Origin of the sequence: Lysobacter arseniciresistens ZS79, from assembly GCF_000768335.1 — a bacterium.
In the GTDB taxonomy this organism is placed as follows: domain Bacteria; phylum Pseudomonadota; class Gammaproteobacteria; order Xanthomonadales; family Xanthomonadaceae; genus Novilysobacter; species Novilysobacter arseniciresistens.
Genome location: NZ_AVPT01000020.1, coordinates 1 through 47,835 on the forward strand (window position 1 = coordinate 1; position 47,835 = coordinate 47,835).

The window sequence follows — 47,835 nt, forward strand, 5'->3', positions numbered from 1 at the left end:
GATCTGAAGAAGACAGTTGCTCCTACAGGCGGCCCGGGTCGACCAGCCGGTCGGCCAACGGACCACGGACCACGGGCCAACGGGCCGATGATCCCGCCGGGCGATCTCAGCCCGGTGCCGGAGCGAACGGCTCCGCGAAATGTGCGTAGCCGGCGCGCCCTGGCGTCCACGGCGCACCACTGCGATCCCGCGCGACGACACCGGCACCGTCGACGACCCGGCCGACGCGGGCCAACGCCACGCCGGTGGCGGCGCCGAGGGCCTCGATCCGTTCCCGCCGGTCGGCCGGCGCGGTGAAGCACAGCTCGTAGTCGTCGCCACCGCCGGCCTGCAACGACCGGCGCTCGCCCTCGTCGAACGCATCGCGCAGGGCGGCCGAACACGGCAGCGCATCGATGTCGATCCCGGCGCCGACCCCGCTGGCGCGGCAGACGTGGGCGAGGTCGGCGAGCAGGCCGTCGGAAACGTCGACCGCGGCATGCGCGAGCCCGGCCAGGCCACGCCCGAGCTGAACCCGCGGCGTCGGCCGGTCCAGCCGAGGCCGCAGCCGCGGCAACGCCTCGTCCGTCGCATCCGCCGGCCCCGCCGCCAGCACCGGACCGGCCTCGCAGGCGGCCGCGACCACGGGTTCCGGCCGCTGCAGCAGCGCCAGCGCGCCGGCGGCGTCGCCGAGCGTGCCGCTGACCCAGATGTCGTCGCCGGCCCGCGCGCCGTCGCGGCGCAGCGCCCCGCCCGGCTCCACCAGCCCGTGCACGGTCACGCCGATCGACAGCGGACCGCGGGTGGTGTCGCCGCCGACCAGCGCCACGCGATGCGCGCCCGCCAGTTCGAGGAAGCCGTCAAGGAAGCCGTCGAGCCACTCCGCGTCGGCCTCCGGCAGTGACAGCGACAGCGTGCACCAGGCCGGTTCGGCCCCCATCGCGGCAAGGTCCGAGAGGTTGACCGCGAGCGCCTTCCAGCCGATGTCGGCCGCGGCGGTGCCGTGCGGGAAGTGCACGCCGGCGTTGAGGGTGTCGGCGGCGACCACCAGCTGCCGGCCGGGCGCGACCTCGAGGATCGCGGCGTCGTCGCCGATGCCGAGCACGACGTCGTCGCGCGACGCCACCCGGGCACGGATCCGGTCGATCAGGTCGAACTCCATCGCTCCTCCCCGCGTGCACGTCATGCCACGCAACCGGTCGCCCGATGCGGCAACCGGCGCTCGCGTCAGCGCTTGCGCGCGGCGTTCGCCTCGACCGCGCGCCACTCCGCCGCGGCGTGGTCGAGCACGCCGTTGACGTAGGTATGGCCATGCTCGGCGCCAAACCGCTTGGCGGTCTCGATCGCCTCGTTGATCACCACCCGGTACGGCACGTCGGGACGGTGGCGCAGCTCGTAGGCGGCAATCCGCAGCACCGCGCGCTCGATCGCGTCGACCTGTTCGATCTCGCGGTCGAGGAACGGCGCCAGCGCGGCGTCGAGCTCGTCGCGGTGGTCGGCCACGCCGTGCACCAGGTCCTCGAAGTAGGCCAGGTCGGCCACCTCGCGCGCCTGCTCGTGGGCGAACTGGGCGACCACCTCGCGTGCCTTCGCACCCGACAGCTGCCAGGCGTACACCGCCTGCAGCGCGCGGCGACGGGCGCGCGAACGCGCGACGGGATCGATGCCATCGGGGCGGCGACGGTTCATGCCAGTTGCTCCAGGAGGTGGGCCATCTCGATCACCGCCAGCGCGGCTTCCTCGCCCTTGTTGCCGTGGGTGCCGCCGGCACGCGCCTCGGCGTCCTCGAACCGCTCGACCGCGAGCACGCCGTTGCTGACCGGCACGCGGTGATCGACCTGCACCCGCATCAGGCCTTCGCTGCAACGGTCGGCGACGTGCTCGTAGTGGCGGGTGTCGCCGCGGATCACGCAGCCCAGCGCGACGATGCCGGCGTGGCGGCCGGCCGCGCCGAGGCCGGCGGCGACCAGCGGCAGCTCCCACGCACCCGGCACGCGCACCACGTCGACCGCCTCCTCGGCCACGCCGTGGTCGGCGAAGGCCTTGCGGGCGCCGGCGACGAGGGTGTCGGTGATGCGCGGGTTCCAGCGGCTGGCGATGATCGCGAAACGCGCGCCGGCAGGGCTGCGCAGGTCGCCTTCGATATGGGGCATGGGCGGGTCGGTGGCGATTGGAGGGGTAGTTTAGCGGGGTTGGCGGCCGCGGCCGGGCGGGTCAGACGTACTCGACCACTTCCAGTCCGAACCCGGCCAGGCCGATCTGCTTGCGCGGGGTACCCAGCACGCGCAGCTTGCCGAGGCCGAGGTCGGCGAGGATCTGGCCGCCGGCACCGTTGCGGCGCCACTCGCTCAGCGCCTGGCCGCGTCCGGGTCTGTCGCCCTCGGGCTGCTCGCGGATGCGGGCCAGCAGCGCGTCGGGGCCGGCGGACTCGCCCAGCAGCACCAGCGCGCCATGGCCTTCGGCGGCGATGGTGGCCAGCACCTCGCCGACCGCCGGGCCGAAGTCGGCGCGGCGCCAGCGCAGGGCGTCGCTCAGCGGATTGAGCATGTGCACGCGTACCAGGGTCGGGCGCGCCGGGTCGGGCTCGCCGCGCTGCAGGGCGAAATGCAGGCCGTGGCTGAGCCGGTCGCGGTAGGTCACCAGCTGGAACGGGCCGTGGTCGGTCTCGATGTCGCGCGCATCGACGCGCTCGACCGTGTGCTCGGTCTCCAGCCGGTAGCGGATCAGCTCCTCGATCGAGCCGATCTTCAGGCCGTGCTCGGCCGCGAACTTCTCCAGTTCCGGCCGCCGCGCCATGGTGCCGTCGGCGTTGAGGATCTCGACCAGCACGCCGGCCGGCTCCAGTCCCGCCATCAGCGCCAGGTCGGCCGCCGCCTCGGTGTGGCCGGCGCGGTTGAGCACGCCGCCCGGCTGGGCCTGCAGCGGGAAGATGTGGCCGGGTTGGCTGAGGTCGGCCGGCGCCGCGTCCGGGCGTACCGCGGTGCGGATGGTGTGGGCGCGGTCGTAGGCGCTGATACCGGTGGTCACGCCCTCGGCCGCCTCGATGCTGACGGTGAAGTTGGTGTGGTGCTGCGAGGTGTTGTCGCGGACCATCGGCGGCAGCCCGAGCTGGGCGCAGCGCTCGCGGGTCAGCGACAGGCACACCAGCCCGCGCGCGTGGGTGACCATGAAGTTGATGTCGGTCGGCTTGACCAGCTCGGCGGCCATGATCAGGTCGCCCTCGTTCTCGCGGTCCTCGTCGTCGACGATCACCACCATGCGGCCGGCGCGGATCTCCTCGAGCAGTTCGGGGACGGGGGCGAAGCTCATGGCTGGACTCCGGGTTCGGATGCGGGCGGCGACAGCAGGCGCTCGACGTAGCGGGCGACCAGGTCGACCTCGAGGTTGACGGCGTCGCCCGGACGGGTGCCGGCGAAGGCGGTGTGGGCGACCGTGTGCGGGACCAGCGCGACGTCGAAGCCGGCATCGTCGACCGCGTTGACGGTCAGGCTGACGCCGTCGACGCAGATCGAGCCCTTCTTTGCGACGTAGCGCAGCACCGCGGCCGGCGCGGTGAAGCGCCAGCGCTGGGCGCGGGCGTCCTCGGTGATCGCAGCGACCGCGCCGACGCCGTCGACATGGCCGCTGACGAGGTGGCCGCCGAGGCGGTCGTCGGGCCGCATCGCGCGCTCGAGGTTGACCGCGGCGCCCAGCGGCAGGCGGCCGAGCGTGGTCAGCGACAGGGTCTCGGTGGAGGCGTCGGCCTCGAAGGAGCCTGCATCGAACGCAACCACGGTCAGGCAGGTGCCGTTGACCGCGATGCTCTCGCCCATGCGGACGTCGTCGAATGGCAGGCTGCCGACCTCGATCCGCAGCCGGGCGTCGCCGCCACGGGCCTCGCGCACGGCCAGCCGGCCGACGCCCTCGATGATGCCGGTGAACATCAGCGCGCCCCCCGCGCCGGACGAAGCGGCGGACAGGTGGCGGCGGCGGTGTCGGTTCGGAGCATGGCGATGTTTCCCGCGTCGATCAGCGAAAAACGCCACAAGGCATGGCGCACGCGCGGCACGTGGCCGGGCGGACGCCGTCTTCTTTCATCCGGACTGTGACCGTCGGCTCCGGCATCGGACCGGATCTGCTAACCCTGCGGCGGTACGTTGCCGGAGGCGCTCGCGGGCTCGTCGGCGCGGCTGCTGGAGCCGGGCGACCTACCGCCGGTGGGGAGTTCCGCCCCGCCCTGAAGACGTTACTGGTGTTGGTGCGCCGCGGTGGCGGCCGGCGAATTCTAGCACCGCGGCCGGTGGTGGCCGGCCCGCGGGCGGAACGCTGCGTTCGTGGATGGTCAGCCCCGGGGCTGCAGCAGCACCCGGATATCGCCGCCGATCACCCGCGAGTCGACGATCTCCATCTGCATCCGGTCGGCCATGTGTTCGATGTTGAGGCCGTCGAACAGCGGCCGCGCCTTCGAGCCCAGCAACACCGGCGCCACGTACAGCAGCAGTTCGTCGACCAGCCCGGCGTCCATGAACGCCGCCGCCAGGGTCGCGCCGGCCTCGACGTGGACCTCGTTGATGCCGCGCCCGGCCAGCAGCTTGAGCACCGCGTTGAGGTCGAACCGGCCGTGGTCGACCTCGACCACCGCCAGCTGCGCCGAGATGCCGCGGGTGAGCTTGGTCTGCGGCGCGTGGACGTACAGGGTCGGCGCGTCGCCCTCGCGCACCCGGCCGCGGTGGATCGTCGCCAGGCCCGGATCGAGCACCACCCGCAGCGGTGGCTCGAACGGGGTGTCGTCGCCCAGCCGCACGGTCAGCGACGGGTCGTCGGCCAGCACCGTGCCGGCGCCGGTGACGATCGCGCCGGCACGCGCGCGCCACTGCTGCACGTCCTGGCGCGAGGCCTCGCACGAGATCCATTTGGATTCGCCACTGGCCAGCGCGCTGCGGCCGTCAATGCTGGTGGCCAGCTTGACCCGCACCCACGGCCGGCCGCGCACGATCCGCGACAGGTAGCCGCGGTTGAGGTGTCGCGCCTGTGCCTCCATCAGGCCGTGGGCGACCTCGATGCCGGCCGCGGACAGGCGGTCGAAGCCGGCGCCGTCGACCTCGGGGAACGGGTCGCGCATCGCCGCGACCACCCGCACCACCCCGGCCGCGGCCAGCGCGTCGGCGCAAGGGCCGGTGCGGCCGGTGTGCGCGCACGGCTCCAGCGTCACGTAGACGGTCGCGCCCTTGGCCCGCTCACCGGCGGCCTCCAGCGCGACCACCTCGGCATGGGCCTCGCCGGCGCGCCGGTGGAAGCCCTCGCCGACCACCTCGTCGCCGTGGGCGATGACACAGCCGACCATCGGGTTGGGCCGGGCGGTGAACGCCCCGCGCTCGGCCAGGCGCAGCGCGCGGGCCATCATCAGGTGGTCGGTGGCGGTGAAATCGGACATCGGGCACTCCCCTGTCCGGCGCCTGTGCGGGGTTCGCTCAGCGCCGGCGTGGCTTGTTGGATGGCGCGGCCGCCTCGCCGCCGAGCAGCGGCAGCTGGCCTTCGCCGGAACTGTCGTTCTCGAGGCGGTCGAGCTCCTCGCGGAAGTCGGCCACGTCCTCGAACGCGCGGTACACCGAGGCGAACCGCACGTAGCCGACATGGTCGAGCTTGCGCAGTTCGGCCATCACGAACTCGCCGACCCGCATCGACGGCAGTTCGCGCTCGGCGGTCATGCGCAACTGGTGCACCACCGCGCGCACCGCCGCCTCGATCTGCTCCTCCGACACCGGCCGCTTCTGCAGCGCGCGGTCGAAGCCCGAGCGCAGCTTGCGCGCGTCGAAGGCCTCGCGGCGGCCGTCGGACTTGATGATCACCGGCAGCTTCAGCTCGATCGTCTCGAGCGTGCTGAAGCGCTCGCCACAGGCCTCGCAGACGCGGCGGCGGCGGATGGTGGCGCCGTCATCCGACACCCGCGAGTCGATCACGCGGGTGTCGGCGTGCTGGCAGAAGGGACAGTGCAAAGGTCGGCCGGCTCAGCCGTAGACCGGGAACCTGCGGCACTGCGCGGACACCGCCTCGCGCACGCGCCCGATCACCGCCTCGTCCTTCGGCGCGTCCAGCACGTCGCACAGCCAGTTGGCCAGCTCGACGCAATCGGCTTCCTGGTAGCCGCGGGTGGTCACCGCCGGGGTGCCGATGCGCAGGCCGGAGGTCACGAACGGCTTCTGCGGGTCGTTCGGCACCGCGTTCTTGTTGACGGTGATGTGGGCGCGGCCGAGCGCGGCCTCCGCGTCCTTGCCGGTGATGCCCTTGCCGATCATGTCGACCAGCATCAGGTGGTTCTCGGTGCCGCCGGAGACGATCTTGTAGCCACGCTCGACGATCACCTTCGCCATCGCCTGCGCGTTCTTCACCACCTGCTGCTGGTAGGCCTTGAACTCCGGCTCCAGCGCCTCCTTGAAGGCCACCGCCTTGGCCGCGATGACGTGCATCAGCGGGCCGCCCTGGATGCCGGGGAACACGATCGACTGCAGCTTCTTGACCAGCTCCTCGGACGGGTCCTTCGCCACGATGATGCCGCCGCGCGGGCCGCGCAGGGTCTTGTGGGTGGTCGAGGTGACCACGTGCGCGTGCGGCAGCGGGTTCGGGTACACGCCGGCGGCGACGAGGCCGGCGACGTGGGCCATGTCGACGAAGAAGATCGCGTCAACCGAGTCGGCGATCGCGCGCAGCCGCGCCCAGTCGATCTTCTGCGAGTAGGCGCTGAAGCCGCCGACCAGCATCTTCGGCCTGTGCTCGGTGGCCAGGCGCTGGACTTCGTCGTAGTCGATCAGGCCGTCGTCGTTGACGCCGTACTGGACCGCGTTGAACAGCTTGCCGGAAATGTTGACCTTGGCGCCGTGGGTCAGGTGGCCGCCGTGGGCCAGGCTCATGCCGAGGATGGTGTCGCCGGGGCTCAGCAGCGACAGGTAGACGGCCTGGTTGGCCTGGCTGCCCGAGTGCGGCTGGACGTTGGCGTAGTCGGCCCCGAACAGCTGCTTGAGCCGGTCGATCGCCAGCTGCTCGGCGACGTCGACGTGCTCGCAGCCGCCGTAGTAGCGCTTGCCCGGATAGCCTTCAGCGTACTTGTTGGTCAGCACGCTGCCCTGCGCCTCCATCACGCGCGGGCTGGCGTAGTTCTCGCTGGCGATCAGCTCGACGTGGTCTTCCTGGCGCCGGCGCTCGTCGGAGATGGCCTGGGCGAGTTCGGGGTCAAAGCCTTCGATGCGTGCGTCGCGCGGGAACATTGCCGCTCCGGGTCGGTGGGGAGAGCGACGAGTTTAGCCGGCGGCGAGGGACGGGGCCATTTTGACGGGGCCGGGACATCGCGGATCGGGGCCGGCTTCGGGTAGGAGCGACGTGAGTCGCGACCTGTACACCCTCTCGACGGTTCGGCGGGTCGCGACTCACGTCGCTCCTACCAGGGAGAGCCCACGTGCCGCGCGAGCCGGCCGATGAACGAACCTCCGCCGCCCCCGCTGCAGCCGGCGCCGCGATCCGCGATAATGGTGGGCTTCTGAATCCCCCCTCCCCCGGCCCTGCCCCGCAGGCCGCCGGGCGCACGCCTGCGGAGCACCCATGTCGCAATACATCTACACCATGAACGGCGTCAGCAAGACCGTTCCGCCCAAGCGCCAGATCATCAAGGACATCTCGCTGTCGTTCTTCCCGGGCGCCAAGATCGGCCTGCTGGGCCTGAACGGCGCCGGCAAGTCGACCGTGCTGAAGATCATGGCAGGCGTCGACCAGGACTTCTCCGGCGAGGCCCGCCCGCAGCCGGGCATCAAGGTCGGTTACCTGGCGCAGGAGCCGGAGATCGACCCCGAGAAGACCGTCCGCGAAGCGGTCGAGGAAGGCGTCGGCGAAGTGCTCAATGCGCAGGCCGAGCTGGAGAAGGTCTACGCCGCCTACGCCGAGGACGGCGCCGACTTCGACGCGCTGGCCAAGGAGCAGGAGCGGCTGGAGGCGATCCTCGCCGCCGGCGACGCGCACACCCTCGAGAACCAGCTGGAGGTCGCCGCCGACGCGCTGCGCCTGCCGCCGTGGGATGCCATCGTCGGCAAGCTTTCCGGTGGCGAGAAGCGCCGCGTCGCGCTGTGCCGCCTGCTGCTGCAGAAGCCCGACATGCTGCTGCTGGACGAGCCCACCAACCACCTCGACGCCGAGTCGGTCGAGTGGCTGGAGCAGTTCCTCGCCCGCTACACCGGCACCGTGGTGGCCGTCACCCACGACCGCTACTTCCTCGACAACGCCGCCGAGTGGATCCTCGAGCTCGACCGCGGCCGCGGCATCCCGTGGAAGGGCAACTACACCGACTGGCTGGTCCAGAAGGAAGAGCGCCTGAAGCAGGAAGAGAACCAGGAAAAGGCCCGCCAGAAGGCGATCCAGAAGGAGCTGGAGTGGTCGCGGCAGAACGCAAAGGGCGGCCGCTCCAAGGGCAAGGCGCGACTGGCGCGGCTGGAGGAGCTGCAGGCGGTCGACTACCAGAAGCGCAACGAGACCAACGAGATCTTCATTCCGCCGGGCGAGCGCCTGGGCAACTCGGTGATGGAGTTCCGCAACGTCAGCAAGAAGTTCGGCGACCGGCTGCTGATCGACGACCTCAGCTTCATCGTCCCGCCGGGCGCGATCGTCGGCATCATCGGTCCGAACGGCGCCGGCAAGTCGACCCTGTTCAAGATGATCACCGGGCAGGAGAAGCCGGACTCGGGTGAAATCATCACCGGCCCGACCGTGCAGCTGGCCTACGTCGACCAGAGCCGCGAGGCGCTGGAGGGCGACAAAAACGTGTGGGAGGAGGTGTCCGGCGGGCGCGACATCCTCAACATCAACGGCATCGAGATCCAGTCGCGCGCCTACATCGGCCGCTTCAACTTCAAGGGCCAGGACCAGCAGAAGCGCGTCGGCTCGCTGTCGGGTGGTGAGCGCGGCCGCCTGCACATGGCCAAGACCCTGCTGCAGGGCGGCAACGTGCTGCTGCTCGACGAACCGTCCAACGACCTCGACATCGAGACGCTGCGTGCGCTGGAAGACGCGCTGCTGGAGTTCCCCGGCAACGTGTTCGTGATCAGCCACGACCGCTGGTTCCTCGACCGCATCGCGACCCACATCCTGGCGTTCGAGGGCGACAGCCACGTCGAGTTCTTCCCGGGCAACTACCGCGAGTACGAGGAAGACAAGAAGCGCCGCCTCGGTGACGACGCCGGCCCGCACCGGTTGCGGTTCAAGGCGTTGAAGTGATGCAGTGGCGCCCGCGGCGACGCGGGCGCTCCGTCGTGGGATCGGCGGTTCTGTAGGAGCGACGTGAGTCGCGACCCGCCGAGCGCCCGGGACAATGTACAGGTCGCGACTTGCGTCGCTCCTACAATGGCGGCGAACCGGCCTCCAGTAGTCGGCAATAGCGAGGAACGACGATGGCATTCATGCAGGCACTCAGGGACCGCTGGTCCGCCGCCGACTCGCTGGTCTGCGTCGGGCTCGACCCGGAACCGTCGAAGTTCCCGGCCCGCTTCCGCGGCGACGACGACGCGGTGTTCAACTTCTGCCGCGACATCGTCGACGCCACCGCGCGGCACGCCTGCGCGTTCAAGCCGCAGATCGCGCACTTCGCCGCGCTCGGCGCCGAAAGCGCGCTGGAGCGGCTGGTCGCCCATATCCACGACGCGCATCCGGGCGTGCCGGTGATCCTCGACGCCAAGCGCGGCGACATCGGCAGCACCGCGCAGCATTACGCGGCCGAGGCCTTCGACCGCTACGCCGCCGATGCGGTCACCGCCAACCCGTACCTCGGCCGCGACTCGGTGCAGCCCTTCCTCGACCGCGCCGACCGCGGCGTGGTGATCCTGTGCCGCACCTCCAACCCCGGTGCGAGCGACCTGCAGGATCTGGTCGTCGCCGACGGCAACGGCGCCGGCCGGCCGCTGTACCAGCACGTCGCGGCGACCATCGCGCGCGACTGGAACGGCCACGGCAACTGCGCGCTGGTGGTCGGCGCGACCTGGCCCGATCAGCTGCGCGAAGTCCGCGCGATCGTGGGCGACATGCCGTTCCTGGTGCCGGGCGTCGGCGCCCAGGGTGGCGATGTCGAGGCGGTGGTGCGCAACGCCAGGACCGCCGACGGCACCGGCCTGATGGTCAGCTCGTCGCGGGCGATCCTGTACGCCTCCCCCGGCGACGATTTTGCCGACGCGGCCGCCGACGCGGCGCGGACGTTGAAGGAGCAGGTCAACCGGTACCGGTGAGCCGCGGACGCGGCGCCGGCCTGGCGACGCGGCCGTGCGTCCCGTGCCCGTAGGAGCGACGTGAGTCGCGAACCGCTGGAAGTCGTGTCGCGACGATCAGCGCGTAGTCCGGCCGGGCGACCCCGCGTTGAATCCCGCGCCGGTGAACGGTCGGCGGGTCGCGACTCACGTCGCTCCTACGAAAACCGGCGGGTCGTTCAGCGGCTGCGCCACCAGGCGCGCGCGGCGGCGAGCGGGAAGCGCAGCCAGATCGCCGCCCACACCGCGGCGCGCAGCGGCCAGCCCCGGTGCGGCGCCTCGAACCGGCCGAAGTAGCGCCACAGCCCGCGGTGCTTGTGCCACTCGACGAACAGCGGGCGCGAGCGACTCGACACCCCGCGCACGTGCAGCACGCGCACGCGGTTGGCGACCGCGACGTTGGCGCCCGCCAGCCGCGCCCGGCGGCACAGGTCGAGGTCCTCGGCGTGCAGCCGGTAGCCCTCGTCGAAACCGTCGAGCCGCTCGAACAGCCCGCGCGGCATGAACATCAACGCCCCCGAGACCGCGTCGACCGGCTGCAGTTCGAGACCGTCGTCGACGGCGACCGCCATCGCTCCGCGTCCAGCTCCCGCCCCATCCGCGCGCCGGCCGGCCAGCCTCGCCAGCATCGCGCCGAAATCCGGGTCGCGCCGGCGCGCGGCGGGGTCGCGGACGCCGTCCTCGCCGACCAGGTCGACGCCGAGCAGCACCTCGCCGCGCGGCGCCGCCAGGGTGCGCAGGCGCGCGAGCGTGTCGGCCGCGACCATCGCGTCGGGATTGACGAACGCCAGCCACGCCACGCCAGGCGCGCCGGCCACCGCATCCGCCGCGCCCTGGTTGCAGCCCACGCCAAAGCCCGGATTGTCGGGATTGGCGATGAAGCGCACACGCGGGTCGGCGCTGGCATGGCGCTGGGCGATCGCCAGGGTGTCGTCGCTGGACTGGTTGTCGACCACGCGGATCGAGCCGACGCCGGCCGCGGCGCGCAGGCGGCGCAGGCAGTCGTCGAGGGTCGATTCGCTCTGGTGGGTCACCACCACCGCGGCGATGTCGGCCGCGGCGGGGAGGTCGACGGCGTCGCTCATGGGGCGGTCGGCGTGGTGTCGGTACGGTCCGCGTCGACGGCGGCCGCGTCTCCGGCGTCACCGGCCCCTGCGTCCGCGACTCCGCACGCGGACTCGGCCGTCGCCGGGAACAGGTCCGGCTGCGCCTCCGGCGGGCCGATGGTGGCGAACAGGTCGGCCAGCTCGGCGCGGGCGGCGCGCAGCGGGTCGCGCATCAGGAAGCCGGCCACGCGCGCGTGCCAGTCCGGCCAGCGCGCCGCGAGACGGTCGGTGTCGCCCTCGAACGGACCGCCCTCGGCTGCCCGGGCGACGAACGCCGACCCGCACAGCACGTTGCGCCAGCCCAGCCCGGCGAGCCGCAGCGACAGGTCGATCAGGCCGGCGTACCAGGAACCGTAGCTCTCGGTGTCGAGCCCGCCGACGCGCCGGCGGGCGCTGCCGCGCAGCAGCACGCAGTGGTCGATCGCCGCCGGCAGCTCCGGCGTCACCGCCGGCATCCGCGCGGCGGCACGGGCCAGGCGCTCGTGGTCGCGCGGCATCGGGGATATCTCGCCGATCCGCGGCCAGCCAGCGGCCTCGCCGGCATTGCTCCAGGGCGTCGCGGTGGCGATCGAGCCGTCGCCGGCCAGGCAGGCCGCGAGCCGCCCGAGCCAGCCCGGCAGCGGCACCGCGTCCGGCGCCAGCACCGCCACGTCGGCGTCGCCACAGGCGCCCAGCACCTCGTCGAGGTGGGCGACCTCGCCGATCGGCCGCTGCCGGCGGGTGTAGTCGGCGCGCAGCCGGGTGGTCGCCATCCAGTGTTCGATCACCGCGCAGCCACGCGGGCCGGCGCGGGCGTCGTCGGCCAGCCACAGCCGCGTGCCCGGCGGCGTGCCGGCCTCCAGCGCGGCCAGGCAGGCATCCAGCGCGACGTCGTCGCTGCCGACCGGCAACACCACGATCGGCAACTCAGCCATGCCGCGCTCTTTCCCCGCTCACCATGCCGCGAGCTTACGGCTCGCGATACAGCGGTTCCAGCGCGCGGAAGCGGCGGCCGTACTCGTCGGTGAGTTCGCGCGTCTCCATCGGGTTGCGGACGATCGTCGGGGTCAGCAGCACGATGGTCTCCTCGCGCCGGGTCGCCGAGGACTGGGTGCCGAACAGGCCGCCGATCACCGGGATCCGGCTCAGCCCCGGGAAACCCGACGAGCCGCGGGTGACGCTGTCGCGGATCAGGCCGGCCAGCATCACCGTGTCGCCGCTCTGGATCGCCGCCTCGGTCTTGAGCTTGCGGGTGTCGATGCGGACGTTGCCGTTGCGGTCGGGTTCGCCGCCGGGCGCGCTGACCTCCTGCACGATGTCGAGGAACACCATGCCGTCGCGCGACACCCGCGGCCGCACCTTGAGGATCACGCCGGTGTCGAGGTACTGCACCTGGCTGTAGCTGGTGTCGTTGCCGACGCCGGGGTTGACCGTCACCGACGACACCGGGATCCGGCTGCCGACGTTGAAGGTCGCCTCGGCGTTGTTGCGCACCAGCACTGACGGGCTCTGCAGCATGTTGACGTCGGTCACCGCGTCGAGCGCGCTGATCACCGCCGCGGCGTTTCGGCCGAGGAACTCCCAGACCACGCCGCCGGGGTTGTTGACGCCACGGCCGACGCTGCCGGCCAGCGCGCTCCAGGTGTCGCGGCCAACCGCGTCGGGGAAGCCGTTGTCGGTCACCGCGCGCTCGAAGAACCAGTTGACGCCGTATTCCAGCGCGCCGCTGAGCTGCACCTCGACCACCTGCGCCTCGATGTGGACCTGCATCGGCATCACGTCGAGCTGGCCGATCACGTCGACGATCGACTGCCACGCCTGCGGGCTGGCACGCACCAGCAGCGAGTTGGTCTCCTCCACCGCCGACACGCCCACCTCGCTGCCCTCGACCTCGAGGCTGACGCTGGCGTTGCCGTCCTGCGACGCGCCCAGCGACATGCCGCCGCCACCGGCCGTATCGCCACCGCCCTTGCCGCCGATCGTCACGCTGCTGGTGCCGTCGCGGCCGGAATCGATCTCGACCGACTCCAGCCCCGGCATCAGGCTCGGCGGGCGGCTGTCGCCACCGCCGCCACCGCCCGACGACGAGGCGCCGAACACCTCGGCCAGCCGGTCGGCCAGGTCTCGCGCGCGGATGTACTTGAGCGGGTACGAGTACAGCCGGGTGCCGCTGCCGCCGTCGATCCGCTCCAGCCACTGCTGGATGTCGTCGAGGTAGTCGGCCTGCGGGGTGATCACCATCACCGCGTTGGCGCCTTCCAGCGGCATGAAGCGGAACATGCCGGCGACCGGCGACTTGCTGGTCTCGCCGAACACCTTCTCGAGGTCGGCGACGACCCGCTCGGGGTTGCCCGACTGCAGCGGGAACACGCCGACCGACATGCCCGACAGCCAGTCGACGTCGAAGATCTCGATCGTGCGCAGGTAGTTCTGCAGCTCCGCGCGGGTGCCGCCGATGCTGATGACATTGCGCGCGGCGTCGGTGCCGACGATCGCGTTGGGACGCGCGTAGGGTTCGAGGATCTTCTTCATCTCCTCGGCCGAGACGTAGCGCAGCGGCACCGTGCGGACCTCGAAGCCGCGCGCGTTGGCGGCGCCGCCGGTGCGCGGGGCGACGTTGCCGGCCAGCGCCTGGTCGGCCGGGACAATGTTGTAGCGGCCGCCGCTGTAGACCATGCGGGCGTTGTTCCAGCCCAGCACCTGGTCGAGCAGGCTGATCGCCTCGGCCGGGCTGACCGGGTTGGGCGTGGCCAGCGTCACCGTGCCCTGCACGCCGGGCGCGATCACGTAGTTCTGGCCGAGCATGTCGCCGAGGATCGCCTTGACCACGGCGTGCAGCGACTCGCCCTCGAAGTTGAAGGTGGCCGCGCCGGAGGTGCCGCCGAGGTTCGGCGGCAGCGCGCTGGCGGCGGCCTGGTTGATGACCTGGCCGGTGCCGCGGCGGATCTGCGGCTGCGGGCCGGTGGCGGCGGCCAGCGGCTCGGTGACCGTGCCGCCGCCGACCACGGTGGCGCCGGCCTCGGCCGCGAGCGCATCGGTGCCGGCGGTGTGCATCCGCACGCCGGCGCTGCCCGCGGTACTGGCGGCACCGTCGCGGCGCACGCTCGGCACCGGGGTGCTGGCGCAGGCGGCCAGCAGCACGGCGACCAGGCCGGCCAGCACCGGCAGGAGGGACCAGCGGCGGGGCGCCCGGGGGGAGGCGCGCCGCGGCGGTCGCGACAGGAGTCGGGGGAACGGCTTCATGCGTGCACTCTACGGGCTCTGGACCGGCGGTTGCCGGAGCGGGGGTCGGGGCGGCACGGGCGCGGGTTCACCGTGCAGCCGGGCGCGGCGGGCCTGGATGCGCGCGCGGATCGCTTCCATGCGGGCGTCGTCGGGGCTGGGCGCGGCGCCGGCGGACGCGTCCTCGGCCGACTCGGCCTCGGCATTCGCACCGGCCTGGGCATCGGCCGGCGCATCGCTGCGCGGGGCGGGCGCGGCGCTGGCGGAGGTGCGTGCACCGGCGCCCGGCCGGGCGGCGCCGGGCGACATCGCATCCGGCGACGGCGAGCCGACTTCGGTCGGGCGCGCGCCGCCGACCCCGTCGAACACCCGCAGCCCGAGCGTGCGCTGCCCCTCGGGGCCTTCGAACACCGCGCTGCGCTCGCTCAGCCCGCTCAGGCGCCAGGACGGGTGGGATTCGGGCGCGTCGCCCAGCCGCACGCGCACCGACTCGCCACCGTCGGCGGGCTGGATGATCGCCAGCTTCAACCGCGGCGTGATCATCACGCTGGTCAGCTGGTAGTCGAACGCGGTCGACTCGGCCTCCTCCCCGCCTTGCAGGAAGAACGGCGCCGGCTGGCGGTCGGGCGAGAACAGCGGGCGCGCGGCGATCCCGGCGTACTGCCCCGGCGCGCCAAGCCGCGCCGGCGGGGCCGGGCGGACCGGCGGCAGCGGCTGCAGCAGCGTCGGGTCATCGGGCAGCGGCACGACCCGCCCGCCCATGCCGGCGGCCGCCAGCACCCAGGCCAGCAGCGCCCATCCGGCCACGCCGGCGAGCAGCCAGGTGCGCGGGCCGGCGTCTTCAATCCGCACGCGGCGCCTCCTTCGGTGCGAGGTAGCCCGACAGGTCGAACGCGACATCCAGCCCGCCGCTGCCGGTCGGCTCACCCCGGCCGGGGCTGAAGTACATGCGCTGGGCGAGGATGTTGAGGTTGCCGACGAACAGCCGCGGCGCGCCGCTCTCCAGCGAGTGCAGCACCGCCGCCAGTTCCGGCGTGCCGCAGCGCAGCCGCACCTGCACCACCACCCGCGTATGCGGCTCGCGGCTGTCGGCGGCCAGCGGCGAGCGGTTGGTGATCATGCAGCTGCGGTTGCCGGGGCTGGCCTGGCCGACCACGGTTTCGAGCCGCTGGATCAGGCTGGCGGTGGCCAGCTCGGGGTTGGACTCGGGCAGGAAGCCGGGGCGGCCGTCCATCTGCGCGCGCACCGCCTCCAACCGTCGGCTGACCTGCGGCGCCTGCTGCAGCTGCATGCGCAGCCGCAGCTCGCGCTGCTGCAGCGACTCGATGCGCTCGCCGGCCTCGAGCATCGGCACCGTCCACCACGGGTGGACGAGCACCGCGTAGGCCAGCGCCAGCAGGAGCAGCAGCGCCCCAAGCGCGAGCCAGCGGTCGCGGGCGGCGACGCGGCTCGCGGGGCGGTCAGCGGCGGTCATCGGCGTCCTCTTTGGCGGCGGCGGCCGCGTCCGGCGGCGGGCCGAGTTCGGCGACGAGGGTGAAGCGGTCACGGCCGCTGGCCGGGTCGGGCTGCAGCGCGCCCGCCAGCGCCGGCGAGTGCCACAACGGCGAGCCCTGCAGCCGCCCGACCAGCGCCGCGGCCTCGCGACTCAGGCCGATCAGCATCAGGCGCCGGTCGTCGATCGAGAGCTTTTCCAGGTAGGTGCCGTCGGGCAGGCGCCGGGTCAGTTCGTCGACCACCTCGATCGCGGTCGGGCGCTCGGCGCGGCTGCGGTCGAGGAAGGCCTGGCCCGCGATCAGCCCGGCCAGCTGCTGGCGCTCCGCGGCGGCGCGGCGGCCGGCGGCGGCATCGGCGGCGATGCGCTGCTCGAGCGCGTCGGCGGCGTCGCGGCGGTTATCGAGCAGTTGCCAGGCCAGCGCCACCACCAGCAGCGCGGCGACCGCGGCCAGCGCAAGGTTCCACAGCAGCCACGGGTCGCGACTGCGGTGGCGCTGCGCCGGCGGCAGCAGGTTGACCGCGACCGGGACACCCCCGGCGGTGGCCGCGTCGACGCCGGCCAGCCGCCCGGCCAGCGGGCCCAGCGCCGCCAGTTGCGGTTCCAGCACGTGGCGCGGCACCACCACGAGTTCGGCGTCGAGCTGGCCATCGCCGTCGCGACGACCGACGACGCGGGCGTCGTACACCACCGCGTCGGCGCTGAACGGTGTCTGCCGGTCGATCTCGAAACCCGCCACGTCGCGCAGGCGGCCTGCCGCGGCGGCGGGCAACCGCAGGCGGCGGCGCAGGCCGTGCGCGGGCGCCAGCAGCAGCCAGCGCGGCAGGTCGGCGACCGCCGGGGCCAGCAGTTTCGCCAGCGGGTCGGCGGCGGCGGGCTCCGCGTCCGCCGCCGGCAGCGGCACCCGGCCGAGGTCTTCCACCGCATCGCCGCGCTGCACCCGCAGCTGCAAGCCGTCGCCGTCGACCTGCATCAGCAGCCGGCCGCGGTCGAAGCCGAGCACGCGGCGCCAGCGTGCCGGCAGCCACGCGGCGAGCGACGTGGCCCACCAGCGCAGGGCACCGCCCGCGCCGGGCCGGAAACGCGCACCGATGTCTCCCAGGCGGCCGCCCGGACGGATCCCCAACCGGCTCATCGTGGTGAAGCTCCCTCCTCCCAATCCAGCACGGTATACGCCATCCCGGGGGCCGAACCGCCCGCGCGCACCACCGCCCTCAGCAGCGACTCGCGCCCATCGGCCAGCCGCGCAAGGCTCTCGATACTATACGTACCGCTGTGGCCCGCCCCGCCGCCCGGCAACGGCGCGGTGCCCGGCGGTGCCGCACGCTGCGCCACCAGCGCCTCGCCGTCCAGCCCAATCGCCTCCAGCACCGGCGCCGGGGCGAACTCCGGCTGCGGCCGCGGCAGGCCACTGTGCACCGTCACGTTGGGCGCGACCAGCGCGTACAGCTGCGGGGTGAAGCCGAGTACCTGCTCGAGCTCGGCGATGCCCTCGAACGCCGCATCCTTGGCGCCGTACGGGCGCCCGGCCGAGGCGTAGTCCGGGTCCTCGGCGCCGCCGGCGGGCTGGGTCAGCGGGTCGGGATCGCGCCAGTCGATGATCGCCGCGGCCAGCCGCGCGGCGTCGGCGGGGTCGCTGCCGAGCGCTTCCAGCAGGCCCGCCAGCACGCCGGCGTCGGCCTGGTTGAGGTCGAGCTTGCCGCTCTCGTCGACGATCCGCACCTCCACCTCGGCGCCGGCGTACCGCCACGGGTACGGCTGGCCGTCGGGGCGCCACCGGCGCTCGGGCTGGACCTCGACGAGCCGCGTCATCGCGTACTCCAGCCCGGCGCGCGCGGCGTTCTGCGCCACCAGCCCGCGGACCAGCACCCGGCCCTGCATGTGCTCGACCCGCGCCACCAGCGCGAAGCCGCCGACCAGCGCGGTCAGCAGCACCACCAGCCACAGCACCAGCAGCAGCGCCGCGCCGCGTGCACGGGTGCGTGCAACGCTCATCGCAGCCCCCCCATGAAACCGTCGGCGCCGGCCCCGCCGGCCTGCGGCAGGGCGATCCGCAGCGGCGGCCACTCCCTGCCGTCCAGGTCGCTGATGCTGACCTCGACCAGCAGCGGCAGCCGGTCGGCCGCCTCCCACTCGTCCCGCCATTCACCCAGCGCGCCGGTTTCGGGGTCGAGCGCGCGGTAGCGGAAACGCACCTCGCCGAGGCCGTCGACCAGTTGCTCGGGCGGGCGCGGTTCGGCCGGCGCGATCGTCTCGCCGGCCAGCACGATGCGGAAATCGACTTCGATCCGCGCCTCGTCGCCGTCGCGGTGGACCTGCAGGTCGTGCAGGTGGGGGCCACCGCGGCCGAGGTAGTCGGGCAGGTCGGCGACGAAGCGCATGCGCTCGGCGCTGCCGACGAAGCGCTGCGGCACCAGGCTGTCCTCGTCGGTGGCGAACGCCAGCGGCCGCGCGGCGGCGATGCGCTTGCGCAGGAAGCCCTCGACCGCGCGGATGCGCTCGCTGCGCTGGGCCAGCGACTCGCCGCGGTGGGCGGTGCGGGTGGCGGCGCCGAGGGTCGAGAACGCGATCGCCAGCCCGGCGGCGAGCAGCACGGTCGCCAGCAGCACCTCGATCAGGGTGAAACCGCGCGCGGCGGCGGCGCGGGCCGTCACGGCATCACCAGCGTGTTGCCGGCCGGGGCCAGGCGCAGGCTGCGCAACTCCAGCCGCTCGCGCGGACCGCCGTCGCCCCACTGCACGGTCAGCGCGAGTTCCAGCAGGCGCGGACCAGCGGCGGGCGCGGGCGTGGCCGGCGGCAGCGGCTCGGCCCACGGCCGCACCTGCAGCGACCAGCGGTAGCGGCCGTCGTCGAACTCGCCGTCGCGGCGACCCGGTTCCAGCGCCTCGCCGACGCCGACGGTGTCCAGCAGCGACTGCGCGTGCAGCGCGGCGCGACCGGCATCGCCCGACCAGCGCACCTGCCGGGTCGCCCCCGACAGCGTACCCAGCAGCAGCCCGAGCGCGAGCGCCAGCAGCGCGAAGGCGACGATCACCTCCAGCAGCGAGTAGCCGCGCTGGCGGCGCGCGGGGGCCGGCCGGCGCCTCACCCGTCCTCCCCGTCGCGTTCGATCGTGACCTCGCCGGTCAACCAGGCGACGTCGACGTTCCAGGCCGCCGAATCGCGCCGCAGCTGGATCCGGCCGCCGGTCGCGGCACCGTCGCCGAAGAACATCACCGCACCCTCGCCGCGGCTCGGCTGCACCTCGCGCGCGCCGATGAAGCGCACGTCCAGCGCATCGGGGATCTCGCCATCGCGGCCGCCCGGTGCCTGCCAGGTGCGCGCGGCCGGGTCGATCACGAACCGCTGCGGCTGGCCGGTCGCGATCGCCCGGGTGCGGGTGTAGCGCAACTGCGCGGCGATCTCCTTGGCGGTCGAGCGCAGCTGCGCGCCGGCGAAGCCGCCGGTGAACGCGGCCGCCGCGAGCACGCTGGTGGCGGCGACCAGCCCGACCACCAGCAGCATCTCCAGCAGCGACACGCCGCGCACCCGCCGGGCCGGCGCGTGCACGCCCGGCGGCCGGCGGCGCGGGGGCGCGGCGCTCATCGGTTACTCGTAGCGGATGTCGCCGTCGACGCTGCTGCCGCCGACCTTGCCATCCTTGCCGAGGATCACCAGGTCGAACGGCCCGCTCTCGCCGGGCGCGCGGTACTCGACCGGGTGGCCCCACGGGTCGGCCAGCTCGGCGGACTTGGCGTACGGGCCGAGCCAGCCGGCGGCGTCGCCGGGCTCGGTGACCAGCTCGTCGAGGGTGGCCGGCAGGCGCCCGGTATCCATCTGGAACGCCTCCACCTTCTGCGCCAGCGTGGTCACCTGCGACTTGGCGAGGTTGGCCTTGGCACGGTCGGCGCCACCGAGCACGCGCGAACCGACGAAGGTCAGCACCGCGCCGATCAGCACGATCACGATGATGATCTCGATCAGGCTCATGCCGGCCTGGCGGGCGGGCGACGGGGAGCGGAGGGAACGGCGGTTTCGCATTGCGGTTGTCCTTTCGTGAGCGGTTTTCGGGGGAATCGTCGGCGTCGGCCTAGCCGACCGCGTTGGTCAGGTCGTACAGCGGCGTCAACACCGCCATCACCACCACGCCGACCACGCCGGCCAGCACCACGGTAACGATCGGCACCAGTGCGGCCAGCATCCGGTCGAGCGCCAGCGAGGTCTGGTGCTCGAAGGTCTCGGCGGTCCTGACCAGCATCGCGTCGAGCTCGCCGGATTCCTCGCCGACCTGGATCATCTGCAGTGCCAGCCGCGGGAAGCGCTTGCCGCGGCCGAGCGCGGTCGACAGCGCGACGCCGTTCTTGACCTCGGTGGCGGCGGCCTCCACGTCGGCGGCGAGCACGCGGTTGTCCATCACTTTCTGCGCGATGCCCAGCGCGGCCATCAGCGGCACGCCATTGCGTACCAGGGTGCCGAGCGTGCGCGCCAGCCGCGCGGTCTCGATCTTGCCGACCAGCCCGCCGAAGAACCGCCGGCGCAGCAGCCAGCCGTCGAGCCACTCGCGGAACACCGGGTCGCGGCGCTTGCGGTCGACCCACAGCAACAGCAGCGCCGGCACCACCACCAGCACGATCCACCAGTCGCGCACCAGCAGCCCGACGCCGAGCACGATGCGGGTGAACAGTGGCAGGGTCGCGTCCAGGCTCTCGTACATCTGGGCGAACTGCGGCACCACGTAGCCGAGCAGGAACAGCAGGCTCAGGCCGACCATCACCAGCAGGATCGCCGGGTAGATCAGCGCGTTGACCACGCGCCCGGCCAGCGCGCGCGAGCGCTCGAGGTAGTCGGCCAGCCGCGACAGCGTCTCGTGCAGGCTGCCGCCGGCCTCGCCGGCGCGGACCATGTTGACGTACAGCCGCGAGAACGTGCCGTGCTGGCGCTCCAGCGCGGTCGACAGCGGGCTGCCGCCGCGCACCGCGTCGCGCACATCGCTGATGGTGCGGCGGGCGGCCTCGTCCTCGGGCAACTCCAGCAGGATCGTCAGGGCGCGGTCGAGCGGCTGGCCGGCGCCGAGCAGCGTCGCCAGCTGCTGGGTGAACTGCACAAGCCGCTCGCCGGCGAACGGCCGGGGCTTGAACAGTGCCTTCCAGCTGGTCGCGCCGCCGCCCTCGCTGGCCAGCCGCGCCTCCACCGGCAGGTGGCCCTGCTCCTGCAGCCGCGCCGCCACCTCGCGGTCGCTGGCGGCCTCCATCTGGCCGTCCAGCAGCTCGCCGCGCGCGTTGAGCGCCTTGTAGTGGTACAGCGCCACCGGTCAGCCCTCCTCCGTGACCCGGAGGACTTCCTCGATCGTGGTCAGCCCGGCCAGCGCCTTGGCGATGCCATCCTCGTACATGGTGCGCATGCCGGCCTCGCGTGCGATCCGCTCGATCTCGCCCATCCCGGCGTGGCGCATCACCGCGCTGCGCAGGGCGTCGTCCATCAGCATGAATTCCATGATCGTGGTGCGGCCCTGGTAGCCGGTCGGCGCGCCCGCCGACGGGCCGGGGCGGTACAGCTGGATCTCGCCCTCGGGCTGGTAGCGGCGCAGGCCGAACTTCCCGATCTGTTCGTCGGTGGCCGGGTAGCGCACCGCGTGGGTCGGCTCCAGCCGCCGCACCAGGCGCTGGGCGAGGATGCCGTTGACGGTCGAGGTCAGCAGGTAGTCCTCGACGCCCATGTCGAGCAGGCGGGTGATGCCGCCGGCGGCGTTGTTGGTGTGCAGCGTCGACAGCACCAGGTGGCCGGTCAGCGCCGACTGGATCGCGATGCGCGCGGTCTCCAGGTCGCGCATCTCGCCGATCATGATGATGTCCGGGTCCTGGCGCACGATCGAGCGCAGCGCGTGCGAGAAGTCCAGCCCGATCTGCGGCTTGGCCTGGATCTGGTTGATGCCCTCGATCTGGTACTCGACCGGGTCCTCGACGGTGATGATCTTGACGTCGGGCGTGTTGAGCTGGCTCAGCGCGGTGTACAGCGTGGTGGTCTTGCCCGAGCCGGTCGGCCCGGTCACCAGCAGGATGCCGTGCGGCTGCTCCAGCACCTTGCGGAACTGCGGCAGGAAGCTGTCGGTGAAGCCCAGCCGCTTGAAGTCCAGCACCACCGACTCGCGGTCGAGCAGGCGCATCACCACGCTCTCGCCGTGCGCGGTCGGCACCGTGCTGACGCGCAGGTCGAGCTCCTTGCCCTGCACCCGCAGCATGATCCGGCCGTCCTGCGGCAGCCGCCGCTCGGCGATGTTGAGCTTGCCCATGATCTTGATGCGGCTGATCACCGCCGCGGTCAGGTTGACCGGCGGGCTCTCGCCGTCGATCAGCACGCCGTCGACGCGGTAGCGCACCTTGAGCCGGTTCTCAAACGGCTCGATGTGGATGTCGGAGGCGCGCAGCTCGACCGCGCGCTGGATCAGCAGGTTGACCAGCCGGATCACCGGCGCCTCGGAGGCGAGGTCGCGCAGGTGCTCGACGTCGTCGAGGTCGCTGCCCTCGCCCTCGGCGGTCTCCACAATCGCGCCCATAGCGCTGCGGCCCTGGCCGTACCAGCGCTCGACCAGGTCGTCGATCTCCGAGCGCAGCGCGACCTTGGCGAACACGTGGCGGCCGGTCGCCAGGCGGACCGCATCGAAGATGTACGGGTCCTGCGGGTCGGCCATGTACGCGTCGACCGACAGCGTGTTCTCGCTGCGCACGCAGACGTGGAACTGCTTCATGAACTTGACCGACAGCGCGACGCCTTCGGGCGGCAGTTCGGGCGCGTTGCTGGTGCTGACCAGCGGCAGGTCGAGTACCTCGGCGACGGTTTCGGCGTGGTCGCGCTCGGACACCAGCCCGAGCCGGCCCAGCAGCGCCAACAGGCTGCCGCCGGTCTCCGCCTGCAGGCGGCGCGCGCGGGCGAGGTCGGCCTCTTTCAGCCGTCCTTTTTCAAGCAGAGCCTCGATGACCGGGCGTTCGCCGGGACCGGGCTCCGCCGCGCCGTCATGCCCGCCAACCGTGGCTTCCGCTGCTGCGTTCACGCCGCCCTCCTAAGCCGTGAGCGGCCGACTTTAGCAGGCGCCGCGGGCCGGCGGGCGCGGGATCCGTTCAGGCGGCCGGCGGTCCCGGCGGCGGCGCGGGACCGCCGTGGGTGGCGGTCGCGCGGATCAGCCGACCGCGACCCGCGCGTTGCGGAACATCCGCAGCCACGGCGAGTCGTCACCCCACTCCGCCGGCGCCCAACTGAGGTTGGCGCTGCGCGGAGTGCGCTCGGGGTGCGGCATCAGGATGGTCACCCGGCCGTCATCGCTGGTGACGCCGGCGATGCCGCCAGTGGATCCATTCGGGTTGGCCGGGTAACGCGTGGCGACGCTGCCGTCGCCCTCGACGTAGCGCAGCGAGGTGCGCACCGCGGCCTGGTCCATGCCGCCGTCGAAGGCCGCGCGGCCCTCGCCGTGCGACACCACCACCGGGATCCGCGAGCCCGCCATGCCGCGCAGGAAAAGCGACGGCGACTCCACCACCTCCAGCAGCCCCAGGCGCGCCTCGAACTGCTCGCTGCGGTTGCGCAGGAACTGCGGCCAGTGCTCGGCGCCGGGGATGATCGGCTTGAGCTGGCTCATCATCTGGCAGCCGTTGCACACGCCCAGCGCGAAGCTGTCGCCCCGCGCGAAGAACGCCGCGAACTGCCCGCGCAGCGCCGGCCGTTCGAGGATGCTGGTGGCCCAGCCGCGGCCCGCGCCGAGCACGTCGCCGTAGCTGAAGCCACCGCATGCGGCCAGCCCCTTGAAGCCGTCGAGGGTGACGCGGCCGGCGACCAGGTCGCTCATGTGCACGTCGAACGCCTCGAAGCCGGCGCGGTCGAACGCCGCCGCCATCTCGACCTGGCCGTTGACGCCCTGCTCGCGCAGGACCGCGACCTTCGGCCGGGCACCTGTATTGACGAACGGCGCTGCGATGTCCTCGCCCGGGTCGAACACCAGCTTCGGCCGCAGCCCCGGCGCGGCGAAGTCGCGCGCGGCGACGCGCTCCTCGTCGGCGCACTCGGGGTTGTCGCGCAGCCGCTGCATCGCGTGGGTGGTCCCCCACCAGGCGTCGAACAGCTCCTCCCAGCGCCACTCGGCGAGGGTGTCGCCGTCCTCGCGGATGCGCACCGACGGCGCGGTGCTCGGCCGGGCGATGCGCTGGGCGCAGTCGATCAGGCCGTGGCGCGCGACCAGGTCGGCGAAATCGGCGCGGTCCTCGACCGCGACCTGCACCACCGCGCCGAGCTCCTCGTTGAACAGGGTGCGGAACGGGTCCTCGCCCCAGCCGTCGAGGTTGATCTCCAGCCCGAGGTGCGAGCAGAACGCCATCTCGCACAGCGCGGTGAACGCGCCGCCGTCGGAGCGGTCGTGGTAGGCCAGCAGCAGGTCGGCCTCGCGCGCGTCGCGGATCAGCTCGAAGAAGTCGCGCAGGCGGGCCGGGTCGTCGAGGTCGGGCACGCCGGCGTTGCGGCGGCCATCCTCCGACGACTGCCCGGCGAAGGCCGGCAGCGCGTTGCCGCCGGACTGCGCGGCGTCGGGATACACCTGCGCCAGCACCGAGCCACCGAGCCGCTGCTTGCCGGCGCCCAGGCCGATCAGCCACAGCTCGGAGTCGGTCTCGCGGTCCATCAGCGGAGTCAGCTGGCGGCGCACGTCGACCACCGGCGCGAACGCGGTGACCACCAGCGACACCGGCGACACCGACTTGTGCGCCTGGCCGTCGTCCTGCCACTGCGCCTGCATCGACAGCGAGTCCTTGCCGACCGGGATGCTCAGGTCGAGCTCCGGGCACAGCTCCATGCCGACCGCGCGGACGGCGTCGAACAGCAGCGCGTCCTCGCCGTCATGGCCCGCGGCCGCCATCCAGTTGGCCGACAGCTTGATCCGGTCGAGCGACTCGACCGGCGCCGCGGCGAGGTTGGTGATCGCCTCACCGACCGCCATGCGTGCGGCGGCGGCGGTGTCGAGCAGCGCCAGCGGGGTGCGCTCGCCGATCGCCATCGCCTCGCCGGTGAACCCGTGGAAACCGGCGAGGGTGATCGCGCAGTCGGCCACCGGCATCTGCCACGGGCCGACCAGCTGGTCGCGCGCGGTCAGGCCGCCGACGCTGCGGTCGCCGATCGTGATCAGGAACTGCTTGGCGGCGACGGTCGGGTGGGCGAGCACACGCAGCGCGGCGTCGCGCAGGTCCAGCCCGCTCCAGTCCAGCGCCGGCCACGGCGCGTCGGCCGGGCGGCGGGTGTCGCGGTGCATCTTCGGCGGCTTGCCGAACAGCACGTCCATCGGCAGGTCGATCGGGTGTGCCACCTCGACCGGCGCGTCGCCATAGACGGACTCCACCGTCGCGCCGTAACCGACCACCAGCCGCTCCTCGGCGGTGGCGAAGCCGACCACCGCGAACGGGCAGCGCTCGCGCCCGCAGATCGCGGTGAACTCGGCCACGCGGTCGGCCGGCATGCCGAGCACGTAGCGCTCCTGCGACTCGTTGCACCACAGCTGCATCGGCGACAGCGACGGGTCGTCGGTCGGCACCTTGCCGAGGTCGATGACGCCGCCCAGGCGCGAGTCGTGCAGCAGCTCGGGGATCGCGTTGGACAGGCCGCCGGCGCCGACGTCGTGGGCGCTGGCGATCGGATTGCGCTCGCCGAGGGCGACGCAGGCGTCGATCACCTCCTGGCAGCGGCGCTCCATCTCCGGGTTGTCGCGCTGCACGCTGGCGTAGTCGAGCGCCTCGTGGCTCTCGCCCGAGGCGACCGAGCTGGCGGCGCCACCGCCGAGGCCGATCAGCATCGACGGCCCGCCGAGCACGATCACCGCATGGCCGGGCTTGAGGCCGAGCTTGTCGACCTGGCTGCGGTCGATCGCGCCGAGGCCGCCGGCGAGCATGATCGGCTTGTCGTAGGCGCGCGCATGGCCGCCCTCGGCCAGCTCGAAGCTGCGGAAGTAGCCGGTCAGGTTGGGTCGGCCGAACTCGTTGTTGAACGCGGCCGAACCGAGCGGGCCGTCGAGCATGATCTCCAGGGCGGGCGCCATCCGCGGGTTCAGCGCGCGCGGCGCCTCCCACGGCTGCGGCAGCGTCGGGATGCGCAGGTGCGAGACGCTGAAGCCGCACAGGCCCATCTTCGGCTTGCCACCCCGGCCGGTCGCGCCCTCGTCGCGGATCTCGCCGCCGGCACCGGTGCTTGCGCCCGGGAACGGCGCGATCGCGGTCGGGTGGTTGTGGGTCTCGACCTTGATGCAGAACGCCGACTCCGCCGGCGCCTCGGCGCGCCAGCTGCCGGTCGCCGGGTCCGGGCGGAAGCGCCGGCTCTCGTAGCCGGCCACCACCGCGGCGTTGTCGCTGTACGCCGAGAGGGTGTGCTCGGGCGTCTGCGCGTGGGTGTGCTTGATCATCCTGAACAGCGAGGTCGGCTGTTCGGCGCCGTCGATGGTCCACGAGGCGTTGAAGATCTTGTGCCGGCAATGTTCGGAGTTGGCCTGCGCGAACATCATCAGCTCGACGTCGGACGGCTGCCGGCCGAGCGCGGCGTAGCGCTCGCGCAGGTAGGCGATCTCGTCGTCGGCCAGGGCCAGGCCGAGGCGGGTGTTGGCGGTTTCCAGCTCGTCCAGCGCGATGCGCTCCAGCTCGCCGCGGGCCGGCACCTGGAACAGCGCCACCGCGTCCTCGCGCGCCTCCAGCAGCGACTGCGTCATCGGGTCGTGCAGCACCTTCGCCAGCGCACCGGCGGTGGCGGCGTCGGCCGGCCAGCCGGTGAGGTCGTAGCGCAGGCCGCGCTCGACCCGGTGCACCGGCAGGTTCGCGCCGTGCAGCAGCTCGGTGGCCTTGCTCGCCCACGGCGACAGCGTGCCCAGGCGCGGGCTGACGAAGCGCGAGACGGCGCCCTCGGCGCGCGGCTCGGCATCGGGCTCGGCCTGCAGGATCCGGCGCAGGGTGGCGTCGTCGGGCGTCGCGCCGGCTTCGGGATCGACCCAGTAGACCGGCCATGCGCCCAGCAGGCGGACCGTGGGGTGGATGGACTGGAGGCGGGCTTGCAGGCGTTCGCGGCGGAACGCGGACAGGGCGGGAGCGCCCTCGAGGACGATCATGTCCGGGGAACCGTAGGATCGACGGGCCGGCTATTGTAAGGCAGTCGCCCCGCTGCTGCGGGGCGGCCGCCGGGGTCGCGCCGGGCCGCTCAGGCGCCGCCGGCCGAGGCGGTCGCGCCGTCGGCGGTGGTCTTCTCGGCGGCCATCTTGTCGAGGGTCTCGCGCAGGGCCTTGGCCGGGACGTAGCCGCCCAGCTGGGTGCCGTCTTCGGCCAGGATCATCGGGGTGCCGGTCAGGCCGACCCGCTGGCCGATGTTGTACTGCATGGTCACGGTGTTGTTGCAGTCGCGGTCCTTGACCTTGCCGGTGGCCTTGGCGTCGGTCAGCGCCTGCTTGCGGTCGTCCGCGCACCAGACCGAGACCATCTTGTCGAAGTCCTCGCTGCCGATGCCCATCCGCGGGAACGCCAGGTACTCGATCGCGATGCCCTGCGCCAGGTACTGGTCGATCTCGCTGTGCAGCTTGCGGCAGTAGCCGCACTCGACGTCGGTGAACACGGTGACGGTGTGGACCGGGTTCGGCGGCGAGAACACGATCCGCTCGCCGTCCGGGATCGTCGCCAGCAGCCGGGTGCGCATGCCGGCCAGCGCCACCTCGGTCAGGTTGCGGTCGGTCTTGCCGTCGATCAGCGCGCCGCCCGGGCCGGGCAGGAACAGGTAGCGGCCGTCGTCGCTGACGTAGACCACCTGGCCGCCGACGATCGCCTCGCGGAAGCCCGGCAGCGGTGCCGCGCCGACGCTCTCGACCTCGATCCGCGGGTTGAGCTGCTTGATCGCGTCCACCGCGCGCGCGTCGGCGGTACCGGCGGCGGGCCTGGCGGCGAGCGTGGCCGGGGTCGCGCCGGTGGGCGGCACGACATCGGCGGCGGCCGGTTCGGGCGACTTGGCGCAGGCGGAGAGGCTGAGGGCGCCGAGCGCGGCGACGAGGAGGGTACGTTTCATGTCGGATCCTGGAGGTGACGGGCGACTCGCGCTCCGCCGGGAACTACGGGCGATTGTGGCACGCCGGCCGGCCGCTCCCGGCGCCGGCGGGCGGCCCGCCGGCATCGGCAAGCCGTCCGTACACCTGCCGCTCAGCCACGCGGGTGGTGTCGCGCGTGCAGCTGCTTGAGCTGCTCGCGCGCGACCAGGGTGTAGATCTGGGTGGTCGACAGCGAGCTGTGGCCGAGCAGCATCTGCAGCGCGCGCAGGTCGGCGCCGTGGTTGAGCAGGTGGGTCGCGAAGCTGTGGCGCAGGCCGTGCGGGCTGATCCGGGCCGGGTCGATGCCGGCCGCGGCGGCGTAACGCTTGACCAGCTGCCAGACCTGCTGGCGGCTCGGCGCCTCGCCGCCGGTGCCGAGGAACAGCGGCGCCAGCACGCGCTTGCCGGCCAGTTGCGGACGCGACTGCGCGAGGTAGCACTCGATCCAGTGACGGGCCTCCTCGCCCAGCGGCACCAGCCGCTCCTTGCCGCCCTTGCCGGTCACCCGCAGCACGCCCTGGCGCAGGTTGAGCGCGGTCGCCGGCAAGCCCGCCAGCTCGCTCACGCGCAGGCCGCAGGCGTACATCAGCTCCAGCATCGCGCGATCGCGCAGGCCCAGCGGGGTGTCGACGTCGGGCGCGGCCAGCAGCGCGTCGACCTGGCTTTCGGCCAGCGCCTTGGGCAGCGAGCGCGGCAGCCGCGGCGGTTCCAGCAATGCGGTCGGGTCGTCGTCGCGGTCGCCACGGCGCAGCCGCCAGCCGAAGAACGCGCGCAACGCCGACAGCAGGCGCGCGTTGCTGCGTGGCGAGTAGCCCTCGCGCATCCGCCAGGCGAGGTAGTCGAACAGCGCCGCGCGGTCGGCGCCGGCCAGCCCGCCGCCGCGGCCGTCCCGCCAGCGCGCGAAGCCGCCGAGGTCGCGCCGGTAGCTGTCCAGCGTCGGTCGCGCCAGGCCGCTTTCGGCCCAGGTCGCGTCGAGGAACGCGTCGATCACCGCGGCGTCGGCATCGGGCAGCGGCGGCAGTGCCATCGCGGCCTGGCGGCGGTCGGCGGGGGTTCGGGCGGGGGTGCGGGCGGTCATCGGGCCAAGCCTAGCGGCGGCCGCGGCGGATGTCCCCGGCGGCCGGCCGGCGCTCGACTACACTGCCGGCGCCCTCGCCGCGCCACGTCGCACCCGGGGGTTGCTTTCGCTACAACCCGCCCCCGCCCGCTACCCGTCGCCCGCTACCCGTCGCCCGATGCCGCAAGCCACGCCCGCCACCGACCGCCCCGCCGCCCTCGTCGGCTGGCGCCTGCTCGCCCTGTTCTACGACCTGTGGCCGGTGCTCGCGCTGTGGATGGTGGCCGGCACCGTGTTCGCCTTCGGCTACACCCTCGCCGGCCACGACCCGCACGAGAACATCGCGCCCTTCAGTCCGCTGCAGTTCGCGCTGTGGGGCGTGTGCTGGCTGCTCACGGGCCTGTACGCGACGGTCAGCTGGCGCCGCGGCGGGCAGACCCTCGGCATGCGGCCGTGGCGGCTGCGGCTGGTCTCGGCCGGTACCGATGCACCGCCTTCCTGGCGCGCCCTGTGGGTCCGCTACGCGGTCGGCACCCTGTCGCTGCTGGCCGCGGGGGCCGGGTTCTGGTGGGCGTGGTTCGACCGCGACCGGTTGACCTGGCACGACCGCGCGAGCGGCACCCGGCTTCGCCGCGAGCCCAAGCCGGCGCGCTGAAGCGAAGCGGGACCGCCGTCAACCCGAGCGTTTGCGGAACAGGAACACCGATACCGCGACCATGATGATCGTCGGCAGCGCGTAGGCCAGCCGGAAGTCGAACTTGAACGCGCTGGCCATCTTCACGAACTGCGTCTGCAGCAGCCAGAAGCCCAGCGCGAACACGATGCCGATGAACAGCCGCTTGCCCAGCCCGCCGCTGCGCAGGCTGCCGAACGCGAACGGAATCGCCGCCAGGCACAGCGCCAGCACGTTCAGCGGGTAGAACCACCGGCCCCAGTAGTGCTCCTCGAACTCGCCCGCATCCAGCCCGTTGCGCTTGCGGTACTGGATCGCGTCGCGCAGCTCGCTCGCGCTGAGGTAGCGCGGCCGGTCGACATCGGCGCTCAGCGCGGTGGCGTCCAGCTGCGAATCCCAGCGCTCCTCGGCCACCGTCGACTGCGACACCGAGTCATCGGCGAAGGTGGTCCGGGTCACGTCGCGCAGCAGCCAGCCGCCCGGCCGGTGCTCGGCGATCGCCACCCGCGCCAGCGATTCCAGCCGGCCGTCGTCGTCGAACTCGTACAGCTTGACGTCGTGCAGCTCCAGCCAGCGGTCGTCGCCTTCGATCCGCTCCTCGCCGCCCTCGGCGTTGAGGATGACGTCGCCCTCGCGCGCCCAGACGCCCGAGTACTGCGCCACGATCAGGTCGTCCGAACGCGACGAGGCCTTCAGCGCATCGGCCTTGCGCTGGCCCCACGGCCCCAGCGTCTCGCCGTTGACCACCATCAGCGCGGTCAGCAGGGTCAGCGCGGCGACCACGGTCACCGTCAGGCGCCGGCGCGACAGGCCGATCGCACGCAACGCGGTCAGCTCGGAGGTCGCCGCCAGCTGCCCCAGCGCCATCAGCGAACCGATCACCGCCGCGGTCGGGAACAGGTAATGGCCGCGCCGCGGCACCGTGTAGAGCGTGTGCACCAGCGCCTCGGTGGCGCCGTAGCGGCCCTCGCCGACGTCGCCGAACTCGCCGACCAGCGCCAGCATCACGTCCAGCCCGAGCAGCACCGCCCAGGTCAGCAGCACGGTGCCCAGCACCACCTTGCCGAGGTAGATGTCATGGATCTTCGGGAACGGCTTCATCGCGCGGCTCCCGTGGCGGCCGGGCGCAGGCGCCGCAACGGCCGTCGCATGCGGCCGTCGGTGAAATACAGCCACAGTGCGAACGCCAGCAGCGGCAGCACCAGCCACCACAACCCCAAGGCCGGCGCCAGCCGTCCGGTCTCCAGCCAGTCACGCCCCATCAACGCCATCTGGATGCCGACCAGGTAGGCCAGGAAGCCCATCATCACCCGCCCGTAGCGCGCCTGCCGCGGGGTGCTGCGCGCCAGCGGCACCGCCATCAGCGCGAACGCCAGCGTCAGCAGCGGCGGCGCCAGCCGGAAGTGCAGCTGCGCGTTGGCCGCCGGCCGCGGGTCGCCCAGCAGGGCGGTGGTCGGCATCGTTTCCGGGTCATTCGGGTCGTAGCGCTCCTCGCCGGCCGGCAGCTGCACCTCGTTGGTGGCGTAGCGCATCAGCCGGTAGTCGAGCCCGCCGTCGACCGGGCCCTCGACCTGGAAGCCGTCGCTCAGCTCGAGGAAGCGCTCGCCTTCGGCGTCGACGCTGAGCGCGCCGGAATTGGCCGTGGTCACGTCGAGCCGGTCGTCGCTGCGCCGGTAGATGAACACCCGGCGGAACTGGCTGCCGTCGGTCGACATCGCGCCGACGTAGACCACGCCGCCGCCCGGGAGCTCGGTGAAGCTGCCCGGTTCCAGCCCCGACACCACCAGGTTGCGGTTGGCCTCGTTGATCATCTGCCGCGAGATCCGCTCGGCCATCGGCCCCAGCCACAACGAGCAGGCGCCGACCACCAGCACCACCGGCACCACCAGCATCAGCACCGGCTTGAGCAGCCGCGCCGGGCCGACGCCGCTGGCGGCGATCACCGGCATCTCCGAGTCGCGGTAGAGCCGGCCGACGCCGAGCATCATCCCGATCATCAGCGCCAGCGGCAGGATCAGCGGCAGCCAGTTCAGCAGCACCAGCCCGAGCTGCGACAGCATCAGCGCCGCCGGCAGCCGGCCGGAGGCGATGTCCTTGAGCACGTCGGTGATCACCCCGCCGACACTGACGATCAGCAGCACCACCAGCGCGGCGAAGGTCGATTGGGCGAATTCGCTGAGCAGGTAGCGGTCGAGCTTGGGCATCGGCGGTCTGGCATTGGCGGGGCGCGGGCGCCCACGGTGGACGGGATGGGTTCTAGGTGGCGTGTTCAGGCGACCGGACCGGCACCGCCCGCGATTCGGAAACCGGAGGGCCTTGCTTTAGACTGACAGGCCTGCCCGGACACGTCCGCGGCACTGTGCCACGGCGCGCCGACGCCTCTGCAAGCCCATCCGGCCCTGCCCAGGGTGCCGCGCGGCGGCATTGTCGCGCGGTTTGCCCGGTTTTCGCCCCCCACTTCCCCCGGAATCTGTTTCATGGCCCTCGAATTCGACCTGAACCGCAACGACATCGCCACCGCCGGCGTGGATTGCATCATCGTCGGCGCGTTCTCCGACAACACCCTGACGCCCGCCGGCCAGGCGCTCGACCGCGCCAGCGGCGGCCGCATCGGCAAGCTGCTGGAGCGTGGCGACGTCGCCGGCAAGACCGGCCGCACCGCGATGCTGCACGACCTCGACGGCGTCACCGCGCCGCGCGTGCTGGTGGTCGGGCTGGGCGAGGCCGGCAAGTTCGGGGTGCCGCAGTACCTCAAGGCGGTCGGCGACGCCGCGCGCGCGCTGAAGACCGGCCCGGTCGCGCACGCGCTGCTGACCCTGGCCGACACCGCGGTCGCCGGCCGCGACGCCGCCTGGGCGATCCGCCAGGCCGTCATCGCCACCGACCACGCGTGCTACCGCTACACCGCCACCCTCGGCGACAAGAGCCGCAAGAAGGCCGAGGAGCCGGGCCTGCGCAAGCTGTCGGTGCAGGCCGCCGGCGACGACGCCCAGGCTGCGCTGGCGCAGGGCCAGGCGATCGCCGCCGGCGTCCAGTTCGCCCGCGAACTCGGCAACCTGCCGCCGAACATCTGCAACCCGGCCTACCTGGCGAAGCAGGCGCAGGAGTTCGCCGGCCGCTTCGACAACACCTCCTGCGAGGTGCTCGACGTCGCCGCGATGGAGAAGCTCGGCATGGGCGCGCTGCTCGCGGTCGGCCGCGGCTCGGCCAACCCGCCCAGGCTCATCGCGCTGAAGTACGACGGCGCCGCCGCGGGCGAGAAGCCCTACGTGCTGGTCGGCAAGGGCATCACCTTCGACACCGGCGGCATCAACCTCAAGACCCAGGGCGGGATCGAGGAGATGAAGTTCGACATGTGCGGCGCGGCCACCGTGATGGGCACCTTCGTGTCCGCGGTCGGCATGAAGCTGCCGGTCAACCTCGTCGTCGTGGTCCCGGCGGTCGAGAACATGCCCGACGCCGACGCCTACCGCCCGTCCGACGTGCTCACCAGCATGTCCGGCCAGACCATCGAAGTCGGCAACACCGACGCCGAGGGCCGCCTGATCCTGTGCGATGCGCTGACCTGGGCGCAGCAGTTCAAGCCGGCCGCGCTGGTCGACGTCGCCACCCTCACCGGTGCCTGCATGGTCGCGCTGGGCAAGTACGCCTCGGGCCTGATGAGCAAGGACGACGACCTCGCCGACGAACTGCTCGCCGCCGGCGAGAACGTGTTCGACCGCGCCTGGCGCCTGCCGCTGTGGGACGAGTACCAGACCATGCTCGAGTCCACCTACGCCGACGTCTACAACGTCGGCGGCCGCTGGGGCGGCGCGATCACCGCCGGCTGCTTCCTGGCGCGCTTCACCGAAGGCCAGCGCTGGGCCCACCTCGACATCGCCGGCAGCGGCAGCGACGAGGGCAAGCGCGGCATGGCCACCGGCCGCCCGGTCGGGCTGCTGAGCCAGTGGCTGCTGGACCGGTCGGCGAAGTAACGCCGGCCCGCCCGCCCCGATGCAGGCCGATTTCTACCTGATCGAAAAGGAGCGGTTCCGCGAGGAGCCGCTCCTGCTCGTATGCGAGCTGGCCAGGAAGGCCCACGCGCGCGGGCTGCCGATGCTGGTGCTGGCGCGCGACACCGCCCAGGCCGAGCGGCTGGACGACCTGCTGTGGTCGTTCGAACCCGACGCCTTCATCCCGCACCAGATCGCCGGCGAGGACGTCGACGAGGACGAGGCCGACGTGCTGATCGCCCCGCCCGAGTCCGACCCGCCGCTGCGTGCGCTGGTGCTGAACCTGCGCGACGCGCCGGTGGAAGGCGGCTTCGAGCGCGTGCTCGAAGTGGTGCCGGCCGACGAGTCCGCCCGCGGCCCGCTGCGCGAACGCTGGAAACACTACAAGGCCCGCGGCTTCGCGCTGAAGTCCTACGACATGTAACCGACCGGCGGCCCCCGGACCGGGCCGCTTCCCCAGGCCAAGACCATGACCGACACCCTCGCCCCCTCCTACGACCCCACCGAGTTCGAGACCCGCCTGTACCAGCAGTGGGAGGCCAGCGGCGTGTTCCAGCCGTCGGGCAAGGGCGAGCCCTACTCGATCCTGCTGCCGCCGCCGAACGTCACCGGCACCCTGCACATGGGCCACGCCTTCCAGCACACGCTGATGGACGCGCTGGTGCGTTACCACCGCATGCGCGGCTACGACACGCTGTGGCAGATGGGCAGCGACCACGCCGGCATCGCCACCGAAATGGTGGTCGCCCGCAACCTCGCGCTGGAAGGCAATGGCGAGACCCGCGACTCGCTCGGACGCGACGGTTTCATCGGCAAGGTCTGGGAGTGGAAGCAGCATTCGGGCGACACCATCGAGCGCCAGATGCGCCGGCTCGGTGCGTCGGGCGACTGGTCGCGCAGCGTGTTCACGATGGACCCGATGGCGGCCGAGGCGGTGGTCGAGGCGTTCGTGCGGCTGCACGGGCAGGGGCTGATCTATCGGGGCCAGCGACTGGTCAACTGGGACCCGGTGCTGAAGACCGCGATCTCCGACCTCGAGGTGGTGAACGAGGAGGAGGACGGCTTCCTGTGGTCGATCCGCTATCCGCTGAGCGACGGCAGCGGCTCGCTGGTGGTCGCCACCACCCGCCCGGAAACCATGCTCGGCGACAGCGCGGTGATGGTGCACCCCGACGACGAACGCTACGCGTCGCTGGTCGGCAGGACTGTCACCCTGCCGCTGAGCGGCCGCGAGATCCCGGTCATTGCCGACGCCTACGTCGACCGCGAGTTCGGCACCGGCGTGGTCAAGGTGACCCCGGCGCATGACTTCAACGATTACCAGGTCGGCCAGCGCCACGCGCTGCCGCTGATCAACATCTTCACCCCGGATGCGGCGGTGAACGACACCGCGCCGGAGAAATACCGCGGCCTCGACCGCTACGAGGCGCGCAAGCTCGTGCTCGCCGATCTCGAGGCCGCCGGCCTGCTGGTCGAGACCAGGCCGCACAAGCTGCAGGTGCCGCGCGGCGACCGCAGCGGCCAGGCGATCGAGCCGTACCTGACCGACCAGTGGTTCGTGAAGATGGACGGGCTGGCCAGCCGCGGCATGCAGCTGGTGGAGAACGGATCGGTGAAGTTCGTCCCGCCGAACTGGATCAACACCTACCGCCACTGGATGGAGAACATCCAGGACTGGTGCATCAGCCGCCAGCTGTGGTGGGGCCACCGCATCCCGGCGTGGTACGACGCGGCCGGCACGATCTATGTCGGTCGCGACGAGGCCGACGTGCGCGCGAAGCACTCGCTTGGTGACGACATCGCGCTGTCGCAGGACAACGACGTGCTGGAGACCTGGTTCTCCTCCGCGCTGTGGCCGTTCAGCACGATGGGCTGGCCCGACAGTGAGCGCATGGGCGAGCGCGGCTTCGACCGCTTCGTGCCGTCCTCGGTGCTGGTCACCGGCTTCGACATCATCTTCTTCTGGGTCGCCCGGATGATCATGATGACCGACCACTTCACCGGCGAGGTGCCGTTCAGGGACGTCTACATCACCGGCCTGGTGCGCGACTCGCACGGGCAGAAGATGTCCAAGTCCAAGGGCAACGTGCTCGATCCGCTGGACCTGATCGACGGTATCAGCGCCGACGACCTCGTCGCCAAGCGCACCACCGGGCTGATGAACCCGAAGACCGCGCCGAAGATCGAGAAGGCCACTCGCAAGGAGTTCCCCGACGGCATCCCGGCGTTCGGCGCCGACGCGCTGCGCTTCACCATGGCCGCGCTGGCCGGCCCCGGCCGCGACATCAAGTTCGACCTCGGCCGCGCCGAGGGCTACAAGAACTTCTGCAACAAGCTGTGGAACGCGACACGCTTCGTGCTGATGAACACCGAGGGCGCGCGTTTCGAGGGTGCGCCGCAGCCGAAGACGGACGCCGAGCGCTGGATCCTCGCGCGGCTGGACGCGACCGCGGCCGAGGCCTCGCAGCACTTCGCCGCCTACCGCTTCGACCTGCTCGCGCAGTCGCTGTACGAGTTCGCCTGGAACGACTTCTGCGACTGGTTCGTCGAGTTGGCCAAGCCGGCGCTCAACGGTGACGACGCGACGGCCGCCGACAGCACCCGCCACACCCTGCTGCACGTGCTCGAGCGCCTGCTCGCCCTGCTGCACCCGCTGGTTCCGTTCGTCACCGAGGAGCTGTGGCAGCAGGTGGCGCCGCGGCTCGGCATCGGCGGCGGCGACGAGGCGGCCACCATCATGCTGCGGCCCTACCCGCAGGCCGGCGACCTCGACACCAGCGGCTTCGCGGCCGCGGCGGCCGACGTCGAGTGGCTCAAGGCGATGGTCTCGGCACTGCGCCGCGTGCGCAGCGAGCTCAACGTCGCGCTGTCCAGGCAGGTCACCCTGCTGCTGGCCGGCGCCAGCGACGCCGACCGCACCCGCACCGCGCGCTTCGACGCCTCGCTGCGGTTCCTGACCCGGCTGGAGCGGATCGACTTCATCGACGACGCCGACACCGCCCCGGCGGCCGCCACCGCAGTGGTCGGCGAGCTCAGGCTGCTGGTGCCGCTGGAAGGCCTGGTCGACCTCGGCGCCGAGCGCACGCGCCTCGACAAGGAGTTGAAGAAGGTCGACGGCGAGATCGCCAGGTGCGAGGGCAAGCTCGCCAGCGACACCTTCGTCAGCAACGCTCCGCCGGCGGTGGTCGAGCAGGAGCGCAAGCGCCTGGCCGACTGGAACGTGCAGCGCGGGGCGCTGGCCGCACAGCGCGCGAAGCTGGGCTGAGGGGACGGCTGGGTCCCGGGACGCGGTCCGCTTCGGTGCGGGCCCGCGAACCGGTCCGTAGGAGCGACGTAAGCCGCGAACGCGCAGCCAGCGATCGCACGGAATTCCCACTGTCTCGCGGGAGTGCTCCGGAGCCGATGCCCCCGCTCCGGAATGGCGGCGGAATCATTGGCGGCCAGGTCGCGACTTGCGTCGCTCCTACAGGCCGGGCGTCCCGCGGTTTCGCCGGAAGGACTCCAGCCTAGCCTTCCGGAATCAGCTCCAGCGCCATCACCACCGCGTCCTCGCGGCCGTTGCGGGCCGGGTAGTAGCGCGGGCGGCGGCCGATCTCGTTGAAGCCTTCGCTGTCGTACAGCGCGATCGCGCCGGGATTGCTCGGTCGCACTTCGAGGAACACGCGCTCGACCCTCCGCGCACGGGCCAGCCGCAGCAGTGCCCGCAGCAGCGCGCGGCCGTGGCCCAGGCCCTGCAGCTCGGGCGCGACGCAGATGTTGAGCACGTGCGCCTCGCCGGCGGCGACGCTCATCAGGAAGTAGCCGCCGATCCGCCCGCCGGCGTCGAGCACCCACGCCGGGTAATCGGCCCGCAGGCAGTCGCGGAAGATTCCCAGCGACCACGGGAACTCGTAGGCGCGGATTTCCAGTGCGTGCACCGCCGCCAGGTCATCCTCGCGCATCGGCCGCAGCGCGGAGGCCGGCCGCGGGGCGTCGACGGCGAGCGCGTTCACCGCACTCCGCCCTGGCGCAGGCTGCGCAGGCGAATCCACAGCTCGCGCTTGGCCTGCGGGTCGTCGCGCAGCGCAGCGGGGTCGACGCCGAACTCGCGCAGGGTGCGCGCGGCCAGCGCCGGTGACTGCCGGGTGGCGCGCAGCAGGTCATCCCACAGCGGGCCGTCGAACTGGCGGGCGGCGCCGGCTCGGCGCGCGGCATCGAGCGCGGCGGCCTTGTCGGCGGCGTCCGTGCGCGGGCGCTGCGGTGGCGCCGGGTCACGCTCGCCCAATCCGTCGGGACGCGGTGGAGGAGCGCGCGGCGGACGCGGCGCGGGCGCGGGCGGTACCGCGTCGCCAGCGGGCGAGTGATCCACGTCGACCGCATCCACCCCGGCCACATCGGCGGTGTCAGCGCCGGCCCCGTCGGCACTCACCGGCCGGCCCGGCACCGCGTCCGGCTGCGGGTCGACCGCGTCGCCGGCCAGCGCCAGCAACGAGTACCCCATCGCCTGCAGCCATTCACGCTGCTCGCCATCCCACAGGCTCATGCCGACTCCCTGCCGCCGCGGCGCAGGCGGCGCCAGCCGGCGTAGGCCGGCCCGGTCAGGGCGTAGACGGCGGTCACCGCCAGCAGCACGGTCGGCGGGTCGATCGCGATCGCGGCGAGCACCGCCAGCACCACCACCACCGCCAGGAACGGCATCCGGTCGCTGCGCGGCCCGCCGCCCTTGAAGCTGAAATAGCGCACCCGGCTGACCATCAGCAGCGCCGCCGCCGCGGTCACCGCCAGCGCCAGGTAACGCAGCTGCGCGCCTTCGTAGCCAAGCGCAAAACAGGTCCATACCAGGCTGGCCACCAGCCCCGCCGCCGCCGGGCTGGCCAGGCCGATGAACCAGCGTTTGTCGACCTGGTTCACCTGCGAGTTGAAGCGCGCCAGCCGCAGCGCGGCGCAGGCCGCGTACAGGAACGCCACCACCCAGCCGACCTTGCCCGCCGTGACGCCGTCCAGCCGCATCGCCGACAGCGCCCAGTGGTACATCACCAGCGCCGGCGCCAGGCCGAAGCTGATCAGGTCGGCCAGTGAGTCGTACTGCACGCCGAACTCGCTCTGGGTGTTGGTCAGCCGGGCCACGCGACCATCGATGCCGTCGAGGATCGCGGCGACGAAGATCGCGATGCAGGCGTCGTCGAACCGGCCCTGGGTGGCCGCGATGATCGCGTAGAACCCCGCGAACAGCCCGCCGGTGGTGAACAGGTTGGGCAGCAGATAGATGCCGCGTCCGCGCGGCCGGGACGGGGGCGCGGAGGGTTGCACGGGTTCCATTTCGGCAGTTTAGCGCTTGCCTGAGGGCCCGCGCGGTGCTGCAATCCGCTTCCGCGACACCTGCCACCGCCCCGGGGAACCCGCAATGTCCGCCCACGCCCGCACGACCACCGCCGCCATCGTCCTGGCCTTCGCCCTGCCGGTCGCCGCCGGCGAGCTGTACCAGTGGAAGGACGCCAACGGGGTCACCCACTACTCCGACGCGCCGCCGCCGGACCAGGTGAAGTACGAGAACCGGATCATCCGCAACAGCGGCGGCACCGCCGAGGCGACCGCGAAGGCCGACGCTCCGGCCGAGAACGCGCAGTGCACCACCGCCCGCGCCAACCTCAAGCTGCTGCAGGGCGAAGGCAAGGTCGGCACCGACACCGATGGCGACGGCAAGCCCGATACCGAGCTGACCGCCGACCAGCGCGCCAACCGGACCGAACTGGCCGCGGCTGCGGTGAAGGTGCACTGCACGGCGCCGGCCGCCGACGCTCCGGCCGCGGGCGGCAACGCCCGGACCTGAGCCGGGCCGCGCTTCCCGCGCGCGACCTACCTTCACGACCCTTTTAGCGCGGCGCCGACATGCTCGGGTGATTGCCGCGGCCGGCGCCTGCCGGTCGCGTCGCCCACCGGGAGCGCGCCGTGCCGGGAACCGTCACCGAACGGTCCACCACCGACGAACACACCCCGGGATCCGTGATCGGGCCCGTGATCGGGTCCGCGACCCGGCCCGCGCCGGCCCGTCCGCCGCGGCGCTCCGTCGTTGCGCTCGCGCTGGCCGCGATGCTGCTGGCCGGCTGCGACGGCCCCGCCTCCGCCCTTGACCCGGCCGGCCGCGGCGCCGCCGACATCGCCGTGCTCTTCACGATCATGGCCGTCGGCGCGGCGGTGGTCTGGGCTGTCGTGGTCGCGATCGCGCTGTACGCCGGGCTGCTCAACCCGCGGCCGCACAGCCGCCGCAGCGCGCGCTGGCTGATCCTCGGCGGTGGCGTGATCGTGCCGACCGTCACCCTCGCCGCGCTGCTGCTGTACGGGCTGGTGCTGATGCCGCAGTTGCGCGAACCACCGCCGGCCGGGGGACTGCGGATCGACGTGTCCGGCGAGCAGTGGTGGTGGCGCGTCGCCTACCACCTGCCGGGTCACGACGCACCGGTGACACTGGCCAACGAGATCCGGCTGCCGGTCGGCGAGCGCACCGAATTCCGCCTGAGCAGCCCGGACGTGATCCATTCGTTCTGGATCCCGGCGCTTGGCGGCAAGCTCGACAACATCCCCGGCCGCACGACCACGCTGGTGCTGGAGCCGACCCGCACCGGCACCTACCGCGGCATCTGCGCCGAGTACTGCGGCAGCTCGCACGCGCGGATGGAGTTCCACGCGGTGGTGATGGAGCGCCCGGCGTTCGACCGCTGGCTGGCCGCCCAGGCCGCGCCGGCGCGCCCGCCCGCCACCACGCTGGAACAACGCGGCGCCGAAGCCTTCCTGACCCACGGCTGCGCTGCCTGCCACGCGATCCGCGGCACCCCGGCCGCCGGCGTGGTCGGCCCCGACCTCACCCACGTCGGCAGCCGCCTCGGCCTCGCCGCCGGCACCCTGCCCAACGACCCCGACGCCTTCCGCGCATGGGTCGCCCACCCCGACGCGTTCAAGCCGGACGTTCCAATGCCGGCCTTCGCGATGCTGCCCGACGACGACCTCGACGCGATCGCCGCCTATCTGGAGAGCCTGCAGTGAACGCGACTCCGCCGGTCGAAGCGCAGCATCCCCACGGCGACCCGGCACAGGCCGCGCGCCTCGAAGCCGCGTGGGCGACGCCGACCGGCTGGCGCTACTGGTCGGCGGTCAACAACAGCAACGTCGGGCTCTGGTACACCGGCATGGCGTTCGTGTTCTTCCTGTTCGCGGGGGTGCTGGCGCTGCTGATGCGGGTGCAGCTGGCGGTGCCCGACAACGACTTCGTCAGCGCGCAGACCTACAACCAGCTGTTCTCGCTGCACGGCTCGGCGATGATGTTCCTGTTCGCGGTGCCGATCTTCGAGGCGTTCTCGATGCTGGTGCTGCCGCAGCTGCTCGGCGCGCGCGACCTGCCGTTCCCGCGGCTGTCGGCGTTCGGGTTCTGGAGCTTCGTGATCGGCGGCGTGTTCGTCTGCGGCTCGATCTTCTTCAACGCGGCGCCGCAGGGCGGCTGGTTCATGTACCCGCCGCTGACCACGCAGTACACCGAGGGCTACGGCGCCGACATCTGGCTGCTCGGGCTGAGCTTCATCGAGGTCGCGTCGATCGCGGCGGCGGTCGAGCTGATCACAGGCACGCTCAAGACCCGGCCACCGGGCATGCGGATCAACCTGATGCCGCTGTACGCCTGGTACATCCTGGTGGTGGCGGCGATGATCCTGTTCGCGTTCCCGCCGCTGATCGCCGGCGATTTGATGTTCGAGGCGCAGCGCGCGCTCGACTGGCCGTTCTTCGACCCCGCGCGCGGCGGCGACCCGCTGCTGTGGCAGCACCTGTTCTGGATCTTCGGCCACCCGGAGGTCTACATCATCTTCCTGCCGGCCATCGCGCTGGTGGCGATGATCGTGCCGACCTTCGCGCGGCGGGCGGTGTTCGGCTACAGCTGGATCGTGCTGGCGGCTGTGGGCACCGGCTTCCTCAGCTTCGGGCTGTGGGTGCACCACATGTTCACCACCGGGCTGCCGAACATATCGCTGGCGTTCTTCTCGGCCGCCTCGCAGGCGGTGGCGCTGCCGACCGGCGTGCAGATCTTCGCGCTGCTGGCGACGGTGCTGATGGGCCGGCTGGTGCGTTCGGTGCCGATGCTGTTCGTGCTCGGCGCGCTGGTGATCTTCGTGCTCGGCGGGCTCACCGGGGTGATGGTGGCGATGGCGCCGTTCGACTTCCAGGCGCACGACAGCTACTTCATCGTCGCCCACCTGCACTACGTGCTGATCGGCGGAATGGTGTTCCCGGTGGTGGCCGGCGTCTACTACTACTTTCCGCTGGCGGTCGGGAAAAAGCTGTCGGACCGGCTCGGCAAGTGGGCGTTCTGGCTGATGTTCGCCGGCTTCAACATCGCCTTCCTGCCGATGCACCTGACCGGGCTGATCGGCATGCCGCGGCGGGTGTTCACCTACTCCGGCGCGCACGCGGGGTTCGACGTGCTCAACATGGTGTCGACGGTCGGTGCGTTCGTGCTGGCGGCCGGGTTCGCGCTCGTGGTGGTCGACGCGGTGTGGCTGGTGCGCCGGCGCGGGACCTCGCCGCGCGACCCGTGGCAGGCCGGCACGCTCGAATGGCTGGCGGAGATGCCGTCGAAGGCCTGGGGCGTGCGATCGATCCCGGTGATCGAAAGCCGCTACCCGCTGTGGGACCAGCCGGGCCTGATGCGCGACGTCGACGCCGGCCGCTTCTACCTGCCCGACGCGCCGGAGGGCAAGCGCGAGACACTGGTGACGTCGACGATCGACGCGGTGCCGGGGCAATGCCTGCGCGTACCCGGCCCCACCTTCATCACGCTGTGGGCGGCGGTATTCACCGGCGGCGCGTTCATCCTGCCGGTGTTCAAGCTGTACACCGCGGCGGGCGTCAGCGGCGTACTGGCGATCATCACGATCATCGCCTGGCTGTGGACCGGCACCGCGCTCCGCCCCGAGAAGCCCGTCAAGGACGTCGGCCACGGCGTCGAACTGCCGCTGTACGCGTCCGGCCAGGTGTCGGTCGGCTGGTGGGGCATGTTCATCACGATGATCGGCGACATGACCGCGTTCGCCAGCATCGTGTTCGGCTACTTCTTTTTCTGGACTATCCACGACGACTTCCCGCCCGCGGGCAGCAACGGACCGGGCCTGCTGTGGCCGTCGATCGCGCTGGCGCTGGGGCTGGCGGCGTGGGCGACGCTGCTGCTGGCGCGGCGGCTCAACCGGCGGCCGGCCGGCGGCGCGTTCGTGGCGGCGACGCTGGCCGCCGTGGTGCTGGCGGCCGGTTGCGCGTTCGCGCTGCTGGCCGGGCCGTGGCCGATGGACCCGACCCGGCACGCCTACGACGCGACCGTCTGGCTGCTGAGCGGCTGGGCCGTCGCGCATGTGCTGGTGGGCGTACTGATGCAGCTGTACTGCGTCGCCCGGCGGCTGGCCGGGCGGATGGATGCGGTGCATGACATCGACATCCACAACGTCACCCTGTACTGGCACTTCGTCGCGATCACCGTGGTGGTGACGGTGGCGACGATCGCCGGGTTCCCGCTGGTGGCGCGATGACGACGCCCGCCCGCCCCCGCCGCCGCGATGCGCCGCACGCACCGGACACGCCCGTCGCGCTGCCGGAACACCGCGCCAGCCTGTGGCTGTTGACCGCCGGGCCGACGGTCTGGGCGCTGCATTTCCTCGCCTCGTACGTGACCGCGGCGGTGTGGTGCGCCAAGGCAGGGACGGCCGCGGCATCGCTGGGCGGTGCGCGCACGGCGCTGTGGCTCTACACCGCGGTGGCGCTGGTCGCGATCGTGCTGTTCGGCTGGCGCGGCCTGCGCGGCCATCGTCGGGGCAACGCCGCGCTGCCGCACGACGACGACACCCCGGGCGACCGCCACCGTTTCCTCGGCTTCGCGACCCTGCTGCTGTGCGGGCTCAGCTTCGTCGCCGTGGTGTACGTGACGATGGCGGTCGCGGTGATCGGGACCTGCCGCTGATGGCCGCGCCTGCCACCCGCGCCGACGGAGTGCGTCCCGCTTGGCTGGCCGCCGGGCTTGCGGTGCTCGGCGCGGCCTGGCTCGGGCCACTGCCGGAGTGGTCGCGGCAGTCGTTCGCCGCGCACATGCTGATGCACATGGGCGTGGTCGCGGTGGCGGCGCCGCTGGTCGCCGCCGGGCTGGCGCGCAGCCGGTTCGACCCGGCGCGCCACTGGCCGGGCTGGTTCGCGCCGATGCCGGCCTCGGCGCTGGAGTTCGTGGTGGTCTGGGCCTGGCATGCCCCGGCGCTGCACCACGCCGCGGGCCACGTGCCGGAGCTGCTGGTGGTCGAGCAGGGCAGCTTCCTGCTGGTCGGGCTGCTGGTGTGGGTCGCCGCGTTCGGCGGCGATGCCGGGCGGCGGCGGGACCGCGCCGCGGCCGGGGTCGCCGGCCTGCTGATGACCTCGATGCACATGACCCTGCTCGGCGTGCTGCTGGCGCTGGCGTCGCGGCCGCTGTACGCCGGACACGGGTCGGCGATGCTCGGGCTGTCGGCACTGCAGGACCAGCACCTCGGCGGCGTGCTGATGCTGGTGTTCGGCGGGGTGGCATACCTGCTCGGCGCACTGGTGCTGCTTGCGGGCCTGCTACGCGACCGGCGCGGGATGGTGGCCGATGGCTGACTCGCGGCGGACAGTGATTGGCAACGCGGCGCGGCGGTTCCGGCGCTGGCTGGTCGGCGACTCGTGGCCGCATGCGCTCGCGCGGCTGGCGGTACTCGGCGTCGCGGCGGGCATCGCGGCATTGCTGTTCGTGTCGAGCGGTCTGGTGCCGATCGCCGCCAGCCAGCCGCACTGGCCGATCACCCGGGTGCTGCTGCACTACACGATGCTCCGCTCGGTGCAGACCCAGGCGCTCGCGGTGAAGCGGCCGCCCCCGGAGGAGCGCGCGCTCGACGTCGACGCGATGGTGCTGAAGGGCGCCGGCCACTACGCCAGCGGCTGCCTCGCCTGCCACGGCGCGCCCGGCACGCCGCGCGCCGAGGTGGTGCGGCACATGGAGCCGGCGCCGCCCTACCTGCCGCCGAAGATCGACCAGTGGACCGACCGCCAGCTGTTCTGGATCGTCCGCCACGGCATCAAGTACACCGCGATGCCGTCGTGGCCGTCGGAGCTGCGCGACGACGAGGTGTGGGCGATGGTCGCCTTCCTGCGCCGGCTGCCGGCGCTGGATCCGGCCGGGTTCCGACGGCTGGCATATGGCGACGGTGCGGCGGTGGCGGCACCGGCGGGGCTCCCACCGGGTGGCGCTGCACTGGAATTTCGGCTGGCCGACTGCGCCCGCTGCCACGGCCGTGACGGCAACGGGCGCGGCACCGGCGCGTTCCCGGCGCTGGCTGGCCAGAGCGAGCGTTACCTGCGGGAGAGCCTGCGGGCGTATGCCCGCGGCGATCGCCACAGCGGGGTGATGGAGCCGGTGGTGGCGGGGCTTGCGGTGGAGGAGTTGCGGGCGATTGCGCGGTATTACGCGGGGTTGCCGGCGGGTGGTGCCGCCGAACTGCGTGTGCGGACGGGATCGGCGGCACGCGGCGAGCAACTGGCCCGGCGCGGCGACGCTTCTGCGCGGATCCCGTCATGCGTGGAATGCCACGGGCCCGGCGACGGGTGGCGCAACCCGATGTATCCCCGGCTGGCCGGGCAGCATCCGGGCTACCTCGCGCTGCAGCTGCAGTTGTTCAAGCAGGGCCGGCGGGGCGGCACCGGTTACGCGCACATCATGCGGACCGTCGCGAAGTCGCTGGAGCCGCAGGACATCCGCGACATCGCCGCGTGGTACGGCTCGCTGCCGGCGTTCTCCGGGGGCGCGCAGCGGACATCGGACGTCGCGACCGACAGCGGGTCGAGTAATCCGCCCGAGGTTCCCTGAACCGCCCCGCCACGGCGCCCGAACCCCCTCCCCCGCATGTCAGAATGCCGGGTTTCCGGCTCCAGAATCCCGACCATGCGCCTGTCGCAGTTCCACCTCCACACCAGCAAGGAAATTCCCGCCGACGCCGAGATCGTCAGCCACAAGCTGATGCTCAAGGCCGGCATGATCCGCAAGCTCGCCTCCGGCCTCTACACGTGGACCCCGCTGGGCCTGCGCGTGCTGCGCAAGGTCGAGCGCGCGGTGCGCGAGGAAATGGACGCCGCCGGCGCGATCGAAATGCTGATGCCGTCGGTGCAGCCGAAGGAGCTGTGGGAGGAAACCGGGCGCTGGGAGAAATTCGGCGGCCAGCTGCTGAAAATCCGCGACCGCAAGGAGGCCTGGTATTGCTACGGGCCGACCCACGAGGAGGTCGTCACCGATTTCGCGCGCAACGAGCTGTCCAGCTACAAGCAGCTGCCGGTGTGTTTCTACCAGGTGCAGACCAAGTTCCGCGACGAGATCCGGCCGCGTTTCGGCGTGATGCGCGCGCGCGAGTTCCTGATGAAGGATGCGTATTCCTTCCACCTCGGCGACGCCGACCTCGACCGCCAGTACCGCGTGATGTACGACGCCTACAGCCGGATTTTCAGCCGGCTCGGGCTCGGTTTCCGTGCGGTATTCGCCGATACCGGCGCGATCGGCGGCAGCGCCTCGCACGAGTTCCACGTGCTGGCCGATTCGGGCGAGGACGCGATCGCCTTCTGCGATGGCTCCGACTACGCCGCCAACGTCGAGCTGGCCGAGGCGCTGGCACCCGGTGCCCGCCCGGTCGCGAGCGAAACCCTGCGGAAGGTCGAAACCCCGACCCAGAAGACCTGCGAGGCGGTCGCGGAACTGCTCGGCATCGGTTTGCAGCGCACGGTCAAGTCCGTCGCGCTGTTCGGCAACGTGCGCGACGGAGACGCGCCGGACCAAAAGCCCGGTTTCGTCCTGGCGCTGGTGCGCGGCGACCATTCGGTCAACGAAATCAAGCTGGCCAAACTCGACGGCATGGCCGATTACCGGCTCGCGACCGAGGCGGAAATCCTCGAGCACCTCGGCGGCGCGCCGGGCTTCCTCGGACCGGTCGCACCGAAACAGCCGATCACCGTCATCGCCGACCGCAGCGTCGCGGCGATGGCCGATTTCGTGGTCGGCGCGAACGAAACCGGTTACCACCTCGCCGGCGTCAACTGGGGCCGCGACCTGCCCGAACCCGCCGTCGTCGCCGATATCCGCAACGTGGTGGAAGGCGACCCGTCGCCGGACGGCAAGGGCACGCTCGCGATCGCGCGCGGGATCGAGGTCGGGCATATCTTCCAGCTCGGCCGCAAATATGCCGAGGCGATGGGCTGCACCGTGCTCGACGATTCGGGCAAGGCCGCCACGCCGACGATGGGTTGCTACGGCATCGGCGTGTCGCGCATCGTCGCCGCGGCGATCGAGCAGAACCACGACGACAACGGCATCGCCTGGCCGGAGGCGATGGCGCCGTGGCAGGTCGCGGTCTGCGTGATCAATCCGAAGAAGGACGCCGCCGTTGCCGAGGCCGCCGAGGCGCTGTATCGCGAACTCGCCGCGGCCGGGCTCGAGGTCGTGCTGGACGACCGTGGCCTGCGGCCGGGCGCGATGTTCGCCGATATCGAGCTGATCGGCATCCCGCACCGGGTGGTGGTTTCCGAGCGCGGGCTGGCCGCCGGTACCTTCGAATACCGCCAGCGCCGGGCCGAGGCGGCCGAGAACCTCGACCGCGCGGCGCTGGGGCAACGGCTCGGGATCGGCGGCGGGAACTGAGTATCCGGTCCGGAAAATACGCCGACGGATTGTCCATTCCACCCGGATCGGCATATTCCGTTCATTTACTCTGCACGGAATGGTCATTACCATCCGCGGGCAGCCGGCCGGTTTCGGCCGGGTTTTCAATCGCCGGGAGCCCCGCATGACGATCGATATCAACACCCTGTCCGCACGCGAACTCGAAACCCTCATCACCAAGGCCAGGAAGCGCAAGACCACGCTGAACAAGCGCAAGCCGGTGACGCAGGTCCGCAAGAAGCTGGCCCAGCTGGCCAAGAACGAGGGCTATACCCTCAACGAGCTGTTCGGCACCGGCGGCGGCGCGCCCGCC

At 72.4% G+C, this 47,835-nt stretch carries 41 protein-coding genes, 2 pseudogenes and 1 riboswitch; of the genes and pseudogenes, 14 read left to right on the forward strand and 29 right to left on the reverse strand.

The features are described from left to right. Positions 1–106: 106 nt before the first annotated feature. The 8 genes from thiL to glyA all read right to left on the reverse strand — a co-directional run bounded on the left by thiL (position 107) and on the right by glyA (position 7,220). A complete protein-coding gene (thiL, locus tag N799_RS10095) occupies positions 107–1,141 on the reverse strand; it encodes a thiamine-phosphate kinase (protein WP_036211809.1) in 1,035 nt (344 codons plus the stop codon). Between the two features lie 65 nt (positions 1,142–1,206). After that, positions 1,207–1,668 carry a transcription antitermination factor NusB gene (nusB, locus tag N799_RS10100; RefSeq protein WP_036211812.1) on the reverse strand — a complete coding sequence of 154 codons (462 nt, stop codon included), beginning with the start codon at positions 1,666–1,668 and terminating at the stop codon, positions 1,207–1,209. Next, on the reverse strand, positions 1,665–2,132 hold the full coding sequence (gene ribH / locus N799_RS10105; RefSeq protein WP_036211815.1) for a 6,7-dimethyl-8-ribityllumazine synthase: 468 nt from the start codon (positions 2,130–2,132) through the stop codon (positions 1,665–1,667). Before ribH ends, nusB begins: the two co-directional genes overlap by 4 nt. A gap of 61 nt (positions 2,133–2,193) precedes the next feature. Further along, positions 2,194–3,288, reverse strand: a complete 1,095-nt coding sequence (gene ribB / locus N799_RS10110; protein ID WP_036211818.1) for a 3,4-dihydroxy-2-butanone-4-phosphate synthase — start codon at positions 3,286–3,288, stop codon at positions 2,194–2,196. Continuing rightward, the gene (locus tag N799_RS10115; RefSeq protein WP_036211821.1) at positions 3,285–3,902 is read right to left on the reverse strand and encodes a riboflavin synthase; all 618 of its coding nucleotides are present in this window, start codon (positions 3,900–3,902) and stop codon (positions 3,285–3,287) included. The genes ribB and N799_RS10115 overlap by 4 nt, the downstream gene beginning before the upstream one ends. A gap of 138 nt (positions 3,903–4,040) precedes the next feature. Next, positions 4,041–4,207, reverse strand: a riboswitch (FMN riboswitch). Between the two features lie 93 nt (positions 4,208–4,300). Then, a complete protein-coding gene (ribD, locus tag N799_RS10120; RefSeq protein ID WP_036211825.1) occupies positions 4,301–5,392 on the reverse strand; it encodes a bifunctional diaminohydroxyphosphoribosylaminopyrimidine deaminase/5-amino-6-(5-phosphoribosylamino)uracil reductase RibD in 1,092 nt (363 codons plus the stop codon). A 37-nt stretch (positions 5,393–5,429) separates the two neighbouring features. Beyond that, entirely contained in the window at positions 5,430–5,954 is a 525-nt protein-coding gene (nrdR, locus tag N799_RS10125) for a transcriptional regulator NrdR (RefSeq protein WP_036211828.1), read from the reverse strand. 12 nt (positions 5,955–5,966) lie between these two features. Beyond that, positions 5,967–7,220: a serine hydroxymethyltransferase gene (gene glyA / locus N799_RS10130; RefSeq protein WP_036211831.1), complete on the reverse strand. Its 1,254-nt coding sequence runs from the start codon at positions 7,218–7,220 to the stop codon at positions 5,967–5,969. Positions 7,221–7,551: 331 nt separating this feature from the next. Here glyA and ettA point away from each other — a divergent pair, with 331 nt between their 5' ends. Further along, positions 7,552–9,213, forward strand: a complete 1,662-nt coding sequence (ettA, locus tag N799_RS10135) for an energy-dependent translational throttle protein EttA (protein ID WP_036211835.1) — start codon at positions 7,552–7,554, stop codon at positions 9,211–9,213. 173 nt (positions 9,214–9,386) lie between these two features. Beyond that, on the forward strand, positions 9,387–10,214 hold the full coding sequence (gene pyrF, locus N799_RS10140; protein WP_036211838.1) for an orotidine-5'-phosphate decarboxylase: 828 nt from the start codon (positions 9,387–9,389) through the stop codon (positions 10,212–10,214). A 197-nt stretch (positions 10,215–10,411) separates the two neighbouring features. On the opposite strand, the gene N799_RS10145 is transcribed toward pyrF, so the two are convergent. The 16 genes and pseudogenes from N799_RS10145 to xerD form a co-directional block, all read right to left on the reverse strand. Further along, entirely contained in the window at positions 10,412–11,317 is a 906-nt protein-coding gene (locus N799_RS10145; RefSeq protein ID WP_052101447.1) for a glycosyltransferase, read from the reverse strand. 101 nt (positions 11,318–11,418) lie between these two features. Further along, a pseudogene (locus tag N799_RS10150) lies at positions 11,419–12,252 on the reverse strand (glycosyltransferase family 2 protein); the annotation flags it as partial. Positions 12,253–12,286: 34 nt separating this feature from the next. Then, the gene (gene gspD, locus N799_RS10155; RefSeq protein ID WP_081974952.1) at positions 12,287–14,560 is read right to left on the reverse strand and encodes a type II secretion system secretin GspD; all 2,274 of its coding nucleotides are present in this window, start codon (positions 14,558–14,560) and stop codon (positions 12,287–12,289) included. A 9-nt stretch (positions 14,561–14,569) separates the two neighbouring features. After that, positions 14,570–15,391, reverse strand: a complete 822-nt coding sequence (locus N799_RS10160; RefSeq protein WP_052101448.1) for a hypothetical protein — start codon at positions 15,389–15,391, stop codon at positions 14,570–14,572. Next, complete coding sequence (gspM, locus tag N799_RS10165) at positions 15,381–16,013, reverse strand: type II secretion system protein GspM (RefSeq protein WP_036211842.1); 633 nt, start codon at positions 16,011–16,013, stop codon at positions 15,381–15,383. Before gspM ends, N799_RS10160 begins: the two co-directional genes overlap by 11 nt. Further along, the gene (locus N799_RS10170; RefSeq protein ID WP_052101449.1) at positions 16,000–17,166 is read right to left on the reverse strand and encodes a PilN domain-containing protein; all 1,167 of its coding nucleotides are present in this window, start codon (positions 17,164–17,166) and stop codon (positions 16,000–16,002) included. The genes gspM and N799_RS10170 overlap by 14 nt, the downstream gene beginning before the upstream one ends. Next, the gene (locus N799_RS10175) at positions 17,163–18,026 is read right to left on the reverse strand and encodes a type II secretion system minor pseudopilin (RefSeq protein WP_036211845.1); all 864 of its coding nucleotides are present in this window, start codon (positions 18,024–18,026) and stop codon (positions 17,163–17,165) included. The genes N799_RS10170 and N799_RS10175 overlap by 4 nt, the downstream gene beginning before the upstream one ends. Then, positions 18,023–18,685 carry a prepilin-type N-terminal cleavage/methylation domain-containing protein gene (locus tag N799_RS10180; RefSeq protein WP_036211848.1) on the reverse strand — a complete coding sequence of 221 codons (663 nt, stop codon included), beginning with the start codon at positions 18,683–18,685 and terminating at the stop codon, positions 18,023–18,025. The genes N799_RS10175 and N799_RS10180 overlap by 4 nt, the downstream gene beginning before the upstream one ends. Continuing rightward, positions 18,682–19,119 carry a type II secretion system protein XpsI gene (xpsI, locus tag N799_RS10185; RefSeq protein WP_036211851.1) on the reverse strand — a complete coding sequence of 146 codons (438 nt, stop codon included), beginning with the start codon at positions 19,117–19,119 and terminating at the stop codon, positions 18,682–18,684. Before xpsI ends, N799_RS10180 begins: the two co-directional genes overlap by 4 nt. Next, complete coding sequence (gene xpsH, locus N799_RS10190; protein WP_036211854.1) at positions 19,116–19,616, reverse strand: type II secretion system protein XpsH; 501 nt, start codon at positions 19,614–19,616, stop codon at positions 19,116–19,118. Before xpsH ends, xpsI begins: the two co-directional genes overlap by 4 nt. 3 nt (positions 19,617–19,619) lie before the next feature. Further along, a complete protein-coding gene (gene gspG, locus N799_RS10195) occupies positions 19,620–20,051 on the reverse strand; it encodes a type II secretion system major pseudopilin GspG (protein WP_036211857.1) in 432 nt (143 codons plus the stop codon). Positions 20,052–20,100: 49 nt separating this feature from the next. After that, complete coding sequence (gene xpsF / locus N799_RS10200; RefSeq protein ID WP_036211860.1) at positions 20,101–21,318, reverse strand: type II secretion system protein XpsF; 1,218 nt, start codon at positions 21,316–21,318, stop codon at positions 20,101–20,103. A 3-nt stretch (positions 21,319–21,321) separates the two neighbouring features. Next, entirely contained in the window at positions 21,322–22,983 is a 1,662-nt protein-coding gene (gspE, locus tag N799_RS10205; protein ID WP_052101452.1) for a type II secretion system ATPase GspE, read from the reverse strand. Between the two features lie 201 nt (positions 22,984–23,184). Beyond that, complete coding sequence (gene purL, locus N799_RS10210; RefSeq protein WP_036211866.1) at positions 23,185–27,129, reverse strand: phosphoribosylformylglycinamidine synthase; 3,945 nt, start codon at positions 27,127–27,129, stop codon at positions 23,185–23,187. An 89-nt stretch (positions 27,130–27,218) separates the two neighbouring features. Next, positions 27,219–28,070, reverse strand: a complete 852-nt coding sequence (locus tag N799_RS10215; protein WP_036211869.1) for a DsbC family protein — start codon at positions 28,068–28,070, stop codon at positions 27,219–27,221. A 131-nt stretch (positions 28,071–28,201) separates the two neighbouring features. Next, positions 28,202–29,167 (reverse strand): site-specific tyrosine recombinase XerD, encoded by a 966-nt coding sequence (xerD, locus tag N799_RS10220; RefSeq protein ID WP_036211872.1) that lies wholly within the window; start codon positions 29,165–29,167, stop codon positions 28,202–28,204. A gap of 157 nt (positions 29,168–29,324) precedes the next feature. Between xerD and N799_RS10225 the strand changes: the two genes are divergently transcribed. Further along, a complete protein-coding gene (locus tag N799_RS10225) occupies positions 29,325–29,801 on the forward strand; it encodes an RDD family protein (RefSeq protein ID WP_036211875.1) in 477 nt (158 codons plus the stop codon). An 18-nt stretch (positions 29,802–29,819) separates the two neighbouring features. On the opposite strand, the gene lptG is transcribed toward N799_RS10225, so the two are convergent. After that, entirely contained in the window at positions 29,820–30,920 is a 1,101-nt protein-coding gene (gene lptG, locus N799_RS10230; RefSeq protein WP_036211877.1) for an LPS export ABC transporter permease LptG, read from the reverse strand. Then, entirely contained in the window at positions 30,917–32,023 is a 1,107-nt protein-coding gene (lptF, locus tag N799_RS10235) for an LPS export ABC transporter permease LptF (RefSeq protein WP_036211879.1), read from the reverse strand. Before lptF ends, lptG begins: the two co-directional genes overlap by 4 nt. 273 nt (positions 32,024–32,296) lie before the next feature. Between lptF and N799_RS10240 the strand changes: the two genes are divergently transcribed. Genes N799_RS10240 through N799_RS10250 form a run of 3 tightly spaced genes read left to right on the forward strand, consistent with a single transcriptional unit; the run spans position 32,297 to position 37,076 of the window. Further along, on the forward strand, positions 32,297–33,793 hold the full coding sequence (locus N799_RS10240; RefSeq protein WP_036211881.1) for a leucyl aminopeptidase: 1,497 nt from the start codon (positions 32,297–32,299) through the stop codon (positions 33,791–33,793). A gap of 19 nt (positions 33,794–33,812) precedes the next feature. After that, the gene (locus N799_RS10245) at positions 33,813–34,235 is read left to right on the forward strand and encodes a DNA polymerase III subunit chi (protein ID WP_036211884.1); all 423 of its coding nucleotides are present in this window, start codon (positions 33,813–33,815) and stop codon (positions 34,233–34,235) included. Between the two features lie 45 nt (positions 34,236–34,280). Continuing rightward, on the forward strand, positions 34,281–37,076 hold the full coding sequence (locus N799_RS10250; RefSeq protein WP_036211887.1) for a valine--tRNA ligase: 2,796 nt from the start codon (positions 34,281–34,283) through the stop codon (positions 37,074–37,076). 241 nt (positions 37,077–37,317) lie between these two features. Here N799_RS10250 and rimI read toward each other — a convergent pair whose 3' ends face one another. From rimI to pssA, 3 genes are read right to left on the reverse strand one after another with little or no spacing between them, the layout of a single operon-like run. Next, entirely contained in the window at positions 37,318–37,752 is a 435-nt protein-coding gene (rimI, locus tag N799_RS10255) for a ribosomal protein S18-alanine N-acetyltransferase (protein WP_081974958.1), read from the reverse strand. 47 nt (positions 37,753–37,799) lie between these two features. Further along, positions 37,800–38,333, reverse strand: coding sequence for a hypothetical protein (locus N799_RS10260; protein WP_036211893.1), 534 nt, complete (start codon positions 38,331–38,333; stop codon positions 37,800–37,802). Next, on the reverse strand, positions 38,330–39,100 hold the full coding sequence (pssA, locus tag N799_RS10265) for a CDP-diacylglycerol--serine O-phosphatidyltransferase (protein WP_425476985.1): 771 nt from the start codon (positions 39,098–39,100) through the stop codon (positions 38,330–38,332). The genes N799_RS10260 and pssA overlap by 4 nt, the downstream gene beginning before the upstream one ends. A 94-nt stretch (positions 39,101–39,194) precedes the next feature. Between pssA and N799_RS10270 the strand changes: the two genes are divergently transcribed. The 8 genes and pseudogenes from N799_RS10270 to N799_RS10305 all read left to right on the forward strand — a co-directional run. After that, the gene (locus N799_RS10270; protein ID WP_036211900.1) at positions 39,195–39,620 is read left to right on the forward strand and encodes a DUF4124 domain-containing protein; all 426 of its coding nucleotides are present in this window, start codon (positions 39,195–39,197) and stop codon (positions 39,618–39,620) included. Positions 39,621–39,805: 185 nt separating this feature from the next. Further along, on the forward strand, positions 39,806–40,831 hold the full coding sequence (gene coxB, locus N799_RS10275; protein WP_203225047.1) for a cytochrome c oxidase subunit II: 1,026 nt from the start codon (positions 39,806–39,808) through the stop codon (positions 40,829–40,831). Further along, positions 40,828–43,353, forward strand: a complete 2,526-nt coding sequence (gene ctaD / locus N799_RS10280) for a cytochrome c oxidase subunit I (protein ID WP_036211903.1) — start codon at positions 40,828–40,830, stop codon at positions 43,351–43,353. The genes coxB and ctaD overlap by 4 nt, the downstream gene beginning before the upstream one ends. Next, positions 43,350–43,781: a hypothetical protein gene (locus N799_RS10285; protein ID WP_203225048.1), complete on the forward strand. Its 432-nt coding sequence runs from the start codon at positions 43,350–43,352 to the stop codon at positions 43,779–43,781. The genes ctaD and N799_RS10285 overlap by 4 nt, the downstream gene beginning before the upstream one ends. Beyond that, a complete protein-coding gene (locus N799_RS10290) occupies positions 43,781–44,443 on the forward strand; it encodes a cytochrome c oxidase assembly protein (protein WP_081974954.1) in 663 nt (220 codons plus the stop codon). The genes N799_RS10285 and N799_RS10290 overlap by 1 nt, the downstream gene beginning before the upstream one ends. Next, positions 44,436–45,686 (forward strand): c-type cytochrome, encoded by a 1,251-nt coding sequence (locus N799_RS10295; protein WP_081974956.1) that lies wholly within the window; start codon positions 44,436–44,438, stop codon positions 45,684–45,686. Before N799_RS10290 ends, N799_RS10295 begins: the two co-directional genes overlap by 8 nt. 75 nt (positions 45,687–45,761) lie before the next feature. After that, positions 45,762–47,501: a proline--tRNA ligase gene (locus tag N799_RS10300; protein WP_036211906.1), complete on the forward strand. Its 1,740-nt coding sequence runs from the start codon at positions 45,762–45,764 to the stop codon at positions 47,499–47,501. Positions 47,502–47,646: 145 nt separating this feature from the next. Then, positions 47,647–47,835: pseudogene (locus tag N799_RS10305) on the forward strand (H-NS histone family protein); the annotation flags it as partial.

Excerpts from the sequence above, each read along its gene's own strand:
- ribH (WP_036211815.1), bottom strand. The coding sequence starts at position 2,132 with ATGCCCCATATCGAAGGCGACCTGCGCAGCCCTGCCGGCGCGCGTTTC.
- ettA (WP_036211835.1), top strand. The coding sequence starts at position 7,552 with ATGTCGCAATACATCTACACCATGAACGGCGTCAGCAAGACCGTTCCG.
- pyrF (WP_036211838.1), top strand. The coding sequence starts at position 9,387 with ATGGCATTCATGCAGGCACTCAGGGACCGCTGGTCCGCCGCCGACTCG.
- N799_RS10245 (WP_036211884.1), top strand. The coding sequence starts at position 33,813 with ATGCAGGCCGATTTCTACCTGATCGAAAAGGAGCGGTTCCGCGAGGAG.
- N799_RS10290 (WP_081974954.1), top strand. The coding sequence starts at position 43,781 with ATGGCCGCGCCTGCCACCCGCGCCGACGGAGTGCGTCCCGCTTGGCTG.
- gspD (WP_081974952.1), bottom strand. The coding sequence starts at position 14,560 with ATGAAGCCGTTCCCCCGACTCCTGTCGCGACCGCCGCGGCGCGCCTCC.
- N799_RS10295 (WP_081974956.1), top strand. The coding sequence starts at position 44,436 with ATGGCTGACTCGCGGCGGACAGTGATTGGCAACGCGGCGCGGCGGTTC.
- rimI (WP_081974958.1), bottom strand. The coding sequence starts at position 37,752 with ATGCGCGAGGATGACCTGGCGGCGGTGCACGCACTGGAAATCCGCGCC.
- N799_RS10170 (WP_052101449.1), bottom strand. The coding sequence starts at position 17,166 with ATGAGCCGGTTGGGGATCCGTCCGGGCGGCCGCCTGGGAGACATCGGT.
- N799_RS10250 (WP_036211887.1), top strand. The coding sequence starts at position 34,281 with ATGACCGACACCCTCGCCCCCTCCTACGACCCCACCGAGTTCGAGACC.
- N799_RS10115 (WP_036211821.1), bottom strand. The coding sequence starts at position 3,902 with ATGTTCACCGGCATCATCGAGGGCGTCGGCCGGCTGGCCGTGCGCGAG.
- xpsH (WP_036211854.1), bottom strand. The coding sequence starts at position 19,616 with ATGAGCGCCGCGCCCCCGCGCCGCCGGCCGCCGGGCGTGCACGCGCCG.
- N799_RS10260 (WP_036211893.1), bottom strand. The coding sequence starts at position 38,333 with ATGAGCCTGTGGGATGGCGAGCAGCGTGAATGGCTGCAGGCGATGGGG.
- nusB (WP_036211812.1), bottom strand. The coding sequence starts at position 1,668 with ATGAACCGTCGCCGCCCCGATGGCATCGATCCCGTCGCGCGTTCGCGC.
- N799_RS10145 (WP_052101447.1), bottom strand. The coding sequence starts at position 11,317 with ATGAGCGACGCCGTCGACCTCCCCGCCGCGGCCGACATCGCCGCGGTG.
- N799_RS10270 (WP_036211900.1), top strand. The coding sequence starts at position 39,195 with ATGTCCGCCCACGCCCGCACGACCACCGCCGCCATCGTCCTGGCCTTC.
- N799_RS10225 (WP_036211875.1), top strand. The coding sequence starts at position 29,325 with ATGCCGCAAGCCACGCCCGCCACCGACCGCCCCGCCGCCCTCGTCGGC.
- thiL (WP_036211809.1), bottom strand. The coding sequence starts at position 1,141 with ATGGAGTTCGACCTGATCGACCGGATCCGTGCCCGGGTGGCGTCGCGC.
- glyA (WP_036211831.1), bottom strand. The coding sequence starts at position 7,220 with ATGTTCCCGCGCGACGCACGCATCGAAGGCTTTGACCCCGAACTCGCC.
- lptF (WP_036211879.1), bottom strand. The coding sequence starts at position 32,023 with ATGCCCAAGCTCGACCGCTACCTGCTCAGCGAATTCGCCCAATCGACC.
- purL (WP_036211866.1), bottom strand. The coding sequence starts at position 27,129 with ATGATCGTCCTCGAGGGCGCTCCCGCCCTGTCCGCGTTCCGCCGCGAA.
- lptG (WP_036211877.1), bottom strand. The coding sequence starts at position 30,920 with ATGAAGCCGTTCCCGAAGATCCATGACATCTACCTCGGCAAGGTGGTG.
- N799_RS10285 (WP_203225048.1), top strand. The coding sequence starts at position 43,350 with ATGACGACGCCCGCCCGCCCCCGCCGCCGCGATGCGCCGCACGCACCG.
- N799_RS10215 (WP_036211869.1), bottom strand. The coding sequence starts at position 28,070 with ATGAAACGTACCCTCCTCGTCGCCGCGCTCGGCGCCCTCAGCCTCTCC.
- gspM (WP_036211842.1), bottom strand. The coding sequence starts at position 16,013 with ATGACCGCCGCTGACCGCCCCGCGAGCCGCGTCGCCGCCCGCGACCGC.
- N799_RS10240 (WP_036211881.1), top strand. The coding sequence starts at position 32,297 with ATGGCCCTCGAATTCGACCTGAACCGCAACGACATCGCCACCGCCGGC.
- xerD (WP_036211872.1), bottom strand. The coding sequence starts at position 29,167 with ATGACCGCCCGCACCCCCGCCCGAACCCCCGCCGACCGCCGCCAGGCC.
- ribD (WP_036211825.1), bottom strand. The coding sequence starts at position 5,392 with ATGTCCGATTTCACCGCCACCGACCACCTGATGATGGCCCGCGCGCTG.
- gspG (WP_036211857.1), bottom strand. The coding sequence starts at position 20,051 with ATGCGAAACCGCCGTTCCCTCCGCTCCCCGTCGCCCGCCCGCCAGGCC.
- ribB (WP_036211818.1), bottom strand. The coding sequence starts at position 3,288 with ATGAGCTTCGCCCCCGTCCCCGAACTGCTCGAGGAGATCCGCGCCGGC.
- N799_RS10175 (WP_036211845.1), bottom strand. The coding sequence starts at position 18,026 with ATGAGCGTTGCACGCACCCGTGCACGCGGCGCGGCGCTGCTGCTGGTG.
- N799_RS10300 (WP_036211906.1), top strand. The coding sequence starts at position 45,762 with ATGCGCCTGTCGCAGTTCCACCTCCACACCAGCAAGGAAATTCCCGCC.